The 57,671-nt window shown below is 46.6% G+C and carries 56 protein-coding genes, 1 tRNA gene, 1 other RNA gene, 2 pseudogenes and 1 other annotated feature (1 of these 61 running past the window's edge); of the genes and pseudogenes, 38 read left to right on the forward strand and 22 right to left on the reverse strand.

Going from position 1 to position 57,671, the window contains the following annotated elements; translation table 11 throughout:
• Positions 1 to 140: 140 nt before the first annotated feature.
• The 3 genes from LCF57_RS07525 to LCF57_RS07535 form a co-directional block, all read right to left on the reverse strand.
• Positions 141 to 1,319 (reverse strand): putative glycoside hydrolase, encoded by a 1,179-nt coding sequence (locus LCF57_RS07525; protein WP_226000132.1) that lies wholly within the window; start codon positions 1,317 to 1,319, stop codon positions 141 to 143.
• Positions 1,320 to 1,549: 230 nt separating this feature from the next.
• Positions 1,550 to 1,738, reverse strand: coding sequence for a hypothetical protein (locus LCF57_RS07530; RefSeq protein ID WP_007429817.1), 189 nt, complete (start codon positions 1,736 to 1,738; stop codon positions 1,550 to 1,552).
• 172 nt (positions 1,739 to 1,910) lie between these two features.
• The gene (locus LCF57_RS07535) at positions 1,911 to 2,732 is read right to left on the reverse strand and encodes a YitT family protein (protein WP_226000133.1); all 822 of its coding nucleotides are present in this window, start codon (positions 2,730 to 2,732) and stop codon (positions 1,911 to 1,913) included.
• A 324-nt stretch (positions 2,733 to 3,056) separates the two neighbouring features.
• On the opposite strand from LCF57_RS07535, the gene LCF57_RS07540 reads away from it, so the two are divergent.
• The 4 genes from LCF57_RS07540 to LCF57_RS07555 all read left to right on the forward strand — a co-directional run bounded on the left by LCF57_RS07540 (position 3,057) and on the right by LCF57_RS07555 (position 6,487).
• Complete coding sequence (locus tag LCF57_RS07540; protein WP_226000134.1) at positions 3,057 to 4,637, forward strand: DEAD/DEAH box helicase; 1,581 nt, start codon at positions 3,057 to 3,059, stop codon at positions 4,635 to 4,637.
• 226 nt (positions 4,638 to 4,863) lie between these two features.
• The gene (locus LCF57_RS07545; protein ID WP_226000135.1) at positions 4,864 to 5,625 is read left to right on the forward strand and encodes a YesL family protein; all 762 of its coding nucleotides are present in this window, start codon (positions 4,864 to 4,866) and stop codon (positions 5,623 to 5,625) included.
• Between the two features lie 58 nt (positions 5,626 to 5,683).
• Positions 5,684 to 5,878: non-coding RNA, 6S RNA (ssrS, locus tag LCF57_RS07550), on the forward strand.
• 216 nt (positions 5,879 to 6,094) lie between these two features.
• Positions 6,095 to 6,487, forward strand: a complete 393-nt coding sequence (locus LCF57_RS07555) for a DUF1499 domain-containing protein (RefSeq protein WP_226000136.1) — start codon at positions 6,095 to 6,097, stop codon at positions 6,485 to 6,487.
• Between the two features lie 92 nt (positions 6,488 to 6,579).
• Here the strand turns inward: LCF57_RS07555 and tpx are convergent, their stop codons facing one another.
• Entirely contained in the window at positions 6,580 to 7,098 is a 519-nt protein-coding gene (gene tpx, locus LCF57_RS07560) for a thiol peroxidase (protein ID WP_226000137.1), read from the reverse strand.
• 120 nt (positions 7,099 to 7,218) lie between these two features.
• On the opposite strand from tpx, the gene LCF57_RS07565 reads away from it, so the two are divergent.
• Together LCF57_RS07565 and LCF57_RS07570 are read left to right on the forward strand one after the other, a co-directional pair.
• Complete coding sequence (locus LCF57_RS07565; RefSeq protein WP_226000138.1) at positions 7,219 to 7,842, forward strand: rhomboid family intramembrane serine protease; 624 nt, start codon at positions 7,219 to 7,221, stop codon at positions 7,840 to 7,842.
• Positions 7,843 to 7,939: 97 nt separating this feature from the next.
• On the forward strand, positions 7,940 to 8,878 hold the full coding sequence (locus LCF57_RS07570; protein ID WP_226000139.1) for a LysR family transcriptional regulator: 939 nt from the start codon (positions 7,940 to 7,942) through the stop codon (positions 8,876 to 8,878).
• 84 nt (positions 8,879 to 8,962) lie between these two features.
• Here the strand turns inward: LCF57_RS07570 and LCF57_RS07575 are convergent, their stop codons facing one another.
• Together LCF57_RS07575 and LCF57_RS07580 are read right to left on the reverse strand one after the other, a co-directional pair.
• Positions 8,963 to 9,634, reverse strand: coding sequence for a zinc metallopeptidase (locus LCF57_RS07575; protein WP_226000140.1), 672 nt, complete (start codon positions 9,632 to 9,634; stop codon positions 8,963 to 8,965).
• Positions 9,635 to 9,676: 42 nt separating this feature from the next.
• Positions 9,677 to 10,108, reverse strand: a complete 432-nt coding sequence (locus tag LCF57_RS07580) for a MerR family transcriptional regulator (RefSeq protein WP_049825024.1) — start codon at positions 10,106 to 10,108, stop codon at positions 9,677 to 9,679.
• Positions 10,109 to 10,403: 295 nt separating this feature from the next.
• Between LCF57_RS07580 and LCF57_RS07585 the strand changes: the two genes are divergently transcribed.
• The 5 genes from LCF57_RS07585 to LCF57_RS07605 all read left to right on the forward strand — a co-directional run bounded on the left by LCF57_RS07585 (position 10,404) and on the right by LCF57_RS07605 (position 16,185).
• Positions 10,404 to 11,807 carry an ammonium transporter gene (locus tag LCF57_RS07585; RefSeq protein WP_226000141.1) on the forward strand — a complete coding sequence of 468 codons (1,404 nt, stop codon included), beginning with the start codon at positions 10,404 to 10,406 and terminating at the stop codon, positions 11,805 to 11,807.
• 47 nt (positions 11,808 to 11,854) lie between these two features.
• On the forward strand, positions 11,855 to 12,937 hold the full coding sequence (locus LCF57_RS07590; protein ID WP_226000142.1) for a DUF294 nucleotidyltransferase-like domain-containing protein: 1,083 nt from the start codon (positions 11,855 to 11,857) through the stop codon (positions 12,935 to 12,937).
• Positions 12,934 to 13,671 carry an exonuclease domain-containing protein gene (locus tag LCF57_RS07595; RefSeq protein WP_226000143.1) on the forward strand — a complete coding sequence of 246 codons (738 nt, stop codon included), beginning with the start codon at positions 12,934 to 12,936 and terminating at the stop codon, positions 13,669 to 13,671. The genes LCF57_RS07590 and LCF57_RS07595 overlap by 4 nt, the downstream gene beginning before the upstream one ends.
• 460 nt (positions 13,672 to 14,131) lie before the next feature.
• Positions 14,132 to 15,283: a PLP-dependent aminotransferase family protein gene (locus LCF57_RS07600; RefSeq protein WP_226000144.1), complete on the forward strand. Its 1,152-nt coding sequence runs from the start codon at positions 14,132 to 14,134 to the stop codon at positions 15,281 to 15,283.
• Between the two features lie 254 nt (positions 15,284 to 15,537).
• Positions 15,538 to 16,185 (forward strand): TlpA family protein disulfide reductase, encoded by a 648-nt coding sequence (locus LCF57_RS07605; protein WP_226000145.1) that lies wholly within the window; start codon positions 15,538 to 15,540, stop codon positions 16,183 to 16,185.
• Between the two features lie 42 nt (positions 16,186 to 16,227).
• Here LCF57_RS07605 and cimA read toward each other — a convergent pair whose 3' ends face one another.
• Positions 16,228 to 17,844, reverse strand: coding sequence for a citramalate synthase (cimA, locus tag LCF57_RS07610; protein WP_226000146.1), 1,617 nt, complete (start codon positions 17,842 to 17,844; stop codon positions 16,228 to 16,230).
• A gap of 297 nt (positions 17,845 to 18,141) precedes the next feature.
• On the opposite strand from cimA, the gene LCF57_RS07615 reads away from it, so the two are divergent.
• The 3 genes from LCF57_RS07615 to LCF57_RS07625 all read left to right on the forward strand — a co-directional run bounded on the left by LCF57_RS07615 (position 18,142) and on the right by LCF57_RS07625 (position 21,392).
• Positions 18,142 to 19,422, forward strand: coding sequence for a DNA polymerase IV (locus LCF57_RS07615; RefSeq protein WP_226000147.1), 1,281 nt, complete (start codon positions 18,142 to 18,144; stop codon positions 19,420 to 19,422).
• A gap of 149 nt (positions 19,423 to 19,571) precedes the next feature.
• Positions 19,572 to 19,814, forward strand: coding sequence for a ferredoxin (locus LCF57_RS07620; protein WP_007429833.1), 243 nt, complete (start codon positions 19,572 to 19,574; stop codon positions 19,812 to 19,814).
• A 159-nt stretch (positions 19,815 to 19,973) separates the two neighbouring features.
• Positions 19,974 to 21,392 (forward strand): L,D-transpeptidase, encoded by a 1,419-nt coding sequence (locus tag LCF57_RS07625; protein WP_226000148.1) that lies wholly within the window; start codon positions 19,974 to 19,976, stop codon positions 21,390 to 21,392.
• A gap of 27 nt (positions 21,393 to 21,419) precedes the next feature.
• On the opposite strand, the gene LCF57_RS07630 is transcribed toward LCF57_RS07625, so the two are convergent.
• Entirely contained in the window at positions 21,420 to 21,566 is a 147-nt protein-coding gene (locus tag LCF57_RS07630; protein ID WP_226000149.1) for a hypothetical protein, read from the reverse strand.
• A gap of 220 nt (positions 21,567 to 21,786) precedes the next feature.
• Between LCF57_RS07630 and LCF57_RS07635 the strand changes: the two genes are divergently transcribed.
• The 3 genes from LCF57_RS07635 to LCF57_RS07645 are packed head-to-tail and all read left to right on the forward strand — an operon-like array spanning position 21,787 to position 24,299.
• Positions 21,787 to 22,881, forward strand: coding sequence for a quinone-dependent dihydroorotate dehydrogenase (locus LCF57_RS07635; protein WP_025715804.1), 1,095 nt, complete (start codon positions 21,787 to 21,789; stop codon positions 22,879 to 22,881).
• Between the two features lie 35 nt (positions 22,882 to 22,916).
• Positions 22,917 to 23,729, forward strand: coding sequence for a GTP pyrophosphokinase family protein (locus LCF57_RS07640; protein ID WP_025715803.1), 813 nt, complete (start codon positions 22,917 to 22,919; stop codon positions 23,727 to 23,729).
• On the forward strand, positions 23,730 to 24,299 hold the full coding sequence (locus LCF57_RS07645) for a DUF309 domain-containing protein (protein WP_226000150.1): 570 nt from the start codon (positions 23,730 to 23,732) through the stop codon (positions 24,297 to 24,299).
• 86 nt (positions 24,300 to 24,385) lie between these two features.
• Here the strand turns inward: LCF57_RS07645 and LCF57_RS07650 are convergent, their stop codons facing one another.
• Positions 24,386 to 24,913, reverse strand: a complete 528-nt coding sequence (locus tag LCF57_RS07650; protein WP_226000151.1) for a thioredoxin family protein — start codon at positions 24,911 to 24,913, stop codon at positions 24,386 to 24,388.
• Positions 24,914 to 25,076: 163 nt separating this feature from the next.
• On the opposite strand from LCF57_RS07650, the gene LCF57_RS07655 reads away from it, so the two are divergent.
• Positions 25,077 to 26,693 (forward strand): RsmB/NOP family class I SAM-dependent RNA methyltransferase, encoded by a 1,617-nt coding sequence (locus LCF57_RS07655; protein WP_226000152.1) that lies wholly within the window; start codon positions 25,077 to 25,079, stop codon positions 26,691 to 26,693.
• Positions 26,690 to 27,472 (forward strand): pseudouridine synthase, encoded by a 783-nt coding sequence (locus tag LCF57_RS07660; protein WP_226000153.1) that lies wholly within the window; start codon positions 26,690 to 26,692, stop codon positions 27,470 to 27,472. Before LCF57_RS07655 ends, LCF57_RS07660 begins: the two co-directional genes overlap by 4 nt.
• 89 nt (positions 27,473 to 27,561) lie before the next feature.
• On the opposite strand, the gene LCF57_RS07665 is transcribed toward LCF57_RS07660, so the two are convergent.
• Complete coding sequence (locus tag LCF57_RS07665) at positions 27,562 to 28,755, reverse strand: GGDEF domain-containing protein (protein WP_318840638.1); 1,194 nt, start codon at positions 28,753 to 28,755, stop codon at positions 27,562 to 27,564.
• Positions 28,756 to 28,949: 194 nt separating this feature from the next.
• Between LCF57_RS07665 and LCF57_RS07670 the strand changes: the two genes are divergently transcribed.
• On the forward strand, positions 28,950 to 30,074 hold the full coding sequence (locus LCF57_RS07670) for a glycosyltransferase family 4 protein (RefSeq protein ID WP_226000155.1): 1,125 nt from the start codon (positions 28,950 to 28,952) through the stop codon (positions 30,072 to 30,074).
• Here LCF57_RS07670 and LCF57_RS07675 read toward each other — a convergent pair.
• Positions 30,071 to 31,177: a hypothetical protein gene (locus LCF57_RS07675; RefSeq protein WP_226000156.1), complete on the reverse strand. Its 1,107-nt coding sequence runs from the start codon at positions 31,175 to 31,177 to the stop codon at positions 30,071 to 30,073. The two genes, LCF57_RS07670 and LCF57_RS07675, sit on opposite strands and share 4 nt — an antisense overlap.
• Before the next feature lie 140 nt (positions 31,178 to 31,317).
• On the opposite strand from LCF57_RS07675, the gene LCF57_RS07680 reads away from it, so the two are divergent.
• From LCF57_RS07680 to LCF57_RS07700, 5 genes are all read left to right on the forward strand, one after another.
• Positions 31,318 to 31,923, forward strand: coding sequence for a DedA family protein (locus LCF57_RS07680; protein ID WP_226000157.1), 606 nt, complete (start codon positions 31,318 to 31,320; stop codon positions 31,921 to 31,923).
• Positions 31,924 to 32,008: 85 nt separating this feature from the next.
• The gene (locus tag LCF57_RS07685; RefSeq protein WP_226000158.1) at positions 32,009 to 32,581 is read left to right on the forward strand and encodes a xanthine phosphoribosyltransferase; all 573 of its coding nucleotides are present in this window, start codon (positions 32,009 to 32,011) and stop codon (positions 32,579 to 32,581) included.
• Between the two features lie 103 nt (positions 32,582 to 32,684).
• On the forward strand, positions 32,685 to 33,029 hold the full coding sequence (locus LCF57_RS07690) for a hypothetical protein (RefSeq protein ID WP_007429850.1): 345 nt from the start codon (positions 32,685 to 32,687) through the stop codon (positions 33,027 to 33,029).
• Between the two features lie 138 nt (positions 33,030 to 33,167).
• Positions 33,168 to 33,392 carry a hypothetical protein gene (locus LCF57_RS07695; protein WP_226000159.1) on the forward strand — a complete coding sequence of 75 codons (225 nt, stop codon included), beginning with the start codon at positions 33,168 to 33,170 and terminating at the stop codon, positions 33,390 to 33,392.
• Between the two features lie 118 nt (positions 33,393 to 33,510).
• Complete coding sequence (locus LCF57_RS07700) at positions 33,511 to 33,840, forward strand: carboxymuconolactone decarboxylase family protein (RefSeq protein ID WP_226000160.1); 330 nt, start codon at positions 33,511 to 33,513, stop codon at positions 33,838 to 33,840.
• Between the two features lie 155 nt (positions 33,841 to 33,995).
• Here the strand turns inward: LCF57_RS07700 and LCF57_RS07705 are convergent, their stop codons facing one another.
• Positions 33,996 to 34,535 carry a hypothetical protein gene (locus LCF57_RS07705; protein ID WP_226000161.1) on the reverse strand — a complete coding sequence of 180 codons (540 nt, stop codon included), beginning with the start codon at positions 34,533 to 34,535 and terminating at the stop codon, positions 33,996 to 33,998.
• A gap of 221 nt (positions 34,536 to 34,756) precedes the next feature.
• On the opposite strand from LCF57_RS07705, the gene LCF57_RS07710 reads away from it, so the two are divergent.
• Positions 34,757 to 34,841, forward strand: a tRNA-Leu gene (locus LCF57_RS07710).
• Positions 34,842 to 34,927: 86 nt separating this feature from the next.
• Here the strand turns inward: LCF57_RS07710 and LCF57_RS07715 are convergent.
• Positions 34,928 to 35,053: a hypothetical protein gene (locus tag LCF57_RS07715; RefSeq protein ID WP_264083524.1), complete on the reverse strand. Its 126-nt coding sequence runs from the start codon at positions 35,051 to 35,053 to the stop codon at positions 34,928 to 34,930.
• A gap of 296 nt (positions 35,054 to 35,349) precedes the next feature.
• Here LCF57_RS07715 and shc point away from each other — a divergent pair, with 296 nt between their 5' ends.
• The 3 genes and pseudogenes from shc to LCF57_RS07730 all read left to right on the forward strand — a co-directional run bounded on the left by shc (position 35,350) and on the right by LCF57_RS07730 (position 39,136).
• Positions 35,350 to 37,239 carry a squalene--hopene cyclase gene (gene shc / locus LCF57_RS07720; protein ID WP_226000162.1) on the forward strand — a complete coding sequence of 630 codons (1,890 nt, stop codon included), beginning with the start codon at positions 35,350 to 35,352 and terminating at the stop codon, positions 37,237 to 37,239.
• 309 nt (positions 37,240 to 37,548) lie between these two features.
• Positions 37,549 to 38,061 (forward strand): peptide-methionine (S)-S-oxide reductase MsrA, encoded by a 513-nt coding sequence (msrA, locus tag LCF57_RS07725; protein WP_226000163.1) that lies wholly within the window; start codon positions 37,549 to 37,551, stop codon positions 38,059 to 38,061.
• A gap of 92 nt (positions 38,062 to 38,153) precedes the next feature.
• Positions 38,154 to 39,136: pseudogene (locus LCF57_RS07730) on the forward strand (divergent polysaccharide deacetylase family protein).
• On the opposite strand, the gene LCF57_RS07735 reads toward LCF57_RS07730, so the two are convergent.
• Positions 39,111 to 39,872, reverse strand: coding sequence for an N-acetylmuramoyl-L-alanine amidase (locus tag LCF57_RS07735; RefSeq protein ID WP_226000164.1), 762 nt, complete (start codon positions 39,870 to 39,872; stop codon positions 39,111 to 39,113). The pseudogene LCF57_RS07730 and the gene LCF57_RS07735 overlap by 26 nt on opposite strands.
• A gap of 249 nt (positions 39,873 to 40,121) precedes the next feature.
• On the opposite strand from LCF57_RS07735, the gene LCF57_RS07740 reads away from it, so the two are divergent.
• The gene (locus LCF57_RS07740; protein ID WP_226000165.1) at positions 40,122 to 40,313 is read left to right on the forward strand and encodes a YqzE family protein; all 192 of its coding nucleotides are present in this window, start codon (positions 40,122 to 40,124) and stop codon (positions 40,311 to 40,313) included.
• Between the two features lie 96 nt (positions 40,314 to 40,409).
• On the opposite strand, the gene LCF57_RS07745 is transcribed toward LCF57_RS07740, so the two are convergent.
• From LCF57_RS07745 to LCF57_RS07765, 5 genes are all read right to left on the reverse strand, one after another.
• Positions 40,410 to 41,447, reverse strand: coding sequence for a hypothetical protein (locus LCF57_RS07745; RefSeq protein WP_226000166.1), 1,038 nt, complete (start codon positions 41,445 to 41,447; stop codon positions 40,410 to 40,412).
• A complete protein-coding gene (locus LCF57_RS07750) occupies positions 41,419 to 41,646 on the reverse strand; it encodes a hypothetical protein (protein ID WP_226000167.1) in 228 nt (75 codons plus the stop codon). Before LCF57_RS07750 ends, LCF57_RS07745 begins: the two co-directional genes overlap by 29 nt.
• A gap of 58 nt (positions 41,647 to 41,704) precedes the next feature.
• Complete coding sequence (locus tag LCF57_RS07755) at positions 41,705 to 42,667, reverse strand: YqhG family protein (RefSeq protein ID WP_226000168.1); 963 nt, start codon at positions 42,665 to 42,667, stop codon at positions 41,705 to 41,707.
• Between the two features lies 1 nt (position 42,668).
• Positions 42,669 to 44,513 (reverse strand): DEAD/DEAH box helicase, encoded by a 1,845-nt coding sequence (locus tag LCF57_RS07760; RefSeq protein ID WP_226000169.1) that lies wholly within the window; start codon positions 44,511 to 44,513, stop codon positions 42,669 to 42,671.
• 135 nt (positions 44,514 to 44,648) lie between these two features.
• Complete coding sequence (locus LCF57_RS07765; protein WP_226000170.1) at positions 44,649 to 45,488, reverse strand: helix-turn-helix transcriptional regulator; 840 nt, start codon at positions 45,486 to 45,488, stop codon at positions 44,649 to 44,651.
• 160 nt (positions 45,489 to 45,648) lie between these two features.
• Between LCF57_RS07765 and fabF the strand changes: the two genes are divergently transcribed.
• The 3 genes from fabF to LCF57_RS07780 all read left to right on the forward strand — a co-directional run bounded on the left by fabF (position 45,649) and on the right by LCF57_RS07780 (position 48,938).
• Positions 45,649 to 46,887 carry a beta-ketoacyl-ACP synthase II gene (gene fabF / locus LCF57_RS07770; protein ID WP_226000171.1) on the forward strand — a complete coding sequence of 413 codons (1,239 nt, stop codon included), beginning with the start codon at positions 45,649 to 45,651 and terminating at the stop codon, positions 46,885 to 46,887.
• 244 nt (positions 46,888 to 47,131) lie between these two features.
• A complete protein-coding gene (locus LCF57_RS07775) occupies positions 47,132 to 48,085 on the forward strand; it encodes a helix-turn-helix transcriptional regulator (protein ID WP_226000213.1) in 954 nt (317 codons plus the stop codon).
• 112 nt (positions 48,086 to 48,197) lie between these two features.
• On the forward strand, positions 48,198 to 48,938 hold the full coding sequence (locus LCF57_RS07780; RefSeq protein WP_226000172.1) for a zinc ribbon domain-containing protein: 741 nt from the start codon (positions 48,198 to 48,200) through the stop codon (positions 48,936 to 48,938).
• Positions 48,939 to 49,042: 104 nt separating this feature from the next.
• On the opposite strand, the gene LCF57_RS07785 is transcribed toward LCF57_RS07780, so the two are convergent.
• The gene (locus LCF57_RS07785; protein ID WP_226000214.1) at positions 49,043 to 50,245 is read right to left on the reverse strand and encodes an MFS transporter; all 1,203 of its coding nucleotides are present in this window, start codon (positions 50,243 to 50,245) and stop codon (positions 49,043 to 49,045) included.
• Positions 50,246 to 50,442: 197 nt separating this feature from the next.
• Between LCF57_RS07785 and LCF57_RS07790 the strand changes: the two genes are divergently transcribed.
• Positions 50,443 to 51,030 carry a TetR/AcrR family transcriptional regulator gene (locus LCF57_RS07790; RefSeq protein ID WP_226000173.1) on the forward strand — a complete coding sequence of 196 codons (588 nt, stop codon included), beginning with the start codon at positions 50,443 to 50,445 and terminating at the stop codon, positions 51,028 to 51,030.
• A gap of 281 nt (positions 51,031 to 51,311) precedes the next feature.
• Here LCF57_RS07790 and LCF57_RS07795 read toward each other — a convergent pair.
• Positions 51,312 to 52,495: pseudogene (locus LCF57_RS07795) on the reverse strand (aminotransferase class I/II-fold pyridoxal phosphate-dependent enzyme).
• 42 nt (positions 52,496 to 52,537) lie between these two features.
• Positions 52,538 to 52,776: a binding site (T-box leader), on the reverse strand.
• A gap of 171 nt (positions 52,777 to 52,947) precedes the next feature.
• Between LCF57_RS07795 and LCF57_RS07800 the strand changes: the two are divergent.
• Entirely contained in the window at positions 52,948 to 53,658 is a 711-nt protein-coding gene (locus LCF57_RS07800; RefSeq protein WP_226000174.1) for a DUF1361 domain-containing protein, read from the forward strand.
• 54 nt (positions 53,659 to 53,712) lie between these two features.
• Here LCF57_RS07800 and LCF57_RS07805 read toward each other — a convergent pair whose 3' ends face one another.
• The gene (locus tag LCF57_RS07805; RefSeq protein WP_226000175.1) at positions 53,713 to 54,642 is read right to left on the reverse strand and encodes an ArsR/SmtB family transcription factor; all 930 of its coding nucleotides are present in this window, start codon (positions 54,640 to 54,642) and stop codon (positions 53,713 to 53,715) included.
• Between the two features lie 507 nt (positions 54,643 to 55,149).
• Between LCF57_RS07805 and LCF57_RS07810 the strand changes: the two genes are divergently transcribed.
• The 3 genes from LCF57_RS07810 to LCF57_RS07820 form a co-directional block, all read left to right on the forward strand.
• Positions 55,150 to 56,493 carry an ABC transporter substrate-binding protein gene (locus tag LCF57_RS07810; protein WP_226000176.1) on the forward strand — a complete coding sequence of 448 codons (1,344 nt, stop codon included), beginning with the start codon at positions 55,150 to 55,152 and terminating at the stop codon, positions 56,491 to 56,493.
• Between the two features lie 91 nt (positions 56,494 to 56,584).
• Positions 56,585 to 57,475 carry a carbohydrate ABC transporter permease gene (locus LCF57_RS07815; protein WP_226000177.1) on the forward strand — a complete coding sequence of 297 codons (891 nt, stop codon included), beginning with the start codon at positions 56,585 to 56,587 and terminating at the stop codon, positions 57,473 to 57,475.
• A 27-nt stretch (positions 57,476 to 57,502) separates the two neighbouring features.
• Positions 57,503 to 57,671, forward strand: the 5' end (the start) of a protein-coding gene (locus tag LCF57_RS07820) for a carbohydrate ABC transporter permease (RefSeq protein ID WP_226000215.1). 674 nt of this gene lie beyond the right edge of the window; 169 of the gene's 843 nt are visible here — the first part of the coding sequence; its start codon is at positions 57,503 to 57,505; the stop codon falls past the right edge of the window.

Raw genomic sequence — 57,671 nt, forward strand, 5'->3', positions numbered from 1 at the left:
CAACGATTTCAGGCCAAACTCAAACAGCGCGCGCCGATTGAGTACCGGCACGCGCTGGCTGCTTAGCCTTTTTTCACTTGTCTACTTGACAGGGGTATGACCAAACAAGAAGGCAGCCTTTTAGTCCGGGATTCAATATATTACTTGTACGTTACTCCACTCGTGTAGCGATTGGTTGCATTCCAGAGCAAATATTCATCCACCTTCATATCCTTAAGCGCTCGAATTTGATCCTCGACTTGGATTTTCCCATACTTGGCATAATGGCCACTGCCCAACCAGCTTGCGGTAAAATCCTGAATCCACGGACGAATAATCGGCTTTAGCTTGCCTGTTGGATCAAGCTTTTTATGTGTATCGACCATGGAGCCTTTTATCGTCTGGTAAGGATTTTTATCCGGGTCCTTGACACCAAACCAGCCTGTTGTGTAATGGCTTGGATAGACCATCGGCGAAATGACATCTACGTTTTCAGAGATTTTAGTAAAATTCTGTCCGATTCCCTCAGCAGCAGGAACGGATGCGGCATATCCGAAAATATCTACCGATACCCGCACACCCAATGGAGCAAGCTGTTTGCGGGCATATTGCACGAACTCAGCTACGGCATCCGAGCGTGATTGTTCCGATTTGGTATATTTCAGCTTATCTGCTCTTTTCTCAAAGCCTTCAGGAAAACGTACATAGTCAAACTGAATTTCCTTAAAACCGAGCTGCGCTGCTTCTTTGGCAATGGCGATATTATAATCCCATACCTCCTTGTTATAAGGATTGACGAAACCGTCTCCCTTGCCGTTTTTCCAAACCGACCCGTCAGGATTGCGGAACGACATTTCGGGATTTTTGTTAGCTAGCACGGTATCTTTAAATACCACGATCCGGGCGATTGGATAAACCTTATGCTGTTTCAAACGATCCATCAGACCGGCAATATCGCGAATAAATTTTTGGGGCTTGCCCAATTTTAGCAGCTCAGGGTTGGTCGTTGGATAAGTTATGTAACCTGCATCATCTTTAATGTCAATGACCATTGCATTGAGCTCCGTTTTGTCGATTAAATCCAGCAGCTGATTCATACGCGAACCGCCTGCACTGTAAGCCGTCACATAGATGCCTTTGATGGCTGGGGTGGTCGGCTGCGGGTCTAATTTGACCGGAGGATTGGATGCATCTACCTTCATGCTATTATGCTGGGCCTGCATCATGGCGCTGCCAAGCGTTGTTGCTACCGTGTCTTTGACACTTGGTATATTGGCTGTTTGGTCCCCATTACCACTCATCCCCATGGCGATTAACATAATTGCCCAAATCATATTCATTTCCCCGTTCTCTCCCTTATGTCTGTCGCTTACCTGATTATACGTAAAGTTATGTATCCAAAAAACAACACCTTTGTAACCAAAGCTGGTGTAGCAATCGAAGTCATCAGGTACAGTCTTACATGATTAACCCAACGATCGTTCGATGAATCCATATCATTGCATAAATAATGCCGCTCTCTTCACGGCTGTAGATACAACCGGAAGAAGCGGCACTGGGTAAAGCGGATTTATTGAAGATAATTATCGTTCTGGTGCTCACAAATACTGTACTGAATAATTTCTAGCGCATCCGTTGGCTTGAGTATGGACATCCCGTCCCGAAGAACAATCATCGAGTTCAGCTCATTCTTTTTGAGAGAAGGGAGCATTTCTGGATACCATCTTAAGACGATGTCGGACAGTTTTACCGTTTCCATTTCCACAAAAATCACCCTTTCCTGCTCGGAATCATTCCAAAAGAATCATTCATTACGAATCGGAAAAGCAAAGTGCCTGTGAAATAGCAGGTAAAGCGGTCTTTTAAAGACTATGGGAACAGCGCACGTATAGTGTACCACAGAAACTGTATTTTGACACTCGGGTACATGCTTATCTTCGGCGGAAGGAACCCATTACTCCAACGGTTTCCACAATATTAACAAAAGCGGACGGGTCCACTTCCTTAATGATACGCTTTAATTCAACCAGCTCATAGCGTGTCGTAACTGTCATTAGCATATCCTTTTCCTTATGTGAGAAGGCACCTTCAATTTTGATTTTGCTGACACCGCGTGGCGTGGCCAACATCCGGTTCAACAGTTTTTCCGTGTGCTCTGTAATGATGTAGACGGTGATTTTTGTATGGCTTACATAAATTTGATCCAATACTTTACCTGTCACGAAAATGGACAGCATTGACGCCAGTGCAATATTCCAATCTCCGTTCAAATATCCTGCCGCGAGAATGACCAGCCCATTCAACCCGACAAGTACAGTTCCTACGGGAAAGTCACGATAACGGGTAACAATGGAGCCGATAATGTCAAAACCGCCGGTAGACCCCCCTACCCGGAAGGAAATCCCTGCTCCAACGCCGATCAGTACCCCACCAAAGACGGAGGCCAGCAGTGGATCCGATACAACAGATTTCACCGGAATCCAGGTTAAAACCCACGTTGTAACAACAACGGATAAAATGCTCAGGCTAATAAATCGCTTGCCCAGGATAAACCAGCCTGCAATAAGCATCGGGATATTGATGACAAAATACATTGTGCTTATATTGAATTTTGTGAAATAGCCAATTAGCATGGAAAGCCCGGCTACTCCCCCGCTCAGCAGGTGGTGGGGCACGAGAAACAGATTAAAACCGCATGCTATGGCAGCGGCTCCAAGGATGACAACGAAGCAGTTTAACACTATTTTTAACAACTTTTTTTCACCTCATTTAAATTATGCGGGAAGCAACTTGCTGGTATTCATGAATTGTTCTGTGCTATAATGCGATGTGGATATTCTTGAGTAGGGACCTATGTCCAGAGAAACACTTAAAATTTAAACTGTTTTAAAAAGGGTAAATTCGTTTAAGATGTATCGGATAGGGTTCCCCTGATTTATTACAGAAGTTTGCAGTTTTAAGCCCAAATAAACTTACTGTATTGGGGAAAACTTATACAATAATATCGCTACTTAAGAATACAGACAACATTGTGGATTGTCCACCACATCCACCATTATGAAGGAGTATGAATAAATTTGACGACATTTGCAGAATTTGATCTTGAACCGAAGGTAATTCAGGCGATTACGGAGTTGGGCTTTGAAGAAGCCACACCAATTCAATCCCAATCCATCCCAATTGCACTGCAAGGCAAAGACATGATTGGCCAAGCCCAAACAGGTACCGGTAAAACCGCAGCCTTTGGTATTCCGCTGATCAACAAAATTTCTAGAAACGATGAAAAAATTAGAGCTCTGATTATGGCGCCAACACGCGAGCTTGCTATTCAGGTAGCTGAAGAAATCGAAAAACTGTCCCGCTTTAAAGGTCTTCGCACTTTGCCAATCTATGGTGGCCAAGATATCGTGCGCCAGATTCGCGCATTGAAAAAGAAACCTCAAATTATTATTGGTACACCAGGTCGCCTGCTCGATCATATTAACCGCAAAACTATCAAGCTGGAAGACGTAAACACAGTTGTTTTGGATGAAGCGGATGAAATGTTGGATATGGGCTTCATGGAAGATATCCAATCCATTTTGAAGCAAGTTCCGGACGAGCGTCAAACGATGCTTTTCTCGGCAACAATGCCTCCTAATATTAAAAGATTGGCTGAGCAATTCCTCAAAGACCCTGAGCATGTTTCAGTTATTCCTAAACAAGTTAGCGCTCCACTGATTGAACAGGCCTATATTGAAGTTCCTGAACGGCAAAAATTCGAAGCATTGAGTCGTCTGATCGATATGGAGTCCCCAGAACTCGCCATCGTATTCGGTCGCACCAAGCGTCGGGTAGACGAGCTGGCTGAAGCTCTGCAAAAACGTGGATATTCTGCAGACGGTTTGCATGGTGACTTATCTCAAAATCAGCGCGATGCTGTTATGCGTAAATTCCGCGACGGAAGCATTGATGTGCTCGTAGCGACTGATGTAGCTGCTCGTGGTTTGGACGTTTCTGGCGTAACTCACGTTGTGAACTTTGACCTTCCGCAAGATCCAGAAAGCTATGTTCACCGTATTGGCCGTACTGGACGTGCAGGTAAAGAAGGGGAAGCATGGTCTTTCGTAACGCCTCGTGAAATTGATCATTTACATTTCATCGAACGTGTAACCCGTCACCGCATTCCACGTAAGCCGCTTCCAACACTGGCTGAGGCTCTGGAAGGCAAACAACGCATCATCGCAGAACGCCTCTTGGAAGCTGTAGAAAAAGGCGAGTTGAACGAGTACAAAGGTTTGGCTATTCAAATGCTGGAGCAATATGATTCTGTACAACTTCTCTCCGCAGCTCTGAAGCTGATGACTGGTGAGAAGAGAGAAGCATCAATTGAGCTGACTCCTGAAGATCCAATCCGTGCAAAACGTCGTAAACCAGACATTCGTTCTGGCGGTCGCAAGCCGTCCAACTATAGCGGTCGCAGCAACGGAGGCTATAATTCCAACCGTTCTGGCGGCAGTGGCAGTAAAGGTGGATATGGCGGTTACAACCGTGGCAAAGAAGGCGGTGGCTACAACCGTGATTCCGGAAGCCGCTACAGCGGAGATCGCAAGCCACGCACGAGCAACAATGGAGAAACACGTCGTCCTGCAAGACGTGAAGATTCCTCTTCCGAATAAGTAATAATATGTTTGAAAAGCCGAAGTGAATACCAGCTTCGGCTTTTTTTATTATGTGATAGTACATACTTAACAATTTTGTAGGAACCTGCTTTGACGAACTACCTGTTGATTTCACTGGCGCATTGGGGATGAAATACGTTATGATATAGTCAACAGCCGGAATTTACAGGCATAGCAACATGGGTCTTGGAACTGTCAAGGCTCGCGGAGGGAGAGACTAGCATTGGAGTTTAAAGGAGCTATGGGTGGTATTTACCGCTTGACGGAATGGATTACCCGACTGGCAGCTACCAATTTATTATGGGTGTTATGTTCGTCGCCTTTTATGTTCTGCCTCATACTCAAACTACTTGTTATGAATCAGAATTTGGCTAATGAATCTTTACAAATGAACTGGGCGATGGCTATTTTGGCACCGCTTACCTTATTCCCGGCTACATCGGCTATGTTTACCGTTGTTCGCAAATGGGTGATGGGTGACACAGATACTGGTGTGTTTCGTACTTTCTTTAAAGGATACAAGGAAAACTATAAGCAGAGCCTGATCGGGGGCATTTTTTACACGTTACTGTTTGTTATCATGTATGTGGATTATACCGTATATATGACACAGCTTAGCAACCTGCAAATTGTGGGCGTTATCATGCTTATTCTTATCATTATTTTGCTCGTGTCTATGTTTAACTTCTTTTCGATGGTAGCTCATTACCATATGTCTATCGGACAAATTATGAAAAATGCGATTTTACTGACGCTGATTCGACCATTCCGTGTATTTTCCACCATGCTCGGCAGCGCTGTTGTTATATTTATCGGGGTCAAATATCCCGTGCTTTTCTTATTCTTTATCGGCAGTATTGTTGCCTGGTTCGCTTTCTTTAATTTTTACGGAACATTCCTCAAAATGCAGGATCAAATGGAAAAGATGAAGCAAAAGGATGAGGAACAGGAAAGCGTTGAAGACAAGAAAAGTGATAACCTCTAAAAATAAAACATATTTCTCCTAGCATTTACTTTCTGAGTGAGAAGCGCTATAATAAGGTCACATCCTGCGATGCGCGTTACGGCCATTTGTTGTTTTGAACCAATGACAATGTCTAGGGAGATCTATACGAATGAATAGCTGAAAAGCCCTGTCAATTTCTGACAAGGGGACTTCAAAAGTTTGTTCTGCGGTCACCCACCTGCTAAAGCAGGTTCAGAAGACGCTATGGTCGGACGGCATCGGCGGGTACTCCATAACGTAATGAACACACTCTGGTACTGCTTCGTGCAGAAACAGGGTGTTTTTTGTATGCAACAATGTTAAACTAAGACATGAGGTACTAAGGTCGCATACCACAGGTATGATCGGGCAGACTTTTGGTTGTTTATCGTATTTTATAAAGCGCTTGCAGCAAAAGAAGACCGATGTACCATATGATGGCAACGATTATCGTGAAGGAGGAAATGTCTTGTCGTTGAAGAGGACTCTGGTAGGGATTGTGCGCAGCCAAGAAAGTACAAGCGACCGGGTCAAGGACCCCCATATGAAGACACGCTATTATAACTTATCGAGAGACAAGGCTTGGGAAGAAGTGACATCTATCTTAAAAAAGATTCCTGGCTATAAGGTACTCCATGAGGTAGCATCCGTAGGTGAGATTACGTTAGAGAAGCGAACGGCGTTCGGTAGAACCGTCGATATTACTGTTTCTATATTATCTGTTTCGCCAGTTCGGAGTGCGGTGGATATTTATTCCGCGTCACGTGGATCGCTGGGGGACTTAGGCGCAAATTATCGCATTATTTTACAGCTGTTCGCTATGATTGACAAGAAGCTGTCCGCTTATAAGGTCGTACAGTGATTGTAGACACGTGAGCAGTGGTGAAACAGACTCATGTCAAAAAAAGCGAGGAAGGCAACCCTTCACTCGCTTTTTTAATATTTAATCTTGATTTAAACGAGTTTTTTCACCGCTGCAATCGCTTGATCATAGTCAGGATGCTCGGACATTTCGCTCAAGTATTCCACATAAGTGATCTTGTCATTTTGATCAATAACAAAAATAGCCCGATGATCCAAATGGAATTCCTTGATGAACACGCCATAAGCTTCACCGAAGGAGTGATCCTTGTAGTCGGACAATGTCAATACGCGGTCAATGCCCGCAGCTCCACACCAACGGGCTTGAGCGAACGGAAGGTCCACGCTGACAGTCAGTACTACGACCTGATCTCCAAGAGAATCCGCTTCTTGGTTAAAACGTCGAGTCTGTGCATCACACACGCCTGTATCCAAAGAAGGAACAACACTGATCAGTTTGACTTTGCCTGCAAAGTCTTGAAGCGTAGCTGCTTCCAACAGGTTCTTTTGTAATTTGAAATCAGGTGCCTGATCTCCAATTTTCAATTCAGGACCTAAGAGAGTCAAAGGATTGCCTTTAAAAGTAGCAGCTCCTGTACGTTCTTGTGGCATATGTAATAGCCTCCTTGGTTTTTAGCATTGGTTATCGTTGCTGAAATCTATTATAATCTTTTATAAAAGATATTGTCCAATTTGAATAAGGTGGAGACACCCCATGAAGGAAGGATTGCCTTGATTTTTTTACGTTATGAGAACTGGAAAAGCTATTTGCGTTTTTACCCGGTAACCTGTCTGATTTTGCTCATCAATATTGTAATGTTTATTGTGCTCACCGTACAGGGTGGATCGCAGAATAGCTTAACGCTGATCCGGTATGGCGCCCTGATTAATGAGGCACCTTTCACTGACCAGCTATGGCGTTATGTGTCAGCCATGTTTTTGCACGCGGGATTCGATCATCTTTTATTTAATTCCTTTGCGATCCTCGTTTTTGCTCCACCGCTGGAGCGCTTGCTGGGCTCCTTTCGCTATGTGCTGTTGTATCTGCTTACAGGTATTGTAGGGAACGTGATGTCCATCGCACATTACAACATGGCAGCGGAAACGACGATCTCTGTAGGAGCCTCAGGAGCGATATATGGGATTTATGGTGCATTTCTGTACGTTGCTCTGTTTCAACGGTCGCTTATGGATGACGCTTCACGCAAAACACTGTACACGCTGCTTGGGTTTGGTATCCTGTTTTCTTTCGCTGTGGCGAACATTAACTGGACCGCTCACTTTGGCGGCTTGCTCAGTGGGTTTTTCCTGTATGGATTGATGATAAGATTGACTGGCCGACGTAAACGTCACTAAAGACAGCTTTATCGTAAGTAAGCAGGGGAATAATGAGGAAGATGTTCGATAACATCTTCCTCCGGATGTTGAAAAACAGATTGGAGCGAATATTGGAGTGGAATTACGACAGTTGCAATACTTCATGAAAGTAGCGCAAAAGGAACATGTTACTCAGGCAGCCGAGGAGCTACATGTGGCGCAATCTGCGGTTAGTCGGCAAATTCATCAGCTTGAAGAGGAGTTGGGGGTTAACCTTTTTATGCAAAAGGGCCGCAATTTGCAGCTTACGCCGGTGGGACAACTATTTTGCAAACGGGTTGAAACGATTATAAAGGACTTGGAACGGGCTGTTTTGGAAGTGCATGAGTTTTTGGACCCTGAAAGAGGCGAAATCCGCATCGGTTTTCCACACAGTTTGGGGATTCATCTTATTCCTACGGTGGTGGCTGAATTCCGTAAGCGGTATCCCAATGTTAAATTCAGATTTAAACAGGGGATGTATCCGAGTTTGATCCGTGATGTGTCAGCAGGTGAAGTGGATTTGGCTTTTGTATCTCCATTTCCAGATCGTCATGATCATGTTGAGGGGGACGTGGTATTGACAGAGGAGTTGTTTGCAGTCCTGCCACCTAATCATCCTTTGGCTACAGCCAAGCATATCACGCTTAGCCAGCTTAAAGGTGAGAAGTTTATCCTGTTCAGAGACGGATATTCGCTGCGTCCGATTGTATGGCAGGCTTGTCTGGAGGCTGGATTTACGCCAGATATCGCTTTTGAAGGCGAGGAGACGGATACGATTCGCGGATTAGTTGCAGCCGGTATGGGGGTCAGTCTTTTGCCTGAAATGGCATTGTTTCAGACCAACCCGCTTCAGCCTGCAAGAGTGTCGATTGTTGATCCGGAGGTGACGCGAACCATTGGCTTGATTCATCGCAGAGATGACAAACTTCCGTTGGTTGCCAAATCGTTTCGTACTTTTTTGTTGGACTATTTTGGTCTTCAGGGCAGTGCCGCTGCTCCGAATGGGAGTATAAAGCAGATTGAACGCAAGTGAGTACAGCGCATTGGCATAGATAAAAAAGGTTGTTCCTCTACCATCACATGGCGGAGGAACAACCTTTTTTTTGCATACAAGTGATTAGTCGCGACTGTTAAAAATACCGATCAAGCGGATCAGTTCCAGCAAGGAAACGAGAGCTGCGGCCACGTACGTTAATGCAGCGGCATTCAATACTTTGGCGACACCCCGTTCTTCATCACTGCGGATAAATCCTTCAGAAACCATAATTTCACGAGCGCGGTTGGAAGCGTTAAATTCGACCGGCAATGTAATTAATTGAAAAGCAACCGTAGCTGAGAAAAAGATAATACCCAAGCCGATCAGGTTCGTGAAGCTGAACAAGAAACCGGCAATCAGCAGAAACGGTGCGATACCGGATGCAAAGTTAACGATCGGAAAGATGCGGTGACGCAACGCCAGCATAGGATAATGCTCTTTATGTTGAATCGCATGACCGACCTCGTGACAAGCCACGGCAACCGCGGAAATGGATTTTTCATAATATACTGGCTCAGACAGGCGTACCACACGATGTATCGGGTCATAGTGGTCAGACAACGCACCGGGTACGGGTTCGATAGGAACATCGTGCAAACCATTACGATCCAGCATGTGCCGGGCTGCATCATAACCTGTCAGCCCATTTTCGTTGGGAACGTCAGCCCACTTGTTAAAAGTACCTTTCACACGAAATTGCGCCCATAAGGATAAGCCGAACGCAAGAATAATCAATATATACATACCCATCATAAAGCAACCCTCCATAATTGTTTCATCATACAGCCCGGGAACCTACATCATAGAGCTATGCTCCAGCAAATACTTCAGAGCTTCGATACAAGCGGCACTTTGCGGGAGTAAACCCGTAAGCAACTTACGTGCTTGAACGGGCTTGAGTTGCCCTAGGAGAGGCTGTAGCTCGTTGACTTCACGCTCCAGACGCTGCATGTGCATCTCCAGACTCGTCAGCTTGTCAGTCACGTGATCTTCCCCTGCAACCGAGCTCCATTTAATCAGTGTCTGTTTGATTTCCTCGAGGCTATATTTCTCTTGTTTCATTTGGTTAATACGTTCAAGCCTGTTTAAGGTTTCATCATTATAAAGCCGATAATTTTTCAATGATCGTTCTTCAGGTGTGATCAAACCGAGCTTTGTGTAATAATCAATGGTTCGTTCGCTGACACCAGCCGCCTTGGCTAGCTCACCAATTCGATACAGCTTCATATCCCCATCTGTCCTCACCTCGCGCTCTTCATTCAACCTTCAAAATCATGATCTGCAAACCGAGTGCTTAATAAGAATATTTTACATGATTCTCAACCATACAGTCAAACGTTATACTTTTTTCAGGACTGAAACAAGCTACTTTTATAGTTAGTAAATATGACATGGAAGGTTCGACCCCTCGTTTTTTCAACATAACAAAAAAAATCTTGTCAATTTTCATGTATTCTGCTTATAATGACAATAAGAATTTCACGAAATGTAAAGAAACATAACATTCAAGGGAGTGGGCTTCATGAGAAAAAAGTGGTTAGTTGCATTATTGGCCATGGTGACGGTACTGGCTTTTCCGGTAGGTGCATTCGCTGCTGACGGTCCGACAAATATTCAGCTTCAAGCAGGCTTAAACACGGCATTTACCTTCTTGGCATTTATACTTGTGTTCTTCATGCAAGCGGGGTTTGCGTTGTTGGAGGCCGGCTCGACACGAATGAAGAATGCGGGACATGTCGCTGGTAAAACGATTCTTACTACAGGTGTTGCGGCTTTGTCCTTCTGGGCTCTTGGATTTGGACTCGGCTTTGGTAACGATGGCGGCAACGGATTTATGGGACTGACGGGCTTCTTCATGAGTGGTACCGATGCTGCTGCATCGTTTGATTCTCTTTCCGCTCTGGATGTTCCGATTACCATTATGTTTTTGTTCCACTTTGCTTTTGCTGCGGTATCTCTTTCCATCGCCTGTGGAGGGATGGCAGAGCGTGCGAAATTAAGTGTATACATTATTTTCGGTATTTTGTTCTCTATCGTGATCTATCCGGTTGTAGCTCACTGGGTATGGGGCGGTGGCTGGCTTGGTAAACTGGGTATGCAGGATTATGCTGGTTCAACGGTAGTCCATCTGACAGGCGCTACGGCGGCACTTGTCGCTACGCTGTTGCTCAAACCGCGTCTGGGCAAGTTTAATAAGGATGGCAAGCCGAACATTATTCCTGGTCACAATCAGGTGTACTCAATCCTGGGTGTTATAATTCTCTGGTTTGGCTGGTTTGGATTTAATCCCGGCAGTGCAGTATCGGCTATGAATGACGGGTTTTTCGGATACGTGGCACTAACGACGAATCTTGCAGCAGCAGCAGGTGGGGTATTTGCTCTGTTGGTATCCTGGATGGTCTATGGTAAAGCGGATATTCCGGCGATGCTGAACGGTGTATTGGCTGCTCTGGTTGCTATAACAGGAGCGTGCGCATTTGTAGCTCCTTGGGCGGCTCTGATCATCGGTGCCGTAGCGGGTATTATCACCTTCTTCACAGCACAATGGTTTGAGCGCGCAAGAGTAGATGATCCGGTGTATGCCTTTTCTGTGCATGGTATTGCGGGAATGTGGGGTGCAATATCGACAGGATTGTTCGCTACGCCTGAACTTGTAAAAGTAACAGGTGCAGGTCAAGCGGGGTTGTTCTACGGTGGCGGATTTACGCAATTAGGAGTGCAGCTGCTTGGATTGGTTGGCACCTTTGCCTTCGTGTTCGTCATTTCCTTCATTATTCTGGGTGCGATGAAAGCCATTATGGGCATTCGCGTTACAGAAGAGGAAGAAACGATGGGGCTGGATATTAGTGAACACGGTACGTACGGCTATCCAGAACAAATGAAGTTGGTTGCCGAGGCTGAAAAGCGTTCTGGAATTGTAAGCTAATATGTAAAATATAAAGAGCCAGTATGGAGAGCGGAGGAGATGGTAGTATGGAACTGCAAAATACGGCCCCTTGGGTGAGTTCCGCCGAAGCGATTGATCAAGCAGACACGCCTGAATCGCTAAGGCAGGCCAGGGTCGATTCTCAAAAATGGCTGCTGGCTTCCCAAGCCTCCGCTCCGTTATCAGACTGGTTACAAACGGCGAATGAAATGCATGACCGCATCGCGGCCAGAGCTGTACAAATGTGCGAAAAAGGGATGGTTGAGGATGGCTTCGGCCCCCCTCCCGTCCCTTACGCATTTATAGCCTTTGGAAGCATGGGGCGCTCGGAATCAACGCTATGGAGTGACCAGGATAACGGTATGATTATCAGTGATATTGTATCTGCTGATAAAGAAATGTATTTTAGAGAATTTGGTCGCAGAGTGTCTGCGATGCTGGAGTATTTGGGCTATCCCAAATGCGAGGGGAAAGTGATGTGTTCGGAGCCGTTGTGGCGTCGCACATTGTCTGAATGGCAGGAGCAGCTAACGACATGGTCGGATGATTTTGCCTGGGAGCCGATTCGTTATCTGATCATCTCATCTGATATGAGGTATATTGCTGGAGATGAGCAATTGTCATGCGAATGGAAACGAAGCTTCTATAAGCTGTTCCGAAAACATCCCGATTTGCCTTCAGCAGTACTCAGGAACACAGTCAGGCATAAAGCGACACTTAATATTTTAGGTCAGATCGTCACCGAACGCTTCGGAGAGCATGCGGGCGATTTTGATGTGAAATACGGGTTGTATATTCCGCTCGTAAATGCAGTGCGCTTTCTGGCGTTGCAGCACGGAGTGGAGGAAACCTCCACGCTGAAAAGACTGAGGCGTCTGGCGCAATTAGAGGCTGCACCGCTTCCTTTGCTGGACGCTTGTGAGCGGGCCTTTCGGATTGCACTTCAGCTTCGAACGGCTACTCCAGCGCAGGAGAAGGATGGATTGCTGATCAGCAACGGCTACCTGGCCGTCAAGCCGCTGAAGCAAGGCAAGGGCTGGCACGAGCTGCGTGAGGCTCTTTCGACGGTGCGACGGTTCCATCGTGCGTTGCAAAGACAGCTGCGATTTATGGAAGGGAGAAGGTCATGAAGGAACCAGCGCAGGGAGGCGGCTTTTGGAGCGCTCTCCGCAGAGGAGGAGTACCGTCTGCCATCGCTTCAGTAATGGGGGCTCCTACGGCTCAGCAGATGGCGTTTATTCGCTCCTTAACCCGGGAGCAACGGCGCTCTGAAGTTTTGCGGACCCCGCTGGAGCGTTTGGAGACGGTTGTTTTTGATCTGGAGACGACGGGATTTTCTGCGCAGCATGGTGATGAGATTTTATCGTTTGGAGCGATTCGGGTTGTCGGGGATACAATTATGGAAAAAGAGCAGTTTTATACGCTTGTCAATCCACGTACAGTGATTCCTGAGCATATTACCGAGCTAACCGGGATTACCCGGGAAATGACGGATGAGGCTCCACCGCTTATGAATGGGCTGCATGATTTTATGTCCTTTGTAGGTGGGCGTGTACTTGTAGCGCATGCCAGCGCTCATGACAAGGCTTTTTTGAATGCCGCTTTATGGAAAACATCTAAAGTTCAGCTGACTCACCGAGTTCTCGATACGATGATGCTTGCCAAGTGGCTTGAGCCGCAACAGCACCAAACGTATAGCCTGGATGAATTGCTGACCTATCAAAGCATTCCGATTGAGGGGCGGCATCATGCGTTAGAGGATGCAAAAATGACAGCTAAGCTGTGGGTGGCGTATGTTCAGGAAATGCTTAAGCGTAACGTGACTAATTTGGCAGATGTTTATGCACATTTAAGTCATGCCTGATTTCGTACACAGCGTTAGCACTCAAATTACACAAAAAAACAGTAAGCCCGCGATCATTCGTGGGTTTGCTTTTTTTTTGTGCATATATGTGCGGAGAAAATAAAGTATAGACTGAGAGCGCTTGCTTGAGTTTCGCCATGTAGCTGGGGGCCACTTGTCGCAGCGTGCCGATCTGCATAATCGGAGTTGACGTTGGAAACTATTTTGTTACAAAGTGCCGTGCACTTGCCACACATAGTACGACACCGATATTTACTATAAAGATAGACCAACCCATTGACTCGTGCAGAACGAAAGCTGAAAGTAGCAGGCGCTGCCTTCCATCCGTAAGCAGAGCCAAAAATTCGGTTGTAGTCTCAACACAATTATTAGTGTTTATCAAGAACTCGAAAATCAATATCTGATTTATTTACGCCCGAAGAGTGGTTATTTTGTCGTAGCCAAAGAAGCGCTCCTTCCCTTGCTGCAAACAAAACGAATCGATTTTGCATCAGCAGCCCCCGATCCCGCGTCGATCCCGCAAATCGACTTTCGTCAATGCTTGAACAAAGCGATGGAATTATTTGAGGCTTCCATTTTCACATATCCCGATCCACAGGGTTTACTTTCCCTTCGCCAGGAGATTGTGAAGCTTTTTCATCATCAGCAGGTTTTCCCTTCGGCACAGCAGGTTTTTATATTTTCAGGCGCTCAGCAAGCTCTTCATCTTTTAGCGGGGATGCCTTTTCCAAACGGAAAAACCAATATTCTGGTCGAGCAACCAACCTACTGGGGAATGTTGGCTGCGCTTAAAACACAAATACAAACCGTAATAGGCATCGAAAGAACTCCTAACGGGATTGATTGGGCCACTTTGGAGCGTCATTTTCAAAATAATATGATAAAGTTTTTTTATACAATCCCGCGCTTCCATAATCCATTAGGCACTTCTTACACGCCGGAAGACAAACAGCGATTGGCAGAGCTCGCCAAAGCCTACGACGTTTACATCGTTGAGGATGATTATCTTGCTGATCTGGAAACAAACAGCAAAGCAGATCCTATTCACGCTTATAGTGGAGCCAGTCATGTCATTTATCTCAGAAGTTTTTCCAAAGTGATGCTGCCCGGATTAAGACTTGCCGCGGCAGCAGTACCAGATTCATTCATTCCTTTACTCCAATGGCATAAACATACGGCGGATCTGAGCACCTCAGTGCTTTCTCAAGGTGTGCTTGAGATTTATATAAAGTCCGGGATGTATGCTCATCATGCGAAGCAAATGAAATCCTTGTACAATCATCGCATTAAGCATCTAAGGGAAATTTCACAGCGATTTTTGCCCAAAGAGTGCTTATATACCATCCAATCCAGTGGTGGGATATTCTCTTCAATACAACTTCCGGACTTCATTCATACAGAAGATTTGGTCAAGCGATTGGAGAATCGTGGAGTTGATGTTCTAGCAACCGATAAGCAGTTCCTTTCATCTTTCCCCAAGCTTAACTTGCTGCGTCTTAGCATCATTCGGACCGATGAGCAAGATATTGAAGAGGGCATCCGCATCATTGCCGAAGAATTGGAACGTGCCAAACATACAGGCAGCTCCCCTAAGCCATTCTTTCGGTTATGAAGGGATGAAGAGCATGAAGAGCAGGGTCTTCGTTTTAAGTTCTTATGACGGATGGAAATAATTTGCTTTTTTATTCCGTTAAGCTCTTTGTTTATATGAAATCAACCTGTCATATCGACAGGTTGATAATTTTTCAGTCTAATACTTATTTTCTTTTGACAATATATACAGATCACAGGGTTAGAGGTGGCAGCAAGCTGGGCATCCTATGGAGAAGTTCAAGGTGAGCCCAATGAAAGCCAGGTGATTGGATAGTGATTAGATTTGGTTTTATTCGATTAGGGATGGCTATGCTGGTTGCGGAAGCGGCTTCAGGGCTAGTTATTGCAAATATGGCTTATGCAACAAGCTTGTCCAGTAAAATTGTACTTTCACAGGAGGAGTATAAGGATGAGGAGGGGCTTGGGACAGAGCTGGCTGTAGAGGCTGATTCAGATGCAGTAGAAATGATAAAAAAGCTGAAACCCGGTCAACGGCTTCCTTCCATGATTTTAAAGGGTTTAAACGGTAACTCCTACGATGTAGCGGCTACACGTGACAAACCGCTGGTTATTAGCTTCTGGGCTTCATGGTGCGATCCGTGCCGTTTGGAAGCGCCTATGCTGAATGAGCTGTATCGGAAGTACAAACATGATGTAGATGTGTATGGGATCAATGTAACTCGTTATGACCGATTGGAGGATGTGCAGAAATTTTCCCGCTCTTTGGGTCTGCAATTTCCGATTTTGCTTGATGAGCAAGGGACATTGTTTGAACGGTTTGGAGGAGCAGCTTTTCCGACTCATGTATTGGTTGATCATCATGGATTGGTGCACGAAATTATAATCGGCATGTTAAGTGAGCAGGAACTGGAACGTAAAATACAGATGCTTCAAAAAAAGAAGGTGTCTTTGAGGTCCTGATAGACCCTAAAGACACCTTTCAAACTTACTCCATTCACCTGATTAGTGGTTAACTAACCCCTGATGAGTAAGGTCTGCCTGCTCGTTTTTGGGAGTCGGCGCTTCCAGCAACGCATAACGGAAGCTGTCCAGGAGAGCTTCCCAGCTGGCTTCAATGACATTTTCGGATACGCCTACGTTACTCCAGACGTCTTCGTAATTTTTGGATTCTATGAGCACTCGTACTTTGGCGGCGGTGGCATCTTTTTCGTCAAGCACACGCACCTTGTAATCAGCTAAATGCATGTCCCGTAGCGCGGGAAAATATTGGGAAAGGGCCTTGCGAAGTGCGTTATCGAGTGCATTGACAGGACCATTTCCTTCAGCAGCGGTATAAACACTCGTCCCAGCGACATTTAGCTTCAAGAACGCCTCGGATACGACCGGTCTGCCTGCTGTTTTTTCTACCAGCACCTTGAAGGACTCAAATGAAAACATTTCCTTCACTTCGCCGCCTGCTTCCCGAATGAGCAATTCCAGCGAAGCATCGGCTCCTTCAAACTGATAACCTTGATGCTCCAACTCCTTGATGCGGCTAATGACGCCACGCGCTTCATTACTGGAAGGATCGAGGGTGATGCCCAGCTCCTGCGCCTTGGACACAACATTGCTTTGTCCAGCCAGTTCGGAGACCAGTACCCGTTGTTTGTTACCTACCAGCTCAGGGGAGATGTGCTCGTAAGTTCGCGAATCGCGCAAAATTGCTGACACATGAATGCCGCCCTTATGGGCAAAAGCTGCATTACCGACATAAGGCTGGTTCACAGGCATATTGACGTTAGCCACCTCGCTAACAAAGCGGGCCGTATTGCTGAGTTGCTTCAGCTTGTCATCACCCAGACAATCATAGCCGAGTTTGAGTTGCAAATTAGGAATGACGGAGCATAGATTAGCGTTACCACATCGTTCGCCGTATCCGTTAATGGTACCTTGAACTTGTCTTACGCCTGCTTGAACCGCGCTCAGCGTGTTAGCTACTGCCAATTCACAGTCATTGTGTGTATGAATACCCAATTGTGATCTTGTCAGTTGACTATGCAGCGTAGTGACAATTTCCTGTATCTCATGCGGCATAGTGCCACCGTTTGTATCGCACATCACGAGCCAGTCCGCGCCTGCTTCTTCTGCTTTTTTCAAAACGGCGAGTGCGTATTCTGGGTTATTTTTATAACCGTCAAAAAAATGCTCGGCATCAAAAATTACCTCCATACCTCCTTGTTTCAAAAAGGCGATGGAATCATAAATCATGGACAGATTTTCCTCCAGTGTCGTCTGTAAGGCGGTGTGCACATGAAAATCCCATGATTTACCTACCAGTGTAGCTGCCTGGGCGCCGGATTCCAGAATCCGCTGCAGATTGATATCCTCTGCTGCAATGCTATCCTTGCGACGCGTGCTGCCGAAGGCGACAATTTTGGCCTGAAGTCCTAATTCTTGCACCCGTTTGAAAAATTCGATATCCTTGCTGTTGCTCCCGGGAATCCCGCCTTCAATATAATGAACACCGAGATCATCAAGTTTTTTGGCGATTTTCAGTTTGTCGTCAGCAGACAAGCTAATTCCTTCTCCTTGAGTACCGTCTCGCAGCGTTGTATCAAAGATAGAAATAGCGGTGGACATGAGGGACTCCTCCTTTGCGAATGCTCAGATTGATGTAACTTTGCTTTTTTAAGCAGATTTATTTAATTATTTAACGCTTAAAAACAGGAAAGCGTCAGCTTGCCTTGTTCGTATGATACTCGATTATATCAACTAATGACTTCAAATGTAATATATAATTATCATTTTGTGGCCGCAAAACCTTTATTCTCATGTAAAATCTCATGTAAAATAGAAGGAGAATTCAGATCTAAAACTAAGCCAAGAGACATATTCCCGTAAGAGCGGGTGAATTTACAGTTAAAAGAAGGGTTGAGCATGAAAGATGTCAGTGCTTATTATCCGGTCGGTGGGCGAGTTATTTTGCATGTGGATATGAATGCATTTTATTGTTCCGTTCATGCAGCGGAGGAACCGGAGAAATATAAGGGATTGCCTACCGCCGTAGCTGGCAGTAGTGAGCTGCGCAGAGGTGTAATTGTAACCTGCTCCTACGAAGCTCGACGCTTGGGCATTTCAACAGGGATGGTTGTTCAGCAGGCCCGCCGGATTTGTCCGCAGCTTATCGTAATACAACCTGATTTTCACTTGTACCGTCGATATTCCAAAGCGTTTATGAACATTGCTTATTCGTATACCCCTATGCTGGAAGCCACTTCAATTGATGAATGTTATCTGGACATTACAGGTTCCAAGCAGTTTGGAACACCTCTGGAAATTGCAGAGGAAATTCAGCGCAGGGTAGAGGATGAGCTTGGCTTGCCCTGCTCGATTGGAGTAGCACCCAACAAGCTGTTAGCGAAAATGGCCTCTGATCTAAAAAAGCCACGTGGGATATCCGTTTTACGTCTGCGTGATGTGCCTAGCATTTTGTGGAAGCTTCCTTGCAGTCAATTGTTTGGTGTGGGTCGCAAAACGGCAGACAAGCTTTTGCAAATGAACATTTGTACCATCGGGCAACTGGCTAAAGCGGATGAACATATGCTAATTGGTGTATTTGGCGTGACAGGATCGTGGCTCAAATTGGCGGCCAACGGGATTAATCATTCTCCAGTCAGCACTGAACGGGAGCCTAACAAGTCCATTGGGCATACGACGACCCTGCCTATGGATGTGGTGAAGCTGGAAGAGGCTCAGCGGGTACTTCTTAATATTAGCGACCAGGTAGCCCGGAGGCTACGACGACACGGTATGCTGGCAGGAGGTATTCAACTCACGATTCGGACGCCGGATATGAAGACCTTTACTCGTTCTCAGATGAGAAGTACTCCTACGGAAAGTGCTGAAGACATATATAAGGAAGCTTGTGCGCTGTATCGTCGTCATTGGGGAGAGGACAAGCCTGTGCGCTTACTGGGGATTACACTACAGCAGCTCATTCCGAAGGAGGAAGCGGCTGTTCAGCTGGATCTTTTTGAATATCAGGATCAGCCCAAGAAAGAAAGTCTATTGAAAACGATGGATGCGCTGCGCGACAAATTTGGTGAAAATGCAATTTTGACCGCCGGGATGCTGGGAGATGATCCTTCAGTGCTTCTTCGCAATTCCAAACTGCGTGGAACTTCGCTGCAAAAAGACAATCTCCCGACTCCTGAGTGAATTTATGTAGAGCTGCGGAAGCTAGCACTATAAGCGTTTTTTACATCAAGGATAAAGGAAAATAATTTGTAATAATTTTTCGTTTGTATTAATATGTGAATAGAATGCAAAGCTGGTTTGTTTGATTGTATAGGAGGAAGAGAACAGTTATGGCTAAATACACTTGGGTAGAAAAAGATACATGCATTGCTTGCGGAGCCTGTGGCGCCACTGCACCAGACATTTATGATTATGATGATGAAGGTTTGGCTGAAGTTATCTTTGAGGGAGATGCAAACCAAGGCATCAAGGCGATCTCAGAAGATCTGTATGATGATATGCAGGATGCTTGTGATGGTTGCCCTACAGATTCCATCAAAGTTGCAGACGAGCCTTTCAACAAAGAAGGTTAAGTGTAGGCTTCTTGGATGGACACAGCATCGACAGCTTCCTTCGCCGTATAACGGTGAAGGTATGCTGACGGTGCTGTTTTTTTTGTGCTGTCCATCTGGTCCATTTCGACCGATATACATAATAGGAAGTTCGCAAGATTACACGATCAGGAGGATCCGATGGACCATTCGCCTCATCTTAAATCGTATGTAAAAAAGCATCCTGATAATAAAATGGCTTGGTATTTACTCGGTAAAGAGTATGAGAGCAGCGGTCAGGAGGGCAAAGCAAATTATTGCTTCAATCGCGCGGGGGAAGTGTTCGAGGCCTTCGAGCATAAACAGATTCCGGCAGACGTATGGATGGAATATCAGGATAAACTAGTTCAGATGTCCAAGGAGAAGGAGCGGCGAACAGCCCGAGCACGTCATCTGCTAACTGCGCTCATGGTACTCTTGCTCATATGGGTGCCTTCAGCCAATTCACCGAGGCATTCAAATGAGAACGCATCCGTATTACCCGGAACCGAGCGTACAGCAGCCGATAACGTGAAAACCGCGGAAATATCGAATGTTGCCCCCAGAGAGACCGCTCAGATCGGTGGGACTAATGCCGGCGGCGTGTTTACGGCCCAAGGTCGAAAAGGGAGCGGAGCTGAGACAGCGCTTGCTGATATGCTAACAAAGACGGATCGTTTGCCCCCCAAAACCACCGTGCTGGGCATGGAGCAGAGTGGCTCATGGTTACTTTGGAGAAATGGAATGCAGCCATTACTGAGTGTGCAAAACCAAGGGAATGGTGGATTAGCTGTTCAGTCTTACGACGCCGCTGCGTGTGCTTGCAAGCCGTCCGACAGGGAGAGTCTTCGCCAAGCGGGTCTGGAATGGGCAGCCGGCCAGGAGGAGCTGGCTGTGCTGAGTAGCTCCATGCGTGCTTTTCGTTCAGAGCATCAACGCCTTCCCCAGAGTCTTGATGAGCTAACCCGCAACTTTCCCGATAACACGATGTACGGTACGACAGAGGGGATGAAGAAGGCTTTTACACCTATGCGCAATTTACTTGCTTCACCGGGACTAGAAGCGGATCAACACGCTGGCTCGACGGCTGAAAGAAGTCCTTTACTGGCATCGTCTCTGCATGGACGGCCTTTTCTGGGGCAGCCGCTACGGATTGTGGTAGACAAATCCAAGCACAGGCTCGGATTGTTGAGTGGCAATGTGCTAATCCGAAATTATCCTGTTGGATTGGGTGGAGAAAAGACGCCGGAAGGGAAATTTGTAATTAGCGATAAAGTGGTGAATCCGAACGGTAAATCCAATGGTGAGTTTGGTAGCCGTGGAATGCAGCTGTCTGCAACGAATTATGCCATCCATGGCACGAACGAGCCAGACAGCATTGGGAAAAATGAATCGCTGGGCTGCGTCCGCATGGGCAAGAGGGATGTGGAGGAATTGTTTGCTCTCGTGCCTTCAGGTACGGAGGTGGTCATTGGTACTGGGGGATTGCCTGATCAAGTGCTTGTGCCTGATTCCCGATTTACGAGTGAGCCGAAGCATGACCAGACAAATCCCCGCAAAACCTATCACTGGCTAAATTAACCTTTTTGATGCAAAGCTACTTGTAGTTTAGAGGTTTCCCGCTTGTGCTAAAACCATAACCAGGACAATTACAACGATGAGGAGAACAAAGCTGACGGCGGTCCATACAATCGCCTTCTTGTTCACCTCGTCCTTTTTCTTTTGCAGACTGGGCGGCTTGCGCTTGGTCTTCATATCAGCAATCCCTCTTTTCTGACGGACTAAGAACCTTGTCTTACTATGTCCATTGTAAATGGTTTGATTATACATTTTCAATGACATCTCCATGACAACTGAATTGTTCTGATGCCACACCTCGCAAATTACTTTCTTTTTGGTATGGAAAAAGCTAAACTATTTTGTAGAGATGTTTTTTTAGGATTGTGCAAGGGCATAGAACGGAGTGGATGAGAACGTGTTGTATCGAAGGATTGTAAAACCTGTTTTTTTCAAAATGAGTCCGGAGACGGCCCATCATGTAGTCATTGATGGCTTAAAGTATGCGGGGGCGCTTCCAGGTGGAGCAGCAACGCTGCGGGGGATGTACGGAGTCAAGGAAACGGAGGATCTTGCCGTTGATCTGTTCGGACTTCATTTTCCCAACCCGATTGGACTGGCTGCGGGGTTGGATAAAAATGCGGAAGCGGTTGCCGGCTTTTCCTCCATCGGGTTTGGTTTTATGGAAGTAGGCACGGTGACACCTGTCGGACAGCCCGGAAATGATCGGCCCCGCTTGTTCCGCTTGCCTCCAGATGAGGCATTAGTCAATCGGATGGGCTTTAACAATCTGGGTGCGGAGAGTATGGCTGAACGATTGGCTGCACTCAAACATCGGCCTGTTCCGGTTGCTGTTAATATTGGCAAAAACAAAATCACGCCCAATGAGGATGCACATAAGGATTATGAAAAGTGTATTTCCGCGCTATATCCATATGCGGACTTCTTTGTGGTGAATATTAGCTCGCCGAATACACCGGATTTGCGAAAGCTCCAGCATGGCAGTGAACTGAAATCATTGCTTGAAGCGGTTCGGGCAGAGATGGGTGTGCAGGCAGCCAAGTATGGCGAATCCAAATCTGTGCTGGTTAAAATTGCCCCGGACGTATCGGATGAGGAACTGGAATATATGACGGATGCGATCGCTGCCAGTGGAGTGGACGGTATTATTGCGACAAATACAACGATATCCAGGGCTGGCCTGACACATCGAAATGCGAGTGAAACGGGAGGCTTGAGCGGCAAGCCGCTGCGTGATCGTTCTACAGAGGTCATTGGGCGGGTATACCGTCAGACGGAGGGCAAGCTGCCTATCATCGGATCGGGAGGCATTTTCACCAGCCGTGATGCCTATGACAAAATTAAAGCAGGCGCGAGCCTGATTGAAATTTATACAGCATTGATCTACGAGGGACCGGAAGTGAATCGGGCTTTGCACGCCGGTCTGCGTGAGCTGCTTCGAAAGGACGGCTTTAGACACATAACCGAGGCTGTTGGTGCAGATCACAGATAAAAAATGTGGTGTTGGAAGAGACAGGAGGTACGGGGATGGACGGAAGAGACTGGGGAACATTTTTGCTGCCATACGATCAGGCGGTGGAGGAGCTTAAGGTCAAGTTCAAAACAATGCGTGCGGAGCTGAAGAAGCGCGAGGAATACGCTCCTATCGAATTCGTAACCGGACGGGTTAAAAAAATATCAAGCATCCTCGATAAAGCGAAAAGATTGCAGGTTTCTCCTGATCAGCTAGAGACGGGAATCGAGGACATTGCAGGCATCCGTATTATGTGTCAATTCGTTGAGGATATTCGGCGGGTAGCCGAGTACATTCGAAGACGCAAGGATTTGACTGTGCTGTATGAAAAGGACTATATCACCAACTATAAAGATAGCGGTTATCGCAGCTTTCATATGATTGTGGAATATCCTGTGCAGACGGCGCTGGGATTAAAAATTGTGCTGGCCGAAATTCAGATCCGTACCTTGGCTATGAATTTCTGGGCCACCATCGAGCATTCGCTCAGTTATAAGTATCGTGAAAGCTTGCCGGGTGAAATGCGGGCAAGGTTGAAAAAGGCCGCTGAGGCAGCCTTTGTATTAGATAATGAGATGTCTTCCATTCGTCTTGAAATATTGGAAGCACAGAAAAAATTTGAGGATGAAGCGAATATCGTTTCCAAAGTGCTAACAGGTATGCATCGCTTGTATTTTTACCATAAGATCAGCGAAACGATTGATGCACAGCGCAGGTTTAATGAGCTGTGGGAGCAACATGATATGGAAGGAATCAAGCAGCTTCACGATGAAGTTAAGGAGATGCTGGAATCCTCCACCAAGGAAGAAGACAGGGATGAACAATAAATGGTGAACATTTCCTATGAACCGTTGTACGTGACTTACCTGGTATACTTCAATCGGGATCGGGATTATTTTGAATGTCATGAGGTACTGGAAGAGCTGTGGCTTAAGCTGGACCGTGACCCTGTATATAAAGGTTTACTGCAAATCGCTGTAGGGCTGTTTCATTTTCGCAATGGCAACTATCGTGGTGGGCATATGATGCTGGACAGTGCGGTACACAGACTGGAGCATGCTCCACCGCAGGCGCTAGGCATTAATATGGCGAAGCTGGTAGACGAGGCGCGCACTTGTGCTCGCCAGCTTGCCGAGTTTGTTGCCGCTGGCAAGGAAGAACTCCAGCACCAGCCGCCGGTTTATCGGGATTTGACGATTGAAATCGTCGACCCCAGGTTGCGCTGGGCCGTGGAGGATGTATCGCCGTCCATTCCGGCCAATATCCCGCAGCAGCGAAGCCCACGGCGCGGGGAAAAGCATGAGCAGCGTCAGCAGGCGCTGGAAGCTTCAATTAGGCGCAGACAGGCAGCTCACGGCTCCAGTATTGCTTTGCCCGAAACGAAGGACGCGACGTAATTCGAAACGCGCCATAATAAGCAAGCAGCCCGATCCATTTTGAGGGGATCGGGCTGCTTTATCGTTCCGGAATGTGCGAACGTCCTCTAGGAGGTTACGTTCTTTTTATATTTCTCGAAAAAGGCTTTGAAATCGTCCAGCGTATAGCCGTTGTCGGAAGGGCTTTCCTTCAAGCCACCAACCATGCGATCCTTTTCCACGCCTTTTTCGTAATAGACGAGCGTAGGGGTATATTCAATGTGATACTTGTCCCAGCCGTCTTCATACTCACGCAGGTTAAACTCATGCATTGTGATGTTCTCCTGCTTGCTCAAAGGCATCAGCTTGGGAGTCGTGGCGCGGCAATGAACACAATCGGATGCAAAATGATAAACGAAAAAGCTTTCCTTTTTGTTAATTTTGCTTTGCAGATCTTCTGGTTTAATAATCTGCTGATAATTTGGATCATTCAATAATTCTTGAGTGGCTGGCTTTAAAGACGCTGTGGACACGCCATACAGCTCATTTTTAGTACCAGAATTTAAAGCGAGCAGCACTCCAAGCAAGATGACCAGCACAACAAAAAAGCCGATGACAGGTATAAGCTTTTTTTTGTTGGATTTTTGGGCGTTCAATATAATCTCTCCTATCAAAATTCAAAATATATAGCTAAGAATCTCATTATTATACAACATTACAGATTGTAGTGAAAGTTTGTGAATCACAGAGATATTGCGGCATAACGGGTTGATTATGGTACAATAAATTTTATTTTAACAGGACAGGATGATTACGATTATGGGTGTACAGCTTCCTACAGCATTTGTGAAGCGCATGGAGCAACTGCTCAGTGACGAATTTGAAGCTTTTATGGCTGCTTATGATCATACCCCACATGCAGGAATACGCGTCAATACGCTAAAAATTCCCGTAGAGGCGTTTAAGGCGATTTCGCCATTTGAGCTGCGGCCGATTCCGTGGTGTAGTACAGGCTTCTACATTCCGCACGGTACGAAGCCTGGGTTACATCCCTACTACCATGCGGGGCTGTATTATGTGCAGGAACCCAGTGCAATGTCTCCGGTAGAGCTGCTAAATGTAGCTGTGGATGAGGCTGTATTGGACTTGTGTGCTGCACCAGGTGGGAAATCGACTCAAATCGCTGCCAAGCTGCAAGGAAGCGGCGTATTGGTAACGAATGATATTAGCCCGGAACGAACCAAGGCGTTGGCTAAAAATGTTGAATTATACGGCGTGCGTAATGCCGTGGTACTGAATGAAAGCCCCGACCGAATCGCTGAAGCCTTTCCTCATTTTTTTGACAAGATTTTAATTGATGCGCCTTGCTCGGGTGAAGGCATGTTCCGCAAGGATGAGGACATGGCGAAGCAATGGGAAACGCACTCCGTGGAAAAGTGTGTGGTCATGCAACGAGACATTTTGCGCGTAGCGGCTTCGATGTTGAGCGATGGGGGACGGATCGTTTATTCGACCTGTACCTTTGCACCAGAGGAAAATGAGGGGATGATCGCGGAGTTTCTGGCGGCTCACCCCGATTTTGAGGTTATTCCTGTTCCTTTAGGAGCAGGCTTTGCACCGGGGCACCCTGAATGGGTGAGTGAAGCGGTTGCCTCAGCCCACCCTGAGCTGCGTGGAACGGCGCGTCTATGGCCGCATCTTGTAGAGGGCGAGGGCCATTTTATCGCTGTATTGCAGCATCAGGGCAGTCGTGCCGCTACGGCTGAAAAGGCTTTGAACATGGATGCGGAACGGCCGCGTAGGAAACAGCATTTGTCTGTCGAGGAATCACTGACTCGAAACGGACAGAGCAGACATGCCGTTGGTGAGCCCAGACGAAATAAAAAAGGAATGGATGGGAAGCCAGGAAAAGGAGCGACTGCGCGCGGGTTTGAGGGCGGCAAGTCCCGTTTCAGCAAAGAGGGTTTGAAATCGGCTGCACGTGCATCGCATGATGTGATGGAATCCTATCGCCAGTTTGTACAAGAGCAGCTGGAGGTGTCGTTTGCTGGCTATACAGTTGTCTATGGAGATCGCATCTATCAGTCGCCGCTGTCCTCACATCGTCTGGACGGCCTTAAAGTGGTGCGTCCGGGCTGGTTTATAGGCACCGATAAGAAGGGCCGATTTGTCCCTTCGCACCCGCTGGCGGTAGCTTTACGGCCGTCTGAGGCGGTTAGAAGCATTAATCTCTCTAGTTCAGATGCTGAAGCCATTCGTTATTTAAAGGGTGAGACCTTATCCATCCCAGTTCAGCGAATCACATTAAAAAACGACGCACAGCCCAAAGGCTATGTTCTCATATGTATTGATGGATATACTGCCGGATGGGGTAAGTGGCAGGATGGCATGCTCAAAAATGAATATCCAACAGGCTGGAGGTGGACATCGGTATGAGTGGAAAGGGCAGACAAACGCAGCGTTTGGACAAAATTTTAACCCACATGGGATATGGTTCACGCAGTGATATCAAGAGACAGGTGAAGCAAGGGATCATTACGGTGAATGGTCGAACCATCAAGGATAGCGGCTTGCAGGTTCATCCGTACAACGATCAGATTGAAGTGAACGGGGAACGTGTTGTTTTTCGGGAGTATATTTATATTATGCTGCACAAGCCGCCCGGTGTAATTTCTGCAACCGAGGATACGCGCGAACGAACGGTGCTGGATTTGTTAAGTGCAGAGGAACGGCATTTTGAGCCTTTTCCAGTGGGACGACTAGATAAAGATACAGAAGGGCTATTGTTGTTGACCAACGACGGCAAGCTGGCGCATGAACTATTGTCTCCACGACGTCATGTCCCTAAAACGTATGAGGCTACCGTATCGGGTCATGTTACGGAAGAGGATATTCAGCAATTTGCAGCAGGAGTAGAGCTGGATGACGGCTATATTACGCTTCCCGCTCAGTTGACCATTCTTCGGCATGAACATCCACAGCAGGCGGATGAAGAAGTCATTTCCTATATTTCGCTTGTGATCCATGAAGGGAAATTTCATCAGGTCAAGCGTATGTTCGAGGCGGTTGGTAAAAAGGTGACCTATCTGAAAAGAACGGCCATGGGCCCGTTATCGCTGGATGAACAGCTACCGCTGGGCAGCTATCGTGAGCTGACCCCCGAGGAGCTGGCATGGATTGGGCGGGATTTGGCATCTGTAACGACAGAGACTTAATGAGGATATACAATAAAATGACGCACAGGCTCTTATTAGAGTTCACTGTGCGTCATTTTATATTTACAGATAACGGAAGAGGATATGAATTATTGTGCCTGTGCTGTTCGGCTTTTTTTCACTTCCGCTGCCTTATAGGCTGTAACCTTGTTTTTACCTGTCGTTTTGGATATGTACATCGCCTGATCCGCCTGCTTGACCAGTTCATCCGGGTTTATTTCCTTTTTGACTGTACTATGACCGACACTGATGGTCACAATGCTTTCCGCGGCGACCCGTTCGCGAATACGTTCTGCGACATGTTCAACCTTGGCTCGTCGATCCACAACCATCGCGACCAGCTCCTCGCCGCCGTAACGTCCGGTTAGTCCGATTTCATCCAGTTCATCCTCCATGATCTGTGCGACCTGCTTCAGCACTTCATCCGCGCGGGCGTGACCCTGTGTGTCATTCAATTTCTTGAAATTGTCGATATCACAAAAAATAACCGACACCCGGATTCCCTGCTCCATATATCGTCGCAGTCGTCCCGAAAAGTATTTGCGGTTGTACAGGCCGGTCAGACCATCTGTGATGGAAGAACGGTAAATTCTTTGAAGCAGCTCCACAATCCGTTCAAACAGGATGATAAACAACGTGGTGTAATACAGCAGCGGCAAAAATGATATCCACAGAATTGTACTTGTCGTGCCTTCCTCTATGGGGATATCGTTTCCCAGCCACAGGCAGCCGAGCCAGAGCAAATACAGAAGCAAGCCAGCTGTAAATTTCTTGGGCTGGCCGATTCGCGGGGTAATGAACGCCATGCTCAGTATAAGCACCAAAACTCGATAAAATAGAGTGAACTCCACCAGCTTAGCTGAGCTGATCCAAGCGGGCAGCAAGCCGGTAGCCCAGGCGAGAATTGGTAGTAACAGTAACGCGCCCAGTAACAGGAGGGTCCATGTTTCCACACGTTTTAGCTTTCGGTAGAGCTGAAATACGGCGCCGTTAATAAGCACGAAGGCAAACGCCTCCAACGTGTTTTTCCACACGATTCCGTGCGTCTGCACCTTGCCTCCACTCGCCGAATAGAGATTCATGGCTTCATATGTCATAATAAAAATAGCGGCAATCGAAAAAAGAATATAGGCTTTTTTTCGTTGTCTGCTATATATGATTACGCACATAAGCGCCATCATGAGTATAATATACAAACCGCAGGCTGCAGTTACGGCCCCGGCCAAAGATGGGAAGCCCCATGTTCCCATTAAGAACAATAACGTCAACGTCACCGACTCCATCTGTCTGGATAGTAATCTATTGAACGGGCGATATCGTTCCGATACAATAGACAGGATTAATTCCAATTAAAATGTTATAATTTTCTTTTGTACCTAACATTTATCCTCAATATATCATCTTTCAGAAAATCCGGAAACCTATACATACAACCTGTGTTCCGGTCAGTATAATTGCTTGAAAGGGGAAGCACGTCATGAAATTGCTACAGGCTCTCTTTTTCCCACCCGAGCAACCGGGCGGCGTATCATCTATGATTCCATATCTGCAAGAGCGATTTGCATCTCCCCGTTGGGAAATGGAGCTATTTTCAATCCCTAAACGGATTCGTAACAAGGGTAGGGATGAAGTCACCTTTGATACTTTTGACTGGACGCAATATGGACAGTATCCAGTTGTTCAAAAATATATCCAGACGTACCGTGACTATTTGTGGTGGACCCGGCTTCGCATTCAGAAGCCCTTTGATCTTATTCATGCCCATCATCCCATTGCCGGGATCGCCATGAAAAGTGTTTTTCCTGACATCCCGCTCGTGCAGACGATCCACTCTTCTTATGAGAAGGAATTAATTCTAAACGGTAAAATAGAGGAAAATGGGCCTGAACATCAATTTCTGGTGTCTCTCTATCGAGAAATGGAGTATAAGGCAGACCGCCTGATTGCGGTATCTCGTTCTTTCCAGCATTATTTAGCACCGTATGTACAGAAACCGGAAGATATTGTGGTCATTCCGAATGGATACGATGAGAAGCGCTTTAAGCCTATCCCGCACGAAAATGAAGTGACACAGCTGATTACAGTCTGCCGCCTCGTTCCGGCCAAGGGACTGGATATTTTGTTGAAGGCCTGTGCTGAATTGAAAAAAAGAAATCAGAGCTATGTCCTTCATATTATCGGAGATGGTCCGATTCGCCCTGAGCTGGAAGAGATGGCGCGTCAGCTGGATATTTACCATGAGACGATTTTTTATGGATATACTCTTCATCCGGAAGAGTTTATGCCTTTCTTTGATGTGTTCGTTTTGCCTTCACGGGCGGAGGCCTTTGGTTCCGTATTTGCAGAAGCGGCGTTGAGCTGTCTGGCATTGGTCGGTACAGAGGTGGGGGGAATACCGGAGCAAATTGAGGATGGGGTCAATGGTCTGCTCGTGCCACCCGATAATCCGAAGGCACTGGCAGACGCACTGGAAAAGGTGATTGCAGATCCTGCCTATCGTTATGAGCTGGCTAGATCAGCCTGCGATAAGGCTAAATCAAGCTACTCCTTGAGCAGGGCGGTTAATGAGCTGAAGAAAATGTATTTGAAGTTTCCACATTAACCATGGCGCTTATGATCTGGCTTGGAATCGGAATGTCGAAAGCTGGAGTGAGGACGTGAGGAGCGGAAGGGTCTCCTGCGTCCTGCCATAATCAGTTTACTAACCCACATTAGACTGAGCATTCCGAAAATAGGATAGAGGACGGATAACAGTGAGCTGAAGCCGAACTGACTGATTAGAAAACATGTGAGCATAATGAATAATGTGATAAGCTTGGGCGAAATTTGGACATGCTGACGAATTTGCAGACTGACTCCATAGATGTCGGCCACAAAGGTACTGAAGATTTCCATAAAAATGAGTAAAATGTATATGATTTCGACCATCGAGCCCAACTGGTAAGCAATACTGCCCATAGGAATTTCAAATTGCTGAATACCCGGCATATGTGCTGACATGACAAAATGTGCAGCCATCAGCATAAACCCAACGCCAAGACCGCCAAAAATGCCGCCCAAACGGATGGTTCTGCGGGAAAAAGTTTGGCTGCCAAGCGGGACAAGCACGGCCTGTGCCATCGTTAGATTGAAGGACGTGTACAGGAGTGGAGAAATCCATGTCCGTAATGTGCTGTGATCTGTCGTATTCGTAATAAAGCTCTGCGGATTTGGCATGGAAAGTGTGCTGTGAACGAGCAAAACAGATATGGTAATCATCAATGGGACAACAATGGTATTCATATGCAGAATCGCTTTAATCCCTTTATTCAGCAGCAAGTAAGTTCCGATCAATGTAATGAGCAGTCCTGTCTGGTAGTGTAGATGAAGATGCTCTACAAAAACAGAGCCGGCTCCTGCCAGCATGACGCTGTTCACGCCGATCAGCACAGTGAGCGTGGACCAGGTGATCCATTTTCCGGCCTTGGCGCCAAAAAGGTGCTTGTTCAGATCCTCGTAGGACCTGGCTGAAATATCATGGGCGATCAGCATCATTTTTGTACCCAGCCATACAAATACGATTGTGGACAGCATTATAGTGAGTGTAGCCCAGCGTCCATACTGTGTGAAAAATTGCAATATTTCTTGTCCGGTAGCAAATCCGGCACCGACGATTGTACCGATGTATGTAAAAGCAATCTGTAAAACATGAATATTACGTTTCATTCCCAGTCCCTCCTTGCCTGCTTGAATAACCCTACAGCGAGCATATAATACAAACTATGTTCAACTGAAATGGGACATGACTGGATGAGACTGAAATAATTATAGTGAATTCAATGAATAGCTTGACGGGAGCGTAATTTATGGGTCAAATCCTTGCTTGGATACTGGAATACGGATATTTGGCAATGTTCGGCTTACTTGCCCTTGGAGTAGCTGGTATGCCGATTCCTGACGAAGTACTGATGATCGCCTTTGGCGGGCTCGTGTCTCAAGGACACTACAATTTTATTGCTGCGCTGGCAGTTACATTTTTCGGAAGTATGACGGGCATGATGGTTAGCTACACGCTTGGTCGTCTGCTGGGCAAGCCGCTGTTGCACCGATACGGTAAATGGGTGAGGCTTACACCCTCAAGAATTGCCTCTTCTGAAAATTGGTTTGGACGCTACGGCACCTGGGGGATTCTGTTCGGTTATTTTGTCCCTGGGTTAAGACATGTGTCCTCATATTTGGCAGGTACAACCCGTCTAAGCGTTTTTCGCTATATCTGTTATGCCTCAGCAGGAGCGTTGCTGTGGTGCGGTACGTTTCTGGGGATTGGGCATGCGGTGGGGATGCACTGGGAACAGGTGGCAAAGCTGATGGAGAAGGTGACGCATCGGGTAGGTTTGGTCGTCATTCTTTTGATCGTTTTGGGAGGAATCACCGCATGGTTCTGGAACAAGCGTAAAAAAAATGTTACATGACCATAGGGAAAGCAGGCTTTGGCTTGAAAGCGGCAGGTGAAGTATGGTACTTTTACCGCATAGGAATGCCTTGGGAGGTCATGGAATGGAAGTATTAAAGAAACGAATTTTAAATGAAGGTGTGATTGCGTCAGATCAGGTATTGAAGCTGGATGGTTTGCTTAATCACCAGGTTGATCCGGAACTGACGATGGAAATGGGACGAGAGTTCGCAACTCGTTTCCGGGAAGAAAAAATCACCAGAGTCGTGACCGTGGAATCTTCAGGCATTGCCGTCGGTTTTGCGACAGCGCTGGAGTTGGGTGTACCGTTGGTATTTGCTCGTCGTAAAAAGACTCTATTGGCTGACCCGGACGCTCTGTGCGAACGCGTACCTTCGTTTACGAAAGGTATTGTCACGGATATTATGCTATCCCGTCAATTTATTCACGAAAATGATCGTGTGTTGTTCATTGATGATATTATCGCTAATGGCGATGCCGCCCGAGGCATGGTTAAAATCATCCAACGTTCGGGAGCAGAACTGGTTGGATTCGGAGTTGCAGTGGAAAAATGCTTCCAAGCCGGAGCGAGAACGATCCGTGAACAGGGCATTCGTGTCGAGTCACTGGTCAAAATCTCATCGCTGGCTGACGGTAAGATTGAGTTTGCTGAATAGTAACAATTCAACAACTCATGATCCATATTTCTAATAATAACCTTTGCATGTGCCTCAATTTCGCTTATAATATAGTTAAGGTTTTGGGAGAGGAGGCAGCAACATGGGGAAAGAACAATTGACCGAACAGTTTTTTCTGGAAAAACTGGCAGCGGCTAAAGTGCATTTTGAACGCGCCTTGGATTGTAAGCATACGGAATTCGACGATTTATATCCCTATATGATTGAACATCCTCAGTTTTTTTGGTATAAACGCTATGTGGCCTGGTCGGAGTTGTTGACGTTGGTTAACCTATGCGAGGAATTGTCCTTCTCTTGGAAAGAAGAATTTACTGCCCACCAAGTGGAGTATGTAGATCAGCGTGTGTTGTCTGCACAAGTGCTGGACTTCTGGTATGAGAAGAACGATACAAAAGAACACGATCACAGTGTAAATCAGTCGGGATAATTTGTCGCTCTGTTGGCAATCCATATAAGTAGTAAGAGAGAAGAGACCTAAGTGATTCGTTTAGGTCTCTTTTTAAGCTATTTAATTGCATATATTGCTGTTCGTTATGTCAAATAAAGTGTGTAAGGGGGGACAAGGGTGATTTTAGATGAAGAATTGGATGCCTATCGACTTTCCGGTGAGAAGGTACGTGTCGTGCGCGATGGATTGGAGTCCAACGATGTGGTTGGCATTGTGCTGGCATGGGACGAGGAACAGGTGCTTATCCGTCGCCAGAATCGACGTGTGGTCAAACTGGATCGCAGCTATACATATCAGCCGTTCAGTGAGCCGCGTTACAATCCGGTAGAACTGGATAATTAGAGGCATGTGCTTCGATAATTGGTTGAATATCATTGGTTGGTGGCTCATCAGCATACAGAAACTCCAAACCGGACACAGTAATGAAGAATAACTCAACATGAGAGGACGTGCTGTGTCAATGACGGTTATGAATGAAAAAGTACATGCCTACAAGGATCAAATCAGCCATTTGGAAGAAAAGCTGCCGGAGGTAGTCCATGCATATCATCGTTTCACCGGAGAGTGCTTTCAAGCCGGGAGTCTAGATGCTAAAACCAAGCAACTGATTGCGCTCGGCATTGGTTTATTTGCTAACAATGAGGTATGCACCTTTTATCATGTGGACGAGGCCCGCTCCAAGGGAGCAAGTGATCAGGAGATTATGGAGACCATTGCTGTAGCTGCAGCGGTAGGCGGAGGACACGCACTTAGTCAAGGGGTTACACGTGTACAGAATGCGCTACAATAAAGCGATTTATGGGAATTCTTTATACACCGTTCATAGCGGGTAGGAATGAATAACGATAGCTGATGATTATGGTAAAGAAGCTTCCGAGCACGTTATGGGGTCAGTCCTGTGGTGCCTGCGAAAGCTTCTTTCGTTGATGGAGGGCTTTACGGGGATTATGCACTTCCACTTGCGGCAGAAGCAGCAGGGCGAAGCGATTTATGCTTATAGGCCGAGGAGGGTGTAACCAGACTCCGTTCAACGAACCGTAGGGGCTTGGAAGTTGAGCGGCTGTCTGGAGACTTGGGGTGATGTTTTTCGGGTAAAGGGTAGGCAGCTGTATGAGGCATAGAGGTTGAGAGCCCGAGATAAGCACGCATTCGTTCATACATTTCTTTGCGGAATGCGGGCATAGCCATACTGAACTGATTTTTGATCCCCTTACTTATATAGGTGGCGTGAACGCCTGAGTGGTTTTGTTGTATTTCTAGAACACGAATATGACATATATTGAATTCATGTTTTACTTCCGATAGTAAGATTCCGGTACGATCTACTCCTGCGTTGATCATTTCGACATAAAGACCAGGTGTTTTCAGGACACCGCTCTCTTCAAGAATCAGACTGTCCCGCTCAAATACTTTTTGAATAAAGGTTAGGAGCAGATAACTTTTTACAAGAGACAATTCATTCTGAGCAGTAGCTGAAGAGATCATAACTATTCACCGCCTTAGGGAAATAGGATGATAAATCACATTTGAATAAACGAATAGAGAACTTATGTTCTCTAGAACCTATGTTCTTATTTTAACTCACTATTCCTTATTTATCAAGAAGAATAAAAAAACATAAAAGGTTTGACATCTTGATATGAGCATGGTATGATCTATCTTGTCGCTAAGAAAGTTATCTTTCGAAGACATACGACAACATATATGCGGTCGTGGCGGAATTGGCAGACGCGCACGGTTCAGGTCCGTGTGGGCTAACCCCCCGTGGAGGTTCGAGTCCTCTCGACCGCATTACTTAAGAATGAACGAGCTCTTGAATTTCCTCCTGTGGGGATTCAAGAGCTTTTTTGTATATCCGGAATGCAAAACAGTACTCATCATATAGGCCGAAGAAATTTTCGAGCTGAGGTCAGATGGGTATAAACGTTCGCCGTAGTGGAATAATCGCCATGTCCCAGCCATTCCTGAATTTCCTTTAAGCTGACACCGTTAGCAAACAGCAAGTTGGCACAACTATGACGAAGATCGTAAAAACGAATCCCACATATTCATGAAGACGTGACTGAGGTTTAAAAAACGGGCTTTAACATGCGTGTAATTTATTAAAAAAAGCACCTATTCAACTATCAGGAGCGAATGACCCAAAAGGTATCACCCCTACCAGGTTCTATGGGATATACAAAGTAACATTTTTGTATTGAGCAACAATCCTATTATTAGTCATGCAATTCATTTTCTCATACTGACATACCGGCGTTCATATAATGTACTTCATGACGTTATACGGAGGTACAAGAGAATGGGTGATACACAGAGCGCGGTCGATGAGGGGTTAAGGAAGCTGAGGGACTTTTTCATGCGACGTCAGCATCAAGACGGATCATGGCATTTTTGCTTTGAGAACGGGGTGACGATAGATGCTTATGTCATGATCCTCTTTAGGATATTGGATATACAGAATGAAGAGCTGATCCGGTGCCTTCATGATCGCATTCTTGCGGAGCAGCAGCCGGAAGGCTGTTGGCGTTGGTATCGGGACGAGCAAGAAGGTAATTTATCCGCTTCCATTGCTGCCTATTATGCCCTGCTCTATTCCGGGTACAGTGAACCGACGGACGAGTCGATGGAACGGGCCAGACGTTACATTCAATCGCAAGGTGGACCGGGGAAATCCACCAGCATTCTGACAAAGGCAATTCTCGCTGCAACCGGGCAGCGCAAATGGCCTGCATCGATCTCTTTCATACCGCTGGAGATCATTCTTTTTCCTGCCTATATGCCAATCAATCTGTATGAATTCTCAGGTTATTCCCGCATCCATCTGATCCCAATGCTGATTATGGCGGATCGGAATTTCTCTATATCAACGGATAAGGCTCCCATTGTATCCGATCTGTTCGATTCACGCTATCATGACGAAGAGCCGCAATCCCAGGAGCATCGGGAGATTGCGGAAAGCATACGTGTCGGTCTCAGCAGACTTCTAGGAACTCCCCGTTATATCCATGAAGCAGCTCTAAACAAGGCGGAGCAGTTCATGCTGAATCGCATCGAATCGGATGGCACCCTCTATAGTTATGCGAGTAGCACCATACTTATGGTTTTTGCCCTGCTTGCACTGGGCTATGATAAACGGCATCCGCTTATTTTAAAGGCCGTTCAAGGGTTGACAAAAATGCAGTACCGCTTTGACGGTAAAGCTACCATTCAGAATTCGCCCTCAACGATCTGGGATACGGCCTTGATCTCCTATGCGCTGCAAGAGTCCGGCATCGCTGGGGATCAAGAGACCGTGCAACGGTCGACAGCCTATCTCTTATCCAGACAACAGGACAAAGCGGCGGACTGGAGTGTTCATAATCCGGATACGGTTCCTGGCGGCTGGGGATTCTCTGAGACCAATACCTTAAATCCCGATGTAGACGACACAACAGCCGCTTTAAGAGCGATTCACAGCCTGTCCCGTACAGATCCTAAATATCGTGACTCATCCAATCGGGGACTAAACTGGGTTATGTCCATGCAAAATAAAGACGGCGGTTGGCCCGCATTCGAAAAAAACACCAATAAGAAAATGCTAACATGGCTGGCCATAGACGGTGCCAAGTCCGCCGCCATCGACCCTTCGGGGGCCGACCTTACTGGACGCACATTGGAATACCTCGGAAATTGTTGTGGACTCGACACGAGGTACGATTTTATCAAACGAGGGGTCAACTGGCTGATCTCTCATCAGGAGAAGGACGGATCATGGTATGGAAGATGGGGGATTTGTTACATTTATGGTACTTGGGCGGCACTGACTGGTTTAGAGGCTGCCGGGCTCCCGACGGACCATGCTGCGATTCAAAAAGGAGCGAAATGGCTCTTGCAGATTCAGAATTCGGATGGGGGCTGGGGTGAATCCTGCACCAGCGACCGGGTGATGCAATACATGCCCTTAGGGGAAAGCACGCCATCCCAAACTGCGTGGGCACTCGATGCACTCATCGCGGTCCAGCCGCAGCCGTTTGCTGCCGTAAATAGAGGAATATCCAAGTTGATGGAATTGCTGCAAAATGACGATTTGCCGACCGCATATCCCATGGGCGCCGGGCTTCCGGGTAACTTTTATTCTCATTATCATAGTTACCGGTACATCTGGCCGCTTTTGACTCTAAGCCATTATAAGAATAAATACGGGGGATAAAGAGCCGCGCTGCATCCATGAGGCAGGAGTGGTGTTAGGGCTTAGCTCGTAAAGGATGGGCTTTGATCGTGTGGGCTAACCTCCTGTGGAGGTTCAAATCCTCTCTACCGTATCGTCTTAAGAATGAACGAGCTCTTGAATTTCATCCTGAGGAGATTCAGGAGCTTTTTGTATACATGCAAAATCCTTTTTTCGCTGCACATAAACAGTATACAGAGCGTGTTGCGGGTGAATTGTGGAGCGACTTCGGATGGCTAGATATGATAAAATTAACACAATTATGATGAAGCTATTGGAGGTTGGAGATAGATGGAGAAAGCTACTTTTGCAGGTGGATGCTTTTGGTGTATGGTGACTCCTTTTGAGGAGCTGCCTGGCATTCATGGTATTGTCTCAGGCTATACTGGAGGGACGGTTCCCGATCCGACCTACGAACAGGTTAAAACAGGAACCACAGGTCACTACGAGGTGGTACAGATTACGTTTGAGCCTGAACGATTTCCATATGAAAAGCTGCTGGAATTGTATTGGCCGCAAACAGATCCTACCGATGGGGAAGGTCAATTTCAGGATCGGGGTACACAATATAAGCCTGCTATTTTTTATCATACGGAGCAGCAACGGGAGCTTGCGCAACAGTCAAAGGAGCAGCTGGTACAGAGTGGACGTTTTGATAAGCCCATCGTAACGGAAATCCTTCCGGCTTCAGTTTTTTATCCGGCTGAGGAGTATCATCAGGATTACCACAAGAAAAATGTGAAGCACTATAAGGACGATCGCGCCCAATCAGGTCGTGATGAATTTATCAACAAGAACTGGTAAACGATTTAAATATACGTTTTTACGATTCTGAGGCAGACCGAAATGAATCCATGGGTCTGCCTTATACATATTTAGACGAGGTTACTCACACAATGAAGGGACAGAGAAGGAGGCTGACCTGCAAGAGTAAACGACGGAAGCTGCACATGAGAAATATCATAAAAAAGGCCATACAGTCATTTCGTAATCGGAACGAGTCCACGTATGCGCCTATTTATCGACCAAGCTCTAAAATACAAAGAACCGTTATAATCTGTATTTCGATCTGTCTCATGTTTATGATGTGCGGAAATGCTTGGAGCATGGGAACTGATATCGCAAAAGCATCAGACAAGCAGGGGCAGCAGCAAAAGATGGTTGCCGTCATTATCGACGATCTGGGAAACAACATGAAAGGAACGGAGCAGATTTTACAATTACCTGTTAAAGTTACGGTGGCTGTGATGCCTTTCCTGCCTACAACCAAACAGGATGCCACAGAAGCGCATAAACCCGGTCACGATGTCATCGTTCATCTTCCCATGGAGCCAAAGCAGGGAAAGCCGCAATGGCTTGGACCCGGAGCGATCAAGGCAATATGACGGATGACGAAGTACGCGCCAAGGTGACAGCAGCCATTAAGGATGTTCCTTATGCGATAGGGATGAACAACCACATGGGCTCCAAAGTCACTTCAGACAAGCGAATTATGTCCATTGTTCTTGATGTTTGCAAGGAGCATGGACTATTTTTTGTCGATAGTCGTACAAATTATTGGTCAGTGGTACCTGAACTTGCCGCTCAAAAGGGTATGCCGCCAGTACGCAATGATATTTTTCTGGACGATGCTCATACGCTCGCCCATGTGAATCGGCAAATTACGAAGGTGATTGAATGGCTGGACAAGAACGAGACTTGTGTAACGATTGGACATGTCGGCGTGTCTGGGATGTACACGTCCTCAGCTCTACGAGCGTCGGTTCCTACACTAAAAGATCATGCCAAGTTTGTGGGCGTTGGCGATCTGGTGCGTTCTGTATGGGGATGGAAGGGGAATCCAGCGACCAACACTACCATACCGTCAGATGCGCAATAATGCCTTCGGCTATAGCCTCGGCAATGTCTTTCTGTCCACGATCCGCTGAAAGCATTGCTCTGTCTTGTCCATTACTGATAAATCCCGTTTCCACAATGACGGCGGGATGCTGGATTTTATTCAGAAGATAAAAGGGTTTTCCGTATACTGTTTGTCTGTTCATGCAAAATAAGCGGTTTAATGAATGCTGAATCCGCTCAGCCAGCAGATAGCTATTGCCTTCATCCTGATACAAAACAATAGGCCCCCGTTTTTCATTACGCTTACTCCAATTTACATGCAGGCTTACGACTAGGTCAGTGGGTAACTGTTCGGTAAGGCTTTTGCGCTGCGCAAGGTCTTTTAGGTGCCTTGATTTGGAGTTAAGCCAACGGTTATCGTCACTCAAGGCGTAATCCTTGTCCCGATTCAGGACAGCAGGATAGCCTTTCGAGCGCAAAAGCAGGTACAATTTTTGACCGATGGCAAGGTTGATGTCTTTTTCCAAAAGGTTTTTGTGACTTGTTCCGCCATCCACACCGCCATGGCCGACATCTATCAGGACAACAGGCTTGGCAAACGCATGATGAGGTGAATATGCGCTGGATTGACTATCTGTGGTCTTGTTCAGTTCAGTGCTTTTTTCACTGGGCTGAGTAGCTGCATCAACAAAGGACGCAAATACAGAACTGCAAAGGATGCATAAACTCACCCCAAGCCCTGTCAGCCATAGCTTGTTCCATTTCTTATTTTGCACGTTCTATTCCTCCAGTAGACGGATTGATTGCAGCGTAGCTGCCACCAAATAAATCATTAGCTTTCGGGAAAGATTATGTTGAAGATAGTATGTTCCATTTAAGGGAAACCATGTATAGTTATTCCCGTAGGGATTAGACTTTTTGAAAAATGAGCAAGCTAGGTTTATCTGCACCTCATGCGCAAATCAGGTATCTCCAAGTAGCTTGAATGGAAATGCTAAGGAGCAGATTGAAGGAGGTTGCTAAGCATGGCGAAGAGTGACGAGTTAGTGACATATATTACGCAGCGGATTGTTCGGTATATTGAAACACCGCGTGATGTACGACGCAGCCAAAAACAGACCAAAGAGCCGTGGATGAACAAATGGTTCGGCATGCTGCCGCTTGCTCTTAAAATGTGGATAAAATCCGTACGCATAAGACGAAGGGAGCGACATTGAACCTGCAAAAGAGACCGCAAGAGGCATAGGGTATGCCGTTTGAGGTCTCTTTTTATGTTGCAGAGATCATATGGGATGACTTCGCAATTGTAATAGCTATGAGTCCAAACGATAAAATTCACCAGCTGGCAACAACTGTTTTAGTGGTACAAATCGGGAGAGGCCATTGTGCTGGGTTAGCGCATATAAAATTGGATGTGACGGATCATCTGGGGATATCCAGGATTGATATCCGTTAATGGATAAGGGCCCACCAAAAGCAAAGTTAATACTTGTGGCAGAAAAGATAATACGTGGTGATGTACGCAGCGTATTTATAAATTGGTCTGCGTTAAGGATGGAAAGCTTTTGCTTGGATTGAAGCCAACCAAGATCGTCATAGGGATCAAAAGGATCAGCCGAGAAAGTAACGGATTGTGCCTGTGTTTGCAAGAAATTTACAGTTAAAGGGAGGGGATGATTGAGGAGCTTATGTTTCCAACTCCCATCGGCTACTTCTTCCGGCAATGGATCGCCGGTAACGGCATCAATACATAATTCGCTGCCTGTGGAGGAACGTACCAGCCAGTAGGCTAATAGCGGTTCCTCATACATGGGTGTGATTTGCAGCTTGTCGCTAGATGAAAGTTCGGTCTCTGTGAGTGACTTGAGGGATTGGCGAAGTACATCCATACTGTACGGCCCGCCTGGACCGTTCCCGTATTCATTAAGTTGATAAACGCCATTAGTGTCTGTTCCGATAATCAGGTAGCCAATGAATTCTCCGGCACGGTTCACTTGAACAAGCCAACTATGGGTTCCAGGTCCAAGTGGATGGTAGCTAAGCTCGGCGTCTTTCCACTGGGAAAAAGGAGGCTGCGACGATAGGGATTGTATCGTGTCGTCCGCAGACCGTTTTACGTCCGAAGGCACACCTTGCTCTTGAATAGGGGGATTTGCGGAAGCATCACCCGCAGATTCCTTCAATGGGGAATCCAAAGAAATTGATTTGTAGAGGAACTTTGAGCTAACATGGTTACCCTGAGCGGCTGAGGAAGCCGCATGGATAGAAGCGAACGGACAGATTGCGGACAGGCCGATCAGAACAGCTGCGATCATGCCCACGCTATAGTGCCCGGAATGATTTTTCTTCAATGAAATCCACCTTTCTGCCGGCTGTCTTGTCCGGCGTAGGCATTCTTTTTATCCAGCATACAGCTTGTCCGGTGAAAAGACTGCTGCACCTTGTCGGCGCAAAGGTTCTGACCGTGTTCGCTTTTTGCTGTCGATAAATAGGGGCAGGCTCAGCGAGTCTTGTCGTTCCCGTAGCGGAAATCGTTCCAGTCTGAGGCACGATGTTACAAGCTGGCGATACTTCTGTAAATAGCCTGCGAAGGAACGAGAGATATCGGTTACCGCAGGTGAAATATGCCGCAGTTAATGGCGGATACGAGTACCTTGGGCTCATATTGCCATACCATTTCATTACGACGGGCTTGATGTTGCTCCACTATGGCTTCTTTTTTGTTCTCTTCCTCTTTATCCTGATCTTTCTGCTCCTTGGTTAGGTCTTCGTAGTAGTGGTCAATGACCTCCAATTCCTCCCGCAACCGTTCCTTTGCTTGCTCAGCCCAACTATAATCCTGCTGCCGGAGCAGGTCAGTGAGGTAGCTTTCAAGCGAATTGGAAGCCTCCGAGACCGTTAGCTTGGCAGGCTGTACATGCATATTCCCCGCCAACAGTGGACTTAGTTGACGGGCTTCAATCATATCGCCAAAGTCGGATATGATTTTGCCGCTCTTGAGTGAAATACCCAGCCAATGAAGCTCCTCTCGCTTTAAATCACAGGCAAATTCAACCTTATAGCAGACGCCGAGCCAGGCTTCATAAACTACGGGAGAACGGACAGTCAGCTGACGGGCATCAGGCTGCTCAAACAAATAAACATATTTCCCCCCGTCCCGTGCAGCTTCAAAAATTTGATGCAGACGTCGGCTTCCATAATGAAGCTCCTCTTGCAAAATACGTCCGGGGCCGAGCTGCGGTAACGCTGGAACATGGCCGAAGTAGCGGCCCATTACCTGATCCTGAGCGGGATTACCGGCTGCTGGAGCTGGCGGCGCCTGACGGGACAAGCGTTCCTGTTCCGTGCGGTAGGCTTCTCCATCAAAAATGAACGTGAATGACATCGTTTGTGCTGGAACGCCAGTACGCTCTACATATCCCCAATAGTAAGGGCGGTTGGTTAAGGCTTTATCCGCTTCGGGAGAAAGCTTGACGGTTACATGGTTGGGCGACCTTTCGATAACGCTACATCCGGTAGCCTCCAAATAGGTGAGGACAAAACGCTGAACTTGCTGCGAATTCATGCTCAAATTAGCGACCTCCTTTCACGCTGCGTCGAGCTTTGGTCACAGGAACCGTATTGCCTGACAAGTCTAGCAACTCAGCACCGCTTTGGTTTGTCCCTGTCGAATTGGAAGTGGGCGGTCTATCTGTACGCAGTTGTTCCATTTCCAGTTTAATAGAATCCAGCGAGTGGCCCAGTTCCTGCATTTTTCGGCGAATTTCATCATCATTGCTGGATTCGAGCATGATTTTGTACAGACTTTTTTCAATCGATTCTTTTTTCTCGAACTTCTCGAGAATGACGTCTAGTCCGCCAATGACCATTTCGAACATATTAATCTTTTCATGCAGGAGGTGAAGGATATGCTCCTCAATAGTTCCGGTTGTAGACAAGTTAAAAATATGAACATCATGCTGTTGTCCAAGCCGATGCACCCGTCCGATCCGCTGCTCGACCCGCATGGGGTTCCACGGCAAATCGAAGTTAATCATATGGTGGCAAAATTGCAGGTTAATGCCTTCACCACCCGCTTCGGTAGCGATCATGACCTGAATGCGTCCTCGGAACAGATCCATCATCCAATCCTTGCGTCCCCGGTTCATGCCGCCCCGGTAAGGAACGGCAGACAGCCCACGGTCACGGAAATAGTTCAGCAAATATTCCTGTGTAGCCCGGTATTCGGTAAAAATGATCACTTTTTCGTTCATCTGACGGATAAGTTCGAGCGCTTTTTCGGCTTTGGAATTGGCCTTGATCGCTTTAATGTGTGCGACCAAATCCCAGACACGATCGCGTAGAGGAGAGTCCGGCGCCATTTTTTTGGATAAATTAACGAGCGTGACGAATACGGCATCCCGGCTGCTGCACACTTCCCGTTGAAGGGTAACGAGAGATAGCATACTGCTTAAATTCCCGCCATTTGCCTGATATTGCTCTTTGACAAAAGAGGTCACTCCATCGTACAGCGCCTGCTCCTCCGGTGAAAGCTCCAAATGAATGTTGGAAACATTTCGTTTGGTGAATTGAACCGGACCTTCGCCGCGACGATTGCGGATCATGACTTTGGATAGCTCATCCTTGAGTTGATCCTCATTTTTGGGCAGACGTTTATCCACCACGAAATTGGCTGAAAAATCGCCTTGTCTGCCCAACTGACCGGGTTTGAGCAATGTAATGAGATTGAACAACTCTGACAAATCATTTTGGACAGGAGTTGCCGTCAGGAGCAAACAGTATTTTTTACGCAGCTTCATAATGAACTGGTAGTTGGATGTCTTTTTATTTTTCAGCTTGTGAGCTTCGTCTATAATGAGCAGATCATAATCAGTATCCAGCAGGATGCTACTGTGTGGCTCGCGCTTAGCGGTATCCATAGAGGCCACGACGACCTCGGATGACCAGGAATATGCTTTTTTTTGGGCGACAGCGGGAATGCCAAATTTGCTGTTCAGCTCACGCACCCATTGCAGGACTAAGGAAGCGGGTACAAGAATAAGCACTTTAGAAGCCAGTCCGCGAACCAGATATTCCTTGAGAATCATTCCGGCTTCGATCGTTTTGCCCAAGCCGACTTCATCGGCAAGAATGGCCCGTCCGGACATTTGAAACAGTACCTTTCGAGCCGTATCCAGCTGATGGGGCAGTGGAGTGAGGTCTTGCAAATGCTGCAGACATTGAAGCTCATCAAAGCTCGGTACCAGCTTGGCTCTTTCCGCTTCGATTGCCAGCTGATACAGATTCCAATCTCCCCATGGCCCTCCCTTGTGCAGGCGCTGGTCCAGCTCGTCCTGCCAGCTGCGGTCAAATTGCACCGGAACAGGCAATGGCGCTTGATTTTGTGTGTGCGGGGAACTTGTTGACTTGGCTTTCATGATGATTCCCTCCCTCCTGGTAGTAGCACAGTTGAAGCTCTTGGCTCTGTCACATATATGACATCTATTTTGCACAGATCGTAGATGTAGTATGGACGGAAAAAGATATCTTCATAACAAGAGGGAGAAAATCCGTTAGCTGCCCTCCATTAACTTTTGAAGTTTGCTTTCCGTAGAGGATTGCGAGTTGGGGGTGTAAATGCTGCAACGCAGATCGACGCCTCCCTGTACCTGAAGGGAAGTTAGGTCAAACAACATTTTGCCGGCCTTGGCATGACGAAACTCTATGAGCACCTCCGGCGCGGAGCTTACTTCGCTCTGATTCCAAAGCTCGTTGAACTCCGGGTAGGATTGACTCATATTTTGTATAAATTGTGCATACCAAGGGTCTGTCACGTATTGTCCGTAATATGCGCGGAAAATGGCCAGAAACCCTTTTACAAAATGCTCCCAATTCACGGCAAGACTTTTAAACTCCTTTTTGGTGAATAGCAGTTCAATCATATTGCGCTGCTCATGTGGCAGCTCGGCAAAATCCATAAAAACATGCGCCGCAGCGGCATTCCAGCCGACAATATGGCAGCGCCGATCTGAAATAATGGCAGGACAGTAGCGCAGCTCCTGCACAATCTTTTGCAGTGAGGGGGAAATGACCGTTTGTTCCGCAGGAGCAGGCGGGGCGTGAAAACCGGCTTCGAGCGCCAAATCATACAAATATTTGCGCTCATCCATATTTAACTGCAAGGCGGCGGCAATGGCGTCCAAGACAGAGGCTGACACCTTGATATCCCGTCCCTGCTCCAGCCAGGTGTACCAGGTTGTACTCACACCAGCCAGCTGAGCCACTTCTTCTCTGCGCAAGCCAGGTGTTCTGCGACGTGATCCTTGGGGCAGGCCGACCATATGCGGGTGTAGACGAGCCCTTTTTGTTTTGAGAAAAACGGATAATGCTTCCAGGCGTGCTTCGGTTTTCATAGGTATTTTCACTCCATTCATAGGTGTAGAAGGACTGAACAGCTATTGCTCTCTCATAGTAGTGTTCATTATACCAGGATAAACAAACACTTGTAATAGGATAAAGTGAGGGTAAAATGAGGATCATAAGTAAGCTATCGAGCAGGAGGAATGATTAGCGATGCAAAGAGTAGTGATAACAGGTATGGGTGTCGTGTCGCCACTGGGCAATGAAGTGGACACGCTGTGGAAAAATTTGCTGGAAGGCCATTCAGGCATACGTAAAATTGATACCTTCGAAGTGTCCGATATGAAAGCGCAAATCGCCGGGCTGGTGCAGGATTTTGATGCAGAAAAGCAATGGGGACGTAAGGATGCCAGACGAATGGATCGGTTTACTCAGTTTGCATTGTATGCGGCAGAGCAAGCGCTGAAGGATTCTGCGCTGGATCTGGATCATATCAATCTGGAGCGTATCGGGGTCTATGTGGGATCAGGAGTCGGCGGTTTGGACACGTTGGTGGACAATGTAGAAGTGATGCTTAACCGTGGTCCGGGCAGAGTTAGCCCAACACTGGTGCCGATGATGATCTCCAATATGGCTGCTGCTCAAATTAGTATCGCGTTCGGAGCAATGGGTCCTACTATGTCGCCCGTTACAGCGTGCTCTATCGGGAATACTGCGATTGGCGAAGCATTTCGGACCATTCGTACAGGGGACGCGGATGTCATTTTTGCCGGTGGAGCAGAAGCGGCAGTCAATCGGTTAGCCTTGGCCAGCTTCTCTAATGCGACTGCCTTGTCAACACGCAACGAGGAGCCTTCAATTGCAAGCCGACCGTTCGATCAGGACCGGGATGGCTTTGTCATGAGCGAAGGCGCAGGCATTCTGGTACTGGAGTCGCTGGAACATGCTGTCCAGCGCGGTGCACGAATCTATGGTGAGGTCATCGGCTATGGAGCCAGCTCGGATGCCTATCATATGGTTGCACCGCATCCCGAAGGAACCGGGGCTTATCTGGCAATGAAAGCGGCCCTTCATTCGGCCCGTATCACTCCTGAGGATGTTGATGTGATCAGCGCTCATGCAACGAGTACATCGGTGGGAGATATAGCTGAGACCCATGCGATCCACAAGCTATTTGGCGACTATGCCTACCAAATTCCTGTGACTGCGAATAAGTCCATGCTGGGTCATATGCTGGGAGCTGCAGGCGGTGTCGAAGCGATTGCGCTGGTACAAAGTCTGCGGGAGGGTATCATTCCGCCAACGATTCATCTGGACAACCCGGACCCGGTCTGCGATCTGGATTATGTGCCTCACAAAGCGCGCAAAGCATCATTAAATATCGGGCTATCCAATTCATTCGGCTTCGGCGGTCATAATGCGGTCATTGTGCTGAAGCGCTACGAATCATAAATGTAATGAGTGGTTGAAACCTCAGGTATTTATCCAGCTGGATAAATACCTGAGGTTTTTTATTCGAGAAACAACAGATTCATTTTAGATAAGAGATAGAGTAATATGAAGGAAAACAGTTGAAGGAACGGAAGTTAGGCTTTGAAACCTATGGTATAGAAAAGAATGCGCTGGTATATCACGGTCAGGGATATGATGAGGAGCTAATGGCTTATTATTATTAATGGTGAAAGGTTTTGAAAAGATGAAAATTGACCGATTGCTTTCTATCGTCATTTTGCTGCTGCAAAGAAATAGAGTGCAAGCGAAGGAACTGGCCGATAAGTATGAGGTTTCAATACGGACGATCTACAGAGATATTGAAGCGATCAGCATGGCTGGTATTCCGGTGGTGACCTTTCAGGGAGCCAATGGGGGAATCGGCTTGATGGAAGGATACCGTCTGGATCGCAGTATGCTGACGGATCTTGATATAAAGGATATTGTGATGGGTCTGCAGAGCATATCCTCGTCGTTGGGTGGCCCCAATGTGTCACGGTTGCTTAACAAATTCGAGAGCATTATACCAGAGTCCGGAAGGGAACAATTTAGTGTCCGTGCTGCTCAGTTCATCGTTGATCATTCCGGATGGGGAAATCAGGCTGCGCAGGAAGGTAAATTGATAAAGGTGAAGGAAGCAATGAGCCAGGCGCGCACTGTCGCTTTTACCTATCGAAATGCGGAAGGAGTAATCACGAAGCGGGATGTCGAACCGCATACGCTCGTTCTGAAAGGACAGCAATGGTTTGTGTATGCTTACTGTTCCGACAAGGAGCAGTTTCGTTTGTTCAAGCTTTCCCGGATGAGTGACCCTGTCGTGACAGAGACGGCTTTTACCCGCAAGGATCTTTCCTATGAAATACTTCCATGGAATGAAGGGCGGATGGCAGCAGCCAGAGCTGTACAGCCGTTTACATTACAATTTAACCGCAATTCAAGACATCTGGCGGAAGACTGGTTTGGCGTGGAAGCATTGCACGAGCAGGAGGAGGGGATCTATACGGTTTCGGTCCCGTTTCCCGAGGATGCGTGGGCATACGGATTTATTCTCAGCCTGGGACCGGATGTGGTTGTCAAAGAACCGATCCATTTGCGAGACAAGATTCGGGAGATGGCGCTGCGTATTGCGTCTAATTATGAAGAGGGCCCGGAATTATAAAGGAATTCTTACTAGATATTCTAGGCTAAAGCAAAACAAACCTGACTGATAGCTGTCAGGTTTGTTTCGTTATACTGGTGGCATATCAGTTAGCGAAAGGGGATTGACAGAAATGGATAAAGCTTGTCAAAGCTGCGGGATGCCGCTGGAGCATGAGGAGCAATATGGGACAGATGCACAACATGGTAAAACGGATGAGTATTGCAAGTATTGTTACAAGGAAGGTGTATTTGTACAGCCTGACTTGACTATGGAGGAGATGATTCAACAGTGTGTGTCTATCCTGGTAGAGGAGGGAATGCAGGCAGAAGAGGCGACTTCGATGCTGCGCAATCACCTGCCGAATTTGAAGCGATGGCGCACTTTAGAAGATACTGAACTTCAAATTGATGGGCCCATTCGGGAGGAATACCGGGGTGATATCCATTTAATCGGGCTTAAAGCACGTACAAGTAATCTAAAGGAACAAACATCCCACGGGATCATTCCAGCCATGTGGGAACGTTTTTGGGCTGAGGGTGTGCCTGATCGGATCAGAGGCCGCGAAGGACAAGCTTCTGTATACGGCTGTTACACCGACTATGAAAACGGTGCTTTGGGCGAGTACACTTTTTTTATCGGGAAGGAAGCGGCTGCGGATTCACAAACTCCTGATGATCTTGAGGAACTCGTCATTCCGGCTGCACGCTACGCTGTTTTCCAGGCAACCCAAGAGCCTTCTTCTGTATTCCGTGTATGGCAGACTATCTGGCAGTGGGCTGCCACGGGACATTCGGAGCGGACATACACAGGTGACTTTGAAGTGTATGGCAGCCCGGATGAGCCTGTTTTGATTTACATTGCGATTAAGTGATGAATTTTGAGTGACAGAGAGAACCGCCCGGCCATGATTTGTGGAGGGCGGCTTTTTTGATACTTTAAACCCATAGTATGAGCTGTTCAAGGCACTATAGCTGTTCAAGACGAATGGCGGGTTACCGCCCAAAAGATAAGAGCCAGAGCGCTGACACCAGCTCCCAATAGACATACCCCGTTCCACCCGGCATAGGTGTAAATATGAGTCGAGGCAATGGCTCCGGTGGCGCTGCCAATCGAATAAAATATCATATAGCCTGCGGTAAGTCGACTGCGTGCCTCGGGGCGAACGTTGAAAATCATGCTCTGATTGGTGACATGTACGGCCTGAACGGCCAAATCAAGCAGGATTACGCCAAGCACCAAAGCAACCAGAGAATACTCGGTATAGCTGATTGGCAGCCAGGATAGCAATAGCAGTGCCAGCGCTATACCCGTTGTTCGTTGTCCCAGACCTTGATCGGCAAGACGTCCAGCGCGTGCAGCTGCTAAAGCCCCTGCGACTCCAGCCAGGCCAAAGGCTCCGATGGCAGTATGTGAAAGAGAGATTGGGGGAGCACTGAGAGGCAACACAAGCGAAGTCCACAATATGCTGAATGCCGTGAAAATAAGCAGCGCAAGGACAGCACGAATGCGCAGAATTCGTTCTTGCACAAATAGTACGAGAACCGAACGAAGTAGCTGCGGATAGGAAAGCGTCGTACCTTTAGGTTCATGTTTCGGCAGCACCCGAAATAGAACTATAGCTATCAACAGGGTCAGTATAGCAGAAACGAGGTAAACGGTACGCCAGCCAGCGAGATCAGTCAACACACCAGCCACGGTTCGCGCCAGTAAAATACCGATCACCACTCCGCTTGTCACCAAACCTACGATTCGTCCACGTTCGGCCGGGGCGGCCAAAGTTGAAGCGAACGCGACAAGCGTCTGGGTTACTACAGCCAGCATTCCAACTGCTGCCATGCTTAGGAGCAGCAGAGTGCGGCTGGGAGCCAGGCTGACCGCGATTAACGCCAGTACAGATAGCAGCATTTGTCCTGTGATCAATCGCCGCCGATTCAAAAGATCGCCGAGCGGGACGAGTAGCAGCAGTCCCAACGCATAACAAATTTGCGTGACCGTAATGACCAAACCTACCGATGAAGGCGTAATACCAAATTCGTTGGCAATCGCATCCAGCAATGGCTGCGCATAATAAATGTTGGCGACAGCCAGCCCACAGGCTATGGCAAACAGGAGTGCTACTGAGCTGGACATGGATTGAGTGGCAACAGATTGCATAGGTCTGACTTCTGACATCTTCATTTCATACATCACGTCACTTTCTAGTCTCATTACATACCGATAAGTAAAATATACTGATTGGTACATAATAATTTTAGGCCAATATAACTCGTATTCCAGTGAGATGTCAAGCATTTATCATATGCTTATTTGACAGCTGTTGCTGGTGATCATACAATCTTAATATACTGAACGATACGAAAAAGAAGGGATTACTTATGGTTCGACCACGGGAATTTGATGAGGAACAGGCATTGGATGCAGCAATGCAAATTTTTTGGGAAAAAGGGTTCGAGGCCACGTCTTTAAGCGATTTGACCACCAAAATGGGAATTCAGCGCCCCAGCATTTACGCTGCATTTGGGGACAAAAAGCAATTATTTGAAGCTGCGCTGCGTAAATATACACAATCTCATGCTGCTCGTGTGCGCGCTAAGCTGCAAAGTCGTTCATCTGTAAAAAAAGCTTTTTATCTTTTTTTTACAGGAGTTGTGGCGGAAGAATATGAGGGCGACTCTAACCGGGGATGCTTTTGCGTCAATACGATGGTCGAATTAGCCCCTCATGATGAAAAATTTGAAGTTTTGACCAGAGAGCATCAGATGTACCTGTCTGCCGTCTTTCAGGAAGCCATCGAACGTGGTATACGATCCGGGGAGCTGGAGACTACTTTGGATGCACGAGCTCTGGCCCATACGATGGTCTCTTTGTTAATCGGGATTACCGTGATGATGAAATCACGCCCAGCGCGTTCTTTTGTGGATCAGGCGGTTGCAACTTTACTTCTATTACTGGATGGAAAATAAGATATAAAGCCATATGAAAAGTCCCCAACAGGAGGTGTACGATGCTGGTGAAGCTGATAAATAAAATCCCGAGGGGTTGGCTTGTATTTCTGTATAAGCATACGCCGTTCACCCGATTGAAAAATGCATTGGTGTATCCGACCAAGCTCCGAAATCTCCGACATTTGTTATTGCCGTGTAGGGGAATGGCCGGAAGGTTTGCCAGCACACCAGAAAAAGCTTATTCAGGACCTACTGAAGTAGTTTTCATTCAGTGTTTGTGTTCATTTATGAAGGGCTGATTACAGGCGTTTCAAGAATTTGCCGATGCGCTCCAAAGCGATTTCCAGCTGTTCTTGTGACGATGCGTACGAGCAGCGGATAAAGCCCTCACCGCCCGGGCCGAATGCGGAACCGGGTACAGTAATGACCCCCTCTTCTTCCAGCAATCGCTTGGCAAACTGCTCTGAGCTTAATCCCGTGTGCATAATGGAAGGAAAAGCGTAGAAGGCACCTTTCGGTTCATGACAGGGCAGTCCGGTCTGACATAGATTTTCAACGAACCATTTTCTGCGCAGATTGTAAGATTCCATCATACGATCTTTTTCCTCCAGCCCATTGCGCAGGGATTCAATGGCAGCAATTTGCCCGATAATAGGAGCGCACATGGCGGTATATTGGTGAATCTTCAGCATGGCGGCGATTAACTCTCTTGGACCGCATACATAACCGACCCTCCAGCCAGTCATTGCAAATGCTTTGGAAAAACCGCTGATAAGCAGGGTCCGCTCCTTCATTTCCGGCAGAGCAGCGAAGCTTACATGCCGCTGTCCGTAGGTCAGTTCAGCATATATCTCATCGGATATTACAACCAGATTATGCTCCTCAACCAGGCGGGCAAGGGTAGCCAATCCTCATAGGTCATGATCCCGCCAGTCGGGTTGTTCGGATAACAGAGAATGAGCACTTTGGATCGCGGGCTCAGCTTGGCCTTAAGCGCCTCTGCTGTCAGCTTGAATTGCTGGTCAGCAGAGGCTTCGACCATTATGGTATGCCCTCCACCCAGAAACGCAATAGGTGCATACGAAATATAGCAGGGAGCCGGAATGAGTATTTCATCCTGCTCTGTAATCAGGGCACGTAGTGCCAAATCCAGTGCTTCACTGCTGCCGATGGTGACCATGATTTCATTTGTCGGGTCGTAGGACGTGTTAAAGCTGCTTTCCAGATATCCAGCAATCTCCTCACGAAGCTCGGGAAGACCGGCATTGGGTGTGTATGAGGTTTTTCCATTTTCGAGAGCTGTGATACAGGCCTTTCTGACATGCAGAGGGGTCACAAAGTCCGGTTCACCGACCCCAAGCGAAACGATATCATTTCTGCCCGCACTATATTCAAAAAACTTACGAATGCCTGAAGGCGGCATTGCTCGTACAGCTGGAGTCAAAAAATCGGTTATAGATGCTATTGTCGACACGTTAATCATGTTGATTTCCTCCTTTTTAAAAAACAAAAAAACCCGCCCCTGTAAAGGGACGAGTTTATACCCGTGTTACCACCCTAGTTTCATTCCATACGAAATGACACTCTGTTCACGTATCCATCAATACGTGTTCCAGTTAACGCTGGAAAGGCGGCAGAGCTTACTTCAGGTTCAGCCCGCTTCTCGGAGATGGCGTTCGGCTACCCTCGGAATGTTGGCTTTCACCTGCCCCAACTCTCTGCAAATCCGCTGTATAGCTTACTCGTTCTCGTCATTGAAATTTGTTGCCGTATCAAGTTAGGTGTAATTATAAGCACAACATTTCAGGATGGCAAGTCTTTTTTATAAAATGCAGTGCCAGCAGGATTATCATTGACGATTGGAAAATTACGTATATAGTGATATGAGAGGGCTTAAGACGTATATACGTATACATAGACGGAGGAGGCAAAAGTTTGCTGTTTACAGGGAAGGGGTACAAGTTGCCCGCTTTGTTAGGGATACTGCTTTTAGCAACGTTGGGGTGCTTTGGGCTCATTGTGTATTTACAGTCTGCAAGTGGGACGAAGATGTATCATTTTTTGTACTGGGATGTATTCCTGGCGTGGGTTCCGGTCTTTATTACACTAGTAATAATGGCTTTATCCAGATTGGAAAATGTGAGAATCAGACGGGTTCTTATGTTACTTAGTGGATTAATACGGTTGTTTTTTCTGCCGAATGCACTATATCTACTAACGGAGTTATTGCATGCGTTCCGTTTTTACAAGGTGAGTCCAGACTCGCGTTTTTGGTTGGACACCTCATTTTGGTTGATCTTATTTACGTCTTTTTCGGCAGCAGGGCTTGGTCTTTTTCTTACTTCCCTCTGTGTATGGAACATCCACCGAATGCTGCAAAAAGCTTGTAATGGCTGGCTTGCGTGGGGCATCATTTTTATTTTGCTGTGGCTGGCCAGCGTGGGCGTATATATCGGCAGATTTGCTCGCTGGAATAGCTGGGATGCGATGTTAAAGCCCTTGGTCATCCTTACAGATGTTTGGAAATGGGTGAGCCTGGCAGGGGCAAGACAGCATTTGCTGTCCTTTAGCTGGCTGGTGTTTGGGATTACGGTCATTTTTTATCTAATGATGTATATCGCTTTAAGCGAGGAGAAGGACCTATAGGCCGAGGACACGTATTGAATGCATACGGTCTTCGGCCTTATTGCATGTGGCGAGCTAGTCGCTATCGTGGTCTTCAGCATGTACATCATAAAGCACGCGCACGAGCAAATCCTGACTAAAATTGCCGAATCTTTTGCCGAAAATGGTGAGGCCCCCTTTGTTCTCCGACTGATCGGATACGGATAAACGGAGTGTAATGTCGCTTTTATAGTCAAGGCCAATATCGTCTATTGTGACTTCTGATATACGGCAACCGTCAATGAAGCTGCCATGCTGATTGATGCGAATTAATTTGAGCATGCCATATTGATTCAAATGCGGTGGCCACCAATCGGGATTCAAGACTCCCGGTACTTCTCCAAAATCACCGGCGCTGGTCCAGTGCCCAATAGGGATACCATTGACATGAAAACAAATGTCAGAAGGATATTCCTCACAATATCCCGGTGCTTCCGAGCCCAGCTCTGCTGAGAATTGAATTTCTTTAAAGGATTGATTCGCTTTCAGATAGTTGGGGATGCGGTATTCCAAAAAGCCTTCGGCCATCCAGATCATTTCCGACTCCAGCCGTCCGGGATCTGCGAAATAGCGTGGATCGTCAAAATCGCCGATAATGCTGTCTCGGGTCACCAATCCGCAAGTGGGGACCGCTTGGTAGTTACTATAGTGACCAATGCGAATCTCCACCTCATACACATTTTTTTGCTCTCTGCTGCGCAGATCTACCATTAGCTTTTCCTTATTCAAATAGCACATTTTTCGGGTACCATGTTTACCGCTCACTGTGTTAATTTCCACAAGGCCGCATTCTTCCAGTTTGCGAATATGCATCGTAATGGTACCGTTGCTCAAATGGAGCTTGTTAGCGATATCGTTCATACTTTGTCCTTGATAGGCAAGTAACTCGAGTATTTGAATGCGAATTTCTGAGCCTAGTGCTTTGAAAATGTCTAACCCAGACATTAAGTCCTTAATATAAATCATAGCTATATACCTTCCTTATCTATAAAATATGTAATGTAAGCGCTTATATTTTTACTTTGATTTATGTTAAAATAAAATCAGAAAGAAGTAAACTGCTTTTCTGTAAATTATTTTTACTAAAAAAGAGAGGAGCAAAATAGGCTCAAAAAATAAAATTATTTCCGAAAACGAATCGTATTTAAGTTATTTATTTGATTTTTGTAATATAAATAAACTTGAATACGTATTTATTTTGCTTTTCATGCAGTTCAAATCAAAGTTTTATATTTATTTAAAAAGATTTGTAAATGCATTGACGAACTGTAGAAGGGCGTGCTATATTTTGTTTGTAAACTAATTCATTATTGATAAAGAAAAATGTTAATTATATGGTGCATGAGAGGGATGATACTCACAGCGGCAATGAACAACAGTTTATGTACCGCACAAGTAAAAATAAAGCCGAGTCGTGCAAGATTATTTTAACACTAAATGTATGCGGTTTCATTTAATTTAGGAGGGGTCGCGATGAAAAAGAAAAAAGGTTTTGCGATAACAATGGTTGTTCTGTTATTAATGGTTGCTGCATTGGCTGGCTGTGGTGGAGGAAGCTCCAGTAGCGATGGAACCAAGGAATTGACGTTCATGTTCCGTGGGGGTACGGATGAGCAGAAGGCCTATAAGGATGTTATCAAGAAATTTGAAGAGGAACATCCTGGTGTGAAGGTTAAAATGGTCGTGACGGCAGCAGATCAATATGCTACAAAGCTTAGAGCTGCGATTACAGGAAATAATCTTCCAGATATCTTTTATTTTGCCCCTGGAGATTTGAAAGCTTATGTAAATAGTGGAGTGCTGAAGGATCTTACACCTTACATTGAGAAGAGCAAGGATATAAATCTGGATAACATTTGGAAATACGGTGTGGATTTGTATCGATATGACGGTAAAATGGCCGGTCAAGGAAATATTTACGGTATGCCAAAGGACTTGGGTCCATTCGCCTTGGGTTATAACAAAACCATGTTTGAAAAGGCTGGTCTTCCGGTACCTGATAAAGACAAACCATATACATGGGATGAGTTTATCAAGGTCAGTCAAGAGTTAACCAAGGATACAAATGGTGATGGCAAACCGGATCAGTATGGCACAGGTTTTAACGTTCAGTGGGCATTGCAAGCCTTTGTATGGAGCAATGGTGCAGATTGGCTAGACGCGAGCAAAACAAAAGTAACGGTTGATGATCCGAAATTTGCGGAAGCGCTTCAGTTCTTTGCCGATATGCAAAACAAATATAAAATTACGCCCGGCATCGAACAATCACAAACGCTGGACACATATCAACGCTGGATGAAGGGTGAAATGGCATTCTTCCCTGTAGGTCCTTGGGATATGAGTACGTTTGAAAAGCTGCCTTTTGAATATGATTTAATGCCGTACCCAGTTGGATCAACTGGCAAGCCGGCAACATGGATCGGCTCTTTGGGGATCGGTGTTTCTTCTAAAACAAGATACCCAGATGAAGCAGTTGAGCTGGTTAACTATTTGACCACTTCCAAAGAAGGTATGAAGCAGCTGGTTGATGCGAAGGTACAAATTCCGAATCTGCTGGATATGGCGGATGAGTGGTCGAAAGATACAAAAACCAAACCTAGTAATAAGCAGGAATTTATTGATATCGTAAATGACTATGGCCGTGCATTGCCAGGCAACTATACGTATAACGCGGAATGGTATGATATTTTCTTCACAGATATTCAGCCCGTACTGGACGGTAAAGTTACGGCGGCTGATTATGTGAAGCAGGAACAACCGAAGATGCAGAAACTGCTGGATACAGCGGTGGAGCAAGAGAAAAAATCACAGAAATAATACGTTAATAACGGATAGAGGATGATGTTAGTGGCTGATATCATGCTGCTGGCATCATCTTTATTCCAAATTAGAAACAGAGGTGAGCCCTGTGATAACCAAATCTAATCTCTATCGCAAAGAGAAGATATATGGATATTTATTTATCCTTCCTCCTATTCTCGGTTTGCTAATCTTTACGTTGTTCCCGTTTGTCTATTCGTTATACGGCTCTTTTACAGACTGGGACGGATTAGGACAAATGAACTTTATTGGTTTCGACAATTTTAAAGATTTATTTACCGATGAACTGTTTTACAAATCAATGTACAATACTCTTTTCTTAATGCTGGGTATTCCAATCGGTCTTGTGTTAGCCTTGCTGCTGGCACTGGGATTGAATCGCAAGATTCCAGGCACGACAACTTTTCGTGTGATTTATTATATTCCGGTTATTTCTTCCTTGGCTGCGGTTTCCATTATGTGGAACTGGGCATACAACGGAGACTACGGTCTGGTGAACCAATTCCTCGAATTGTTCGGTATTAAAGGTCCCAACTGGCTGATGGATAAGGATACAGTTAAGCCTGCCTTGATCCTTATGACGGTATGGAAGGGTCTTGGCTACACGATGTTGCTGTATTTGGCAGCCCTGCAAAGCGTATCTCGCTCTTATTATGAAGCAGCAGAGCTGGATGGAGCTAGCGGCTTTCAAATGTTCCGCAACATTACATGGCCAATGGTGAAACCGGTAACCTTTTTCCTAGTCGTAACCAATATCATTGGTGGTTCGCAGATCTTTACTGAAATGAACATTATGACACCTACAGGGGGTCCGGAATATTCATCCGCCTCAATCGTCTTCTATATTTGGGATAAGGCATTCAAAAACCTGCAAATGGGATATGCCTCCGCGATGGCTATGATTCTTGGCATCTTCATTTTTATCGTAACTTTGATTCAATTCAAAATGAATGAAAAATCGTCCTTTGATGGAGATTGATTTTCGCGGAAAGGAGTGAGTCTGATGATGTCCCATAGTCAAAGAACGAAAGTTACTAATATCACGATCTTTATTGCACTGGCCATTGGAGCGATTGTGATGATCGCGCCGCTGCTATGGATGCTGTCCACTTCGGTGAAGGAAAAGCAGGATGTCTTTGCACTTCCACCGGTATGGATACCAGAGGTGTTCCAGT

This window comes from Paenibacillus sp. BJ-4 (assembly GCF_020404765.1).
In the GTDB taxonomy this organism is placed as follows: domain Bacteria; phylum Bacillota; class Bacilli; order Paenibacillales; family Paenibacillaceae; genus Paenibacillus.

Excerpts from the sequence above, each read along its gene's own strand:
- shc (WP_226000162.1), top strand. The coding sequence starts at position 35,350 with ATGGGTGATACACAGAGCGCGGTCGATGAGGGGTTAAGGAAGCTGAGG.
- LCF57_RS07580 (WP_049825024.1), bottom strand. The coding sequence starts at position 10,108 with ATGAAGCTGTATCGAATTGGTGAGCTAGCCAAGGCGGCTGGTGTCAGC.
- LCF57_RS07640 (WP_025715803.1), top strand. The coding sequence starts at position 22,917 with ATGGACGGAAGAGACTGGGGAACATTTTTGCTGCCATACGATCAGGCG.
- LCF57_RS07655 (WP_226000152.1), top strand. The coding sequence starts at position 25,077 with ATGGGTGTACAGCTTCCTACAGCATTTGTGAAGCGCATGGAGCAACTG.
- LCF57_RS07660 (WP_226000153.1), top strand. The coding sequence starts at position 26,690 with ATGAGTGGAAAGGGCAGACAAACGCAGCGTTTGGACAAAATTTTAACC.
- tpx (WP_226000137.1), bottom strand. The coding sequence starts at position 7,098 with ATGCCACAAGAACGTACAGGAGCTGCTACTTTTAAAGGCAATCCTTTG.
- msrA (WP_226000163.1), top strand. The coding sequence starts at position 37,549 with ATGGAGAAAGCTACTTTTGCAGGTGGATGCTTTTGGTGTATGGTGACT.
- cimA (WP_226000146.1), bottom strand. The coding sequence starts at position 17,844 with ATGTCCACCGCTATTTCTATCTTTGATACAACGCTGCGAGACGGTACT.
- fabF (WP_226000171.1), top strand. The coding sequence starts at position 45,649 with ATGCAAAGAGTAGTGATAACAGGTATGGGTGTCGTGTCGCCACTGGGC.
- LCF57_RS07620 (WP_007429833.1), top strand. The coding sequence starts at position 19,572 with ATGGCTAAATACACTTGGGTAGAAAAAGATACATGCATTGCTTGCGGA.
- LCF57_RS07775 (WP_226000213.1), top strand. The coding sequence starts at position 47,132 with ATGAAAATTGACCGATTGCTTTCTATCGTCATTTTGCTGCTGCAAAGA.
- LCF57_RS07810 (WP_226000176.1), top strand. The coding sequence starts at position 55,150 with ATGAAAAAGAAAAAAGGTTTTGCGATAACAATGGTTGTTCTGTTATTA.
- LCF57_RS07595 (WP_226000143.1), top strand. The coding sequence starts at position 12,934 with ATGAAGGAACCAGCGCAGGGAGGCGGCTTTTGGAGCGCTCTCCGCAGA.
- LCF57_RS07575 (WP_226000140.1), bottom strand. The coding sequence starts at position 9,634 with ATGATGGGTATGTATATATTGATTATTCTTGCGTTCGGCTTATCCTTA.
- LCF57_RS07705 (WP_226000161.1), bottom strand. The coding sequence starts at position 34,535 with ATGATCTCTTCAGCTACTGCTCAGAATGAATTGTCTCTTGTAAAAAGT.
- LCF57_RS07700 (WP_226000160.1), top strand. The coding sequence starts at position 33,511 with ATGACGGTTATGAATGAAAAAGTACATGCCTACAAGGATCAAATCAGC.
- LCF57_RS07765 (WP_226000170.1), bottom strand. The coding sequence starts at position 45,488 with ATGAAAACCGAAGCACGCCTGGAAGCATTATCCGTTTTTCTCAAAACA.
- LCF57_RS07675 (WP_226000156.1), bottom strand. The coding sequence starts at position 31,177 with ATGAAACGTAATATTCATGTTTTACAGATTGCTTTTACATACATCGGT.
- LCF57_RS07585 (WP_226000141.1), top strand. The coding sequence starts at position 10,404 with ATGAGAAAAAAGTGGTTAGTTGCATTATTGGCCATGGTGACGGTACTG.
- LCF57_RS07790 (WP_226000173.1), top strand. The coding sequence starts at position 50,443 with ATGGTTCGACCACGGGAATTTGATGAGGAACAGGCATTGGATGCAGCA.
- LCF57_RS07740 (WP_226000165.1), top strand. The coding sequence starts at position 40,122 with ATGGCGAAGAGTGACGAGTTAGTGACATATATTACGCAGCGGATTGTT.
- LCF57_RS07685 (WP_226000158.1), top strand. The coding sequence starts at position 32,009 with ATGGAAGTATTAAAGAAACGAATTTTAAATGAAGGTGTGATTGCGTCA.
- LCF57_RS07760 (WP_226000169.1), bottom strand. The coding sequence starts at position 44,513 with ATGAAAGCCAAGTCAACAAGTTCCCCGCACACACAAAATCAAGCGCCA.
- LCF57_RS07615 (WP_226000147.1), top strand. The coding sequence starts at position 18,142 with ATGAAAGATGTCAGTGCTTATTATCCGGTCGGTGGGCGAGTTATTTTG.
- LCF57_RS07530 (WP_007429817.1), bottom strand. The coding sequence starts at position 1,738 with ATGGAAACGGTAAAACTGTCCGACATCGTCTTAAGATGGTATCCAGAA.
- LCF57_RS07690 (WP_007429850.1), top strand. The coding sequence starts at position 32,685 with ATGGGGAAAGAACAATTGACCGAACAGTTTTTTCTGGAAAAACTGGCA.
- LCF57_RS07630 (WP_226000149.1), bottom strand. The coding sequence starts at position 21,566 with ATGAAGACCAAGCGCAAGCCGCCCAGTCTGCAAAAGAAAAAGGACGAG.
- LCF57_RS07525 (WP_226000132.1), bottom strand. The coding sequence starts at position 1,319 with ATGAATATGATTTGGGCAATTATGTTAATCGCCATGGGGATGAGTGGT.
- LCF57_RS07785 (WP_226000214.1), bottom strand. The coding sequence starts at position 50,245 with ATGAAGATGTCAGAAGTCAGACCTATGCAATCTGTTGCCACTCAATCC.
- LCF57_RS07780 (WP_226000172.1), top strand. The coding sequence starts at position 48,198 with ATGGATAAAGCTTGTCAAAGCTGCGGGATGCCGCTGGAGCATGAGGAG.
- LCF57_RS07670 (WP_226000155.1), top strand. The coding sequence starts at position 28,950 with ATGAAATTGCTACAGGCTCTCTTTTTCCCACCCGAGCAACCGGGCGGC.
- LCF57_RS07645 (WP_226000150.1), top strand. The coding sequence starts at position 23,730 with ATGGTGAACATTTCCTATGAACCGTTGTACGTGACTTACCTGGTATAC.
- LCF57_RS07590 (WP_226000142.1), top strand. The coding sequence starts at position 11,855 with ATGGAACTGCAAAATACGGCCCCTTGGGTGAGTTCCGCCGAAGCGATT.
- LCF57_RS07625 (WP_226000148.1), top strand. The coding sequence starts at position 19,974 with ATGGACCATTCGCCTCATCTTAAATCGTATGTAAAAAAGCATCCTGAT.
- LCF57_RS07665 (WP_318840638.1), bottom strand. The coding sequence starts at position 28,755 with ATGGAGTCGGTGACGTTGACGTTATTGTTCTTAATGGGAACATGGGGC.
- LCF57_RS07680 (WP_226000157.1), top strand. The coding sequence starts at position 31,318 with ATGGGTCAAATCCTTGCTTGGATACTGGAATACGGATATTTGGCAATG.
- LCF57_RS07805 (WP_226000175.1), bottom strand. The coding sequence starts at position 54,642 with ATGATTTATATTAAGGACTTAATGTCTGGGTTAGACATTTTCAAAGCA.